Here is a 51,737-nt window from a genome sequence, read left to right as displayed (position 1 = left end):
AGCTTGTATGTGTCGTCCAGGTCGTCGTCGGCGGTCACGATTCGGCGTCGCGCCTTGCGGACTCGGTTGCGGTAGGCGACGACGTCGGTTTGAAGCTCGACGATCTTGGTCGCCTCGATCGAGTCGCCGGGCATCGAGAACGTCACCTTCGACGTGCCGGTGATGTTCTCGGTGACGATCAGATTGGACCACTGCGGCAGGGGTGTCACTTCGCCGCTGGTGCCGAGGATCCGCAGCACCCAGTGTGGCGGCAACGTCTGGTCAGCCATCCTCGGTCACCACGTGTCGGACCACTCGAGCACCGCGAGCGCGTCGGTAGCGAACGTGTCGGCTTCGAGCCGGACTGCCGAGGTGCCGGGAGGGATCCGCCACCAGTTCGACGTCGTCTGAGCGAGGTCGACGTACTGGGCCGCGGAGGTCAGAGGGTTGCCGTCGAACGTGACCGACTGGCCCTGGGAGCGGAGCTCCACCATCTGCTGGGAGATGAGGCTGAGACCGCCGCCACCGCCCAGGTCGACGACCCCGACGCCGGTGCAGATGAGCCGCGGCGACGTCATTGCGCCGTAGAGGCGCGCCACCCAGTGGGCGTCTTCGTAGCCCTCGTTGACCACCGACTGCGAGCCCGACGGGAACGCGAACGGGTACACCCGGTCATGGACAAGGTCGTACACGCGGCCGTCGACGTCGAGCACACCGGGCCGCAACGTCACGGTGCGGGGCTCGCGCGAGGTGATGAGCCCGTCGGGGCACGACCACGAGACCGTCATCCGGTTGTAGGCGGGGTTGGAGATCGGGATGCCGTGCTGATGGCCGCGAAGGGTCATCTGCCGTAGCCGCGGGTCGTTGTGCTCTTCGATCAGCAGTGTCGGCCGGCGCCGCTGCGACGTGAACGCTGAGAGCCGGTCGCGCAGTACCGAGCACGCCGCCACCGACCCTTTGAGGCCTACGGTCATGTTGACGGTGCGGGCACCGGAGTAGAACGTCGTGTCGAGTTGGCCGTCGTCGAATGTGCGGTTCTCCGCGACGACGCGCGGCGTGCGGTAGCCGAGGTCGTACTGCTCGATGACGTAGCCGTTGTCGCACGTCAACTCGAGGGTGCCGAGCCGCGGGTCGACCAGCGCGAACTGCTGAGTCATCTCACACCCCCAACGTTTGGTAGGCGCCGACGACGACGCCGGCGAGCGAGTCGAGGTCGGTCGGCTGATGGAACTCGGCGTGGTCGATCCGCACGATCGTCGTTTCGCCGCTGCCGCCGCCCTGCAACGCGACGCCGCCGTCCAATGCGTCTGACAGTGCGCGGAACAGGGTGGAGCGGATCATGGACTGCGGCGCGGCGATCTCCGGGTCAGTGCTGGCGCCCGAGTACTCGCCGATCCAGCCGAGCGTCGGCCGGGTGAAGACGCCGCCGGTCGCGAACCCCGGGATCCGTGCCGTGATGGTGCCGGCCGACGGGATCGCAGACATGATCGCGTTGCGGATCCGGTAGCTGCTGCCGTTGATGCCGTTGACGATCGCGGCAACGATCGACGAACCGAGCGACACGAGTCCACCCAGGTTGCCCCCAGCCGCGGATGCGAGGCTGCCGGGCAGGCCGGCAAACCACGACCGGACCCCGCCGATGGTGGCCTGAGCGCCCGAGAGCAGACCGGCCATCGCTCGTGCGCCAATCGCAACGAACGTCGGGGCGATGTCTCCGACCGCTGCGGCCAACGTGGTGTCGAGAGCCCGCATCGTCGCCATGATCGGGATCGACCCGATCGTGATGCCGACGCCGAGACCGCGCATGAGGCCGGTGCCAGCCGCGACGAGCGTGTTGGTCAGCGGCCCGACCCAGGCGATGATGCTGATGGCGAGGATCAACATGCCGGCGCGGACGGCGACGAGCGCCTGTGTGATGCCGGCTTGGAAGCCCTCGATGAGAACGGCGCCAGGCCCGACGAGCGCGTCGGGAGTCTCGGACACGTCGCTACGTAACGCATTCGGCAGAGCCCGGGCGACCGGCGACACCTTGCGGTTGAACTCGGTCTCGAGGTGATTTCCGGTCGCTTCGGCGAACGTCGTCATCGCCTCGACCATCGGCGTGCGGCCAGCCTTGGTCAGCTGCGACGAGAAGCCGTGCGGGATCGAGTCTGCGGACGCGGCGCCGATCGACATGAAGATGTCCTCGATCCCCGGCACCTGCGACGGGTCGATGTTCATCGCGTCGGCGATCTTGTCGATCAGTGCCGCGGTGACGTCGGTCATCTCGGCGTTGGTGATGCCACCCTCCATCGCTGTGTTGAACATGGTGGAGATCTCGCTGGCGGCGTCGTCGCCGATGATCGGCAGCAACGGGGCCAACGCGTTGTTGAAGTCGTCACGCAACCCGCTGATTTGCACCTGGTCGGTGAAGTCGACGTTGAGCGGGATCGCCGAGATGGCGCTCTCCCAGCCAGACATGAACTCGGTGGCGATGCCCGGCCAGTCCATCTTGGCGATCTCCGCGCGCGCAGTGTTCTCGATGTCGTCGGCTCCGAAGAAGTCGGCGACGGGGCCGAGCCACGAGTCGGACGCGGCCCCAGCGAATCCGGCGGCGATCTCCAGCAAGATCCGCTTGCCGATGTTGGCCAGGTCGGTTACCGACTCGACGACCCAATCCCACAGTCGGCCGGGCAACCCGGTGAAGAACGATTTGACCGGTTCGAGGTTGTCGTCCTCGATGAGTGCTTCGCCGATCCCGGTCATGATCCCGAGCGCGAGTTCGCCGAGAGCGGTGACGACCGCGATCGGCAGTTCGACGCCGAGTGCGAGCAGGGCGTTGCCGATTCCCTCGAGGACGTTGAGGGCGATGCCGCTCCAATCGGGGCCGCCGCCCCCGCCGCCGCCGCCTCCGCCCCCTCCGCCGGAGAAGGCATCGGCGATCCAGCCGATGAGCTTGCCGGGCAGCTGGCCGACCCAGTCGCCGATGTTCGACCCGACGTCATCCCAGTTGACGGCGCTGATCCAGTCGGACAGCTTCGTGACGATGTCACCGAACCACGACGCGACGCTGCCGAGGCCCTGGAACGCGGTGGCGACGGCGAGACCGAGGGCGTTGAGGAACGCCCCTCCGATCGACGCCCAGTCGACGCCGCTGATCCAAGCGGTGAACTTGGCGGCCAGGTCAGCGAACCACGGCGCCACCGACACGAGAGCCGACCACGCGGCTCCGGCTGCGGCACCGAGACCGTCCACGATCGCTGATCCGACCGCCGACCAGTCGACACCGTCGAGCCATGCTGTGAACTTGCCGATCAGGTCGCCGAACCAGCCGGCGACGGAGCCGAGGGCCGACCAGGCGAGCGACGCGGCGTTGCCGAGGAAGCCGACGATCGACGAGCCGATCGACGCCCAGTCGATGGTGCCGAGCCATTGGGTGAACTTGCCGACCAGGTCACCGAACCACGACGCCACCGAGCCGAGCGCGTCGAAGCCGGTGCTCACCGCGGTCGCCAGCAGGTCGAGCATCGTGGACCCGACCGCTGCCCAGTCGACGCTCTCGAACCACTCGACGAACCGGCCGGCGACGTCCCCGAGCACATCGCCGAGCGACTGCAGCCCGTCCCATGCCAGCTGTAGCGCGGAGATCAGGGCGTCGATGGTGAGCTCGCCGATGCGGCCCCAGTCGACGTTCGTGATGCCTTCCCACAGCGATGAGAACGCGTCGCGCAGCGCCTCGAGTGCGCCGGAGAAGTCGCCGGAGAACAGCGCCCGGAAGGCGTCGACGACACTCGAGATCGCCGATCGGACGCCGTCGAGGATGGGGGAGAGCTCCTGCACGATCGGCAGCAGCCGGTTCTGCCAGACCGCGACGACCCGGTTCGTGATGACGTCCCACAGGTCCTGCATCCCCTGCCACAGCGAGTCGACGGCGTTGCGGACCGGTTCGAAGCGGCGATACGCGGCGTACAGCGCGGCGCCAAGCCCGACGAGAGCGATCACGATCAACCCGATCGGGTTCGCCGCCATCACGAGGTTCAACGCGGCCTGCGCCGCGGCTGCGATCCGGGTGGCGATCGACCAGGCGATGAACGCGTTGACGAGCAGCGGCAGCGCCGGTTCCAGGAACTCGATGACCTTGGCGAAGGCGCGGAACGCGATGGCGAGGCTGCCGGCCATGATGCGAACGACAGGCCGCAACGCGTCGCCCAGTTCGCTGAATGCTTCGACGATGATGACGAGCGACGGGCCGATCTCTTCGAACAGGTCGGCCAGCGTCCCGGAGAACAGGGTGGCGAGCTCGCCGAAGATCGCCAGCAGTGGTTCGATCGCCGGCGTCAACGCAATGATGACGCGTCCGAGATCGTCGAATACGACGGCGAGGGTGTCGAGGAGACCGGGCAGCGCGGGACCGATGGCGTCGAAGAGGCCGGCGGCGAGCTCGCCGAACGAGTTGAATGCCCCCTCAAGCGACGAGAGCAGTTCGTCGCCGGCGAGGGTCTCCTTCAACCCCTCGACGAGCGGCGTCAGCCCCTCAGCCAGCGCGATCGCGGCGGTGTCCTTGAACGTCGACAGGACGCCGATCAGCGTCTTGGACTGGGCTTCCATCGCTCCCGCAGCCCCCGGGAACTGCTCCATCCGTTCAAGGAGGATCTCGGCGGCCTGGGCGCCAGGCAGCAGACCCTTGCTGGCGAGCTCGCGGGCTTCACCGGCGGTCATGTTCATGCCGGCACCGAGCTCGGCCCACACGTTGAAGCCGGGCAGCGCCGTCTGCAACATCTCGAAGTCGCCGATCTGCGCGTTGGTCGCCGACCCGAGCCGGCCCAACGTCAACGTGACCGCGTCCATCTCCGCCTGGCTGCCGCCAAGCACCGATGTCATGTCTCCGATCACCGTGACGTAGTCGAGGACGTTCCCCTCGGTGACGCCGAACGCCGTGCCGGTCGCCAACAGCTGACGGGTCATGTTCGACAGGCCGGGCAGTTCCAGCGGCGTGCGAGCCGCGTATTCGGTGATCCGCTCCATCATCGCTTCGGCGGCCTCACCCGAACCGAGCAGACCCTCGAAGCCGACCTGGGTTTGCTCGAGAGCGCCGGCGGTCTCGAGACCCCATCTCGTCAGTCCGACGCCGCCCGCGGCCAGCCCGAGCGCGGCGATGCCCGCGGTGATCCGGCCGAACACGCCGACGCCCTTCGCGTCGATCCGGTCCAACGAGTTGTTCGACTGCCGCGCGGCCTCGTCGAACGCTCGCTCGACCGCTTCACCTGCGCGGTCTGCTTGGCCGCCGAGTTCGGAGAAAACGTCAGCGCCGCCGATGCTGTCGAGATGAAGGTCGGACTGGGAGGCCGCCTCTCGGAATGCGGACGTGACGGATTCGCCGGCGCGGTCGGCTGCTGCTCCAGCACTGGCAAATGCTCCGTCGAACGTCCGCTCGAACGCAGACGCCGCGGCGCGGGCCGCGGAAGCCATTGCCTCGCGGATCTCGTCGCGGACCTCGCTGTCGAATCGCCCGAGGTCCGGGTGGATCTCGACGAACGCTTTGGCGAGGCTCACCGGTTCTCTCCCAGCCAGCGTTGTACGTCGAGGGCCTGCCGGTGAGCTTCCGCCTCGCCTCGCCACCACGACGGGGGCTCCAGCTTGGCGTCGACTTCCCCGGTGTCGGGGTTGGTGAACTCGACGGTGCGCGGCTCGTCGGGAACGTCCAGTTCCATGTCGAGCTTCACGCGGTCCTTCTTGTCCATGTGTCGCACCAGCAGGTGGTAGATGAGGTTGATGAGCCGCCGAAGCGGCATCGTCAGCGGGTCGGCGCCGGCAAGGAGGGCGATGGCGTCGAGTTCGGACCAGTTCCTGCGACCGAACTCGGCGAGTCGGCGGCAGGCGTGGTAGGGCGGCCGGCGTACTCGGTGATGAGCCACTCGAGCGCCTCGTTGGCCTCGGGCAGCGTGATGTTCTTCGTCGGGTCCTTCGACCGGAAGTTGGCTTCGAACCGGTCGCGGGACTCGGGCAGCAGGACGGTGTCGAAAAACTCGCCGAACTTGGCGGCCTGCTCGTCGGGCTTGAGCTTCTGGACGATGGACAGGTCGAGCAGCACGCCGCCTGGCGGGTCCGGTGTGGCCTCGTACACCTCCCCGGAGCCGGGCGGCAGTTCGAACAGGACACGGTGGCCCTGGGCGGACTTGCGTTGCGACGTGAACGTCTTGATCGACGGGTCGAGCTCGTCAGTCATGGTCGGTACCCCTTGTCAGTCGTCCCGTCGGGGTTGGGGCGCTCAGGCTGTGCGGGACGGGTCACAGGCCGAGCGGATCAGTGAGGAACCGGTTCGGGCGTTGGCCCTTGATGCGCCGGGTGAAGACGCGGCGGCCGTCGGAGCCGGTGAAGGCGAACACTCGGCCGGGCGGGGCGACGATGTCGCGGCCACGGGGCCCGTAGCGTCCGGTGCCTTCGTGCACGAAGATGGCGTGCTTCGCCGTGGCTTCGATGATGCCGGTCGGCCCGGATGCGGTTCGGGTGAAGTAGGTGCGCAGGGAGCGGCGCAGTGCGCCGGTGCGGACGGGAATGCGGCGGCGGATGGTCCGCGCGGCTTCCTCGACGGGCCCCGTGATCGCGACTTGGATCGTGGGGTCGTCGAGGCCGTACCAGTTGATGCGGACGACGTTCGCCATCGGCTACTCGCCGTCGGGCTCGTCATCGTTGTCGTCGAGGCCGTCGTCGTCGAGGCCGTCGTCGTAGTCCTCGGCGTCGGGATCGGGGTCGGGGTCGGGGTCGTCGAGCGGGGGAGCGACGGCGGCGAGCGGGGCGATCTCGATCGGATCTCCGATGTCTTGGTCGGGGATCGGCACGTACTTGCCGTTGCGGATCCGGTTGAGGGTCTCGCGGTTCTCGACGACCTCGACCGTTTCGCCGGCGCGGTAGCCGCCGACAGCGGCCGTGACATGGACAACGATGCGCGACATAGCACGCATCATAATGTGTGGTGCCTATTCAGCAGCCGATGCCATCACGTCCGGGGGAGAGTTGGACGATGACGGTCAAAGCGCCGCCAACGCAGCCTCCTTCGGGGCCGAGCGGCACCCACGGCGTCATCGTCGACAGGGTGCCGGTGTCGCGCCACTGGGCGAGCAGCGCGACGACGTGACGGACGATGCGCCATCCGTCGTCGTGCAGCTTTGTCGCGGCACCTTCGAGGTCGACGGTCGACGGCAGTTTGCCGGCGCCGGGCGTGTCGGTCGCCGCCGCGCGTGCCGAGCTGGCGGCTTGCTGCGGGTTCGGCAGGCAGCGCAGCGACACGAGTTCCAACTCGGCGGCGACGCCGGCGGGACAGTGGACGACCTGCACGTTGGCGTCGATCGGGTTCGGGAACGACGCGTACGGGAAGATCCGCACGATCCGGACCCACATCGCCCCCTGGCAGCACTGGTCCCAGGCATGATCGCCCGGCGCGATCAGCGTGTAGCCAGGCGCGCCGCCGATCGAACCGGCGAGCGCCTCGATGCCGGTCTCGAGCAACTCGTTGGCGCGGGCGGTGACCGGGTCGGTCATGTGCCGATCCGGTTGCTGGCGCGCCGCGGGTCGTCGGCTCGCCAGATGCCCGGGGCCCGCTTGAGCCGGTTCGGGTTCGCCACGGCGATGAACTGGTCGACGGCGTTCACGCCCAGCACGCCCTTGTCCAACAGGGCCGTCGGGTCGTTGAGGACGAACTGCAAGCCCTGGCGGGTCACCTGCGTGACCCGCTGCGGAAGGTCACAGTCCAGGCCCAGGTCGTCCTTGAGCAGTTCGGCGGCGAGCTTCTGCACGGCGCGGATCCCGGACTGGGGTGGGGTGCGTCCCCACCGGTACGACACATGCCAGGCACCCGGAGCGTTCTCGGCGACGTCGAGGTTCTGAGTGTTCGGCCACGGCTGCCGGTCGGCGCGTACCAGCCAACGCCAGTTCTCAACCCAGTACGACTCGGGGTCGACGACGGCACCGTCGATCGTCACGTTGGTGACTTCGATGACGGAGCGGTGCCACAGCTTGAGCCGCCACGGCCTGCCGGGCGCGCACGTCATCGGCCAGAACGGGTCCGGCAGCGGCCAGCCGCCCGACCGCGACCACGACCTGCCCGACGTGAGGTCGTACGAGAGCGACGGAGCGCGGGCCGGGCGGACGTTAGATGCCGTGCACACCCCGTATCGGCGGCCCGACAGGGCCCACACGATCTCGGTCGCGGCCATCAACGCCTGGTCGACTTGCGTTTCGGATTGGCCGAGGTTGCCGACGTTGAAGTCGTCGGCCCACGGCTCGCACGGGCGGCGTGCCGGCGCGGTCATTGGGTCACCCCGTCGTCATCGTCACGGCGCGGCGCCGGACTCCCACGAGTCGCCGTCCCAGTACGCCTGGGACGAGTCACCGAGCACCACATGCTGGCCGGTGGTCCATGCCGTCGACGGTGACGCCGTGACGTTGGCGCCTTGCAGGTCTGCGAGGTTGGCGGGCGCGTCGGCACCTGACGGCGTGAACGTGCCCGGCGTGCCGGCCGTGGCGCCGGTCGCGGTCCCGACGTAGGCGGTCCACTCGACCAGCTGCGGGACGTAGCCGCAGGTGATCGTCGGCGGAGCGATCTCGGTCACCCGGTGGTAGACGTGCTCGTCGGCCAGGACCGGATCGAGCAGCCGGCCGGCCGTCAGCAGTTCATCCTGGGCAACGACGTTGTAGGGGCCGATTCCCCAGTTCGGGTTCACGATCGTGTTGCCCGTGAACTGGAACGTGGCCACGTCGTCCTGGATCGTCGGCGTCGATACGCGGCCGTTGGTGAGCAGCGGCAGCAGCCAGTAGATCCACTCGCCCTTCGACAGATCGCCGGACACCTTCGACCACACCTCGAGCGCGAAGTTCACCGACGGCAACGAGCCCTTCGTGAACCCGACCGTGTCACCGGCGTAGTTCTCCAACGTGCGGACACCGGTCATGAGCTCGAAGAGCTCAGGGTCGACCTTGCAGAAGTCGATCGTCGCGGCGACCCACTTGAGGGTGTCACGAGCCTTCTCGGCGACACAGGGTGTGCCGTCGGCCGCCTTGGCCGAGTACTCGGTGCCGGTTTCGATGTTGTCCTCGAAGGCGATCTGGACGAACCCCTTTGACACAGCGGACCCGGTCGGGCCGGGGATCCACTGACCAGCGGTGTTCGTTCGGGTCGCCCGCATCGCGAGGCCCTGGATGCTTGAGTAGCAGGCGGCAGTCATGGCAGGTTCTCCTGGTCAGGTGGCGGGGTAGAGGGAGACGAGGACGGCGAACGGTCCGCAGCAGGGGTCGAAGTTGGCGGCGGCGTGCCGCCAGGCCCGGTACGAGACGGTGTTCGTCTTGCGGTCGAACGCCTCTTTGAACTCGTCGGGCGTGATCTCGGGGAGCGACAACCGGGTCTGCACCTGGCCGGTCGCGTACACCCATGCGGTGCCGGCAGCGGGCGTGGCGGCCGGCGTGACGACATCACCTTCGGTGGTGGCGACGTCGATCGCAGGGGCGGTGCCGGTCAGCTGGGACGCGTCGGCGCTGGCCGGCTGGACGGGGCCGACGGTCGGGTAGCTGACGACGATCGGCGCGGTTTCGAGCGGGCCGCCGGTGACGGTGATCGAGTCGATGTCGAACGTCGGGTCCGTCTGCTCGACTGCGACCTGCACGCTCAGCAGCACGTCGAGCGCGTTGGCGTCCCACACGATCGGCGCTGTCGTCGCGCCGAGCACCGTCAGCGTGTAGGTGCCGCCGGTGATGCCGCCGGTGCCGGTGAACGTGTGCTCGGTCGGCGTCGACTCCGAGTCGGGCCCGGTGCCGGGGTAGCCGGCGCCGGCGACGAGGATGTTGCCGCGGGCGAGCGTGACGAGTTGGTCGCCGTCGACGACGAACGCGCTGCTGTCGTAGGTCCACAGCGACGCGACCTCGACCGGCGCGTGGATCATGCCGCGGCCACCGACACCGCAGTCGGCCAACGCCTGCTCCAGCAGTGCCAGGCCCTGCCGCAACGGCACTGCGGTGCCGGGCGTCGGGTTGACGACCGTGGCGTCGGGGCTGGCGAGGTACTGGTTGCCGACGACGCCGGAGTCGGCGTGACGCGACCCGACACCGGTCCAGAAGTCGGCCTCGAGGGCCTTGGTGGTGCCGGCCTCCAGGATCCGCAGAGGGATCGTCGGGTACGAGCCCAGCCGGGCGTGCAACGTGCCGCGGATGACCGCGACCTCGAGCATCGACGGCAGGACCGTGACGCAGTTCTCGAACTCGGCCGGGTCGGGGTAGTCGACGTCGCCGCCGCAGTCGTTCGGAAGAACGTTGACAATCGCGCAGGTCTCGGGATCCCACGTGAACCCGCCGACCCAACCGTCGTTGTCCTCAATTGCAGGGGTCGCGGACGCGACCAGGCCACGGAGCGACGGCGTAACGGCCGGTCCGTTGACGATCTTCGGCGGGGAGATGGGCGACAAGTCGGCCTCCAGGAGTCGATCCCGGGGTCCGCGCCTCGTGGGCGCGGCGCGGACCCCGGACCAGCTGGGTTACGCAGCGAGGGCGGTCACGTAGTTCGGGGCGGCGCCGTTCACGTTGATCGTCGAGGTCAGCTGGACCGACTCGAAGCCGAGCTTCGCCATGCCGATCCACTCCTCCATGAACAGCTGAAGGTCGTTCGTGCGGTTCAGCACGCTGTCGCGCACCAGGCCGACGTCGAGCGTGCCGCCGTCGAGACGGACGAACGTCCCGGGGGCGTACACGTAGCTGACGATCGACGTCGGGAACACCGCCAGGGCACCGGCACCCTGGGCGCCGGCGAACTTCTGGTTCGGGGTCGTCCCGGTCGGGTTGTCGTTGTACCAGATGGCGACGATGCCGAGGCTGCGAAGCACCGACTCGACCTCGGCGTCCGACACGGTCCCGGGCCATCCCCGATCGTTCGACAGAGCGATGTCGAGCTTGATGATGTCGATCGCGATGTCGGGGGCCAGCACGTTGATGACCGCGTTGCGCCGCATCCCGTGCCGCTTGCGGTAGGCGACGGTGGCGTGCGTCCAGTCACGCAGCAGGCTGCGGCTGGCGCCATACGCACCGGCCGACGTCGCGGCCGTCGACTTGCCCTTGATGTAGTCGAGGTAGAACACCTCCTTGGTGGAGGCGAACTGCACGGCGACGTCCTCGAGGAACGCGGCGACCTGCTCGGGGAACACCTTGTATCGGAGGTTGTCGAACGTGACGCACTGCGACACGGCCGACACCTCTTCCTCGGCGATGTCGGCGCAGTCGACCGAGATGCACGCCTTCGGGCCGAGACCGTCGGGGTTCGTCGTCTCGTCGTACGGCTCGTAGTCGCGGTCCTGGGCCGAGATGTCGATCGCGCCGGCCGCGGCGGCGACGCTCATCGGCACGATGTAGCGGATGCCGCCACGGGGGGCCTGGACGACCGGGGTGCCGGCCTCGACCGGGTTCTGCGGCTCGGCGAGCCGGAAGAACTCGTAGCTCGGCGAGTACGGAGCACAGCCAGCACCGGAGGCGACGAGCGCCTCCGCACCGACCTGCAGGTCGCGCAGCACCTGGAAGTTCTGCTCGAGGTCGCCGCCGACGGCGTGCTCGATCTCCTTCATGCCCGACGCGATCGGCACGAAGTCGCGCTTCACGCCGGCAGGCACGACCGAGAAGCTGTGCCGCTTCTTGGTGATCGCCGTGGCCAGGTCGAGCACGTTGTCGAACGGGTTGCCCTCACGACCACCGAGCGCGTGCGCCGTGGCCGTCATGAAGTCGGCCCGTGCGGGGCGAGCCGTGGTGGAACGGGAACGCTTGGCGCTCATGGCGGCCAACCCCTTCTCCGGCGCAACGGCCGGTGCGGGAGCCGGCGTGGGTGCCGGCTCGGTGGTGGCGGCCGAAACCGCCGGGACCTGTGCGGCCGGCTCGACGGCGGCCGGAGCGGTGTCGTCGATCGACGACGCGTCGTCGGGGACGACGACGTCGGGCTCCGGGTCGGGCTCGGTCTCGGCGACCGGGGTCTCGGGCTCGGGGTCGGCGTCGGGGGCGGTCTCGGCGGCCGGAACGTCATCGACCTCGGCCTCCGGCTCGGGGTCGGCGAATCGTGCGGCGGCGGAGTCGCGGCGCTCCTGGCGGGCGGCGGCTGCCGCGGCCCGCTCCTTGGTAAGCGCCGTGATGGCGTCGCGGGCGTCGGCGAGCCGTTCGAGCTCGTCGTTCACCTCGTCGGTGATCTCGTCCTGCGACAGCAGTTCCTCGGCAGCGGCGGCGATGCTCGTGGTGAGCGTCTCGAGCGCGTCGTCGCCGAGCTCCGACAGGTTCTCGGGGATCTGGATCGGGTTCATAGCGGGCGTAGCTCCTTGCGCTGCCAAGGGCCCCGGCGTCCGGGGTCACGACTGAGTGGCTGTCGCAGGCCGACTACGTCGCCCACTGTCCCGATCTACGAGCGGTCCACGCATGATAATACTGAAGACGCATACCATGTGTGTGGATACCACGCCCGTCGATCGGAGGCCCGCCGTGCACGTCCCAACCAACCGAGGCATCTACACCCTGGTGACCGCCGCCGTGTCGGCTGCCACCGACATTCGGATGGGCGTCATCACCGACGGCCAGGCGTTCCCCGACCCCGCGGCGATCGTCGACATGAACTTCGTGTCCGACCTGCTCGCCGTCGCCACCGAGGCCCAAGCCGCCGGCTACAGCCGTGTCGACCTGGCCAACGTCACGGTCGCTGAGGACGACACGTCGAACGCCGTCGCGATCACCGCCGATGCTGCGTCCTGGGCGACCGTCGCCGAAGGCGAGTCGTGGGCAGGCGCGTTCTTCTACCTGCAGAACGCAGACGACTCGGCCGCCGTGCTGCTGTCGGTGCATCGGCGTGACGTCGCGGGCACGCCGACGCCGTTGCCGACCAACGGCGGGTCGATCACCGCCCCCGGGTTCACGTACTCGTTCCAGCGCCCGGCCTGAGCGCCGGCATCCCGGCCCCTCACCGCGACGTCTCCTGACCAATGGCGACCGTAGAGCCGATCGGCACCCCGTCGAACTGGTCGGGCACCGAAGTCGGCATGACGCCGAACGCCGCACGGCTCGACGACACGCACTGGGTCGTCGCCTACCAGGTCGTCGGGTCCGATGGCTTCGCCGTCATCCACCACATCGACGCCGCGGGGACGATCACCCAGGTCGGCACCCCGTTCGAGTTCGACCCGATCGGCGCAGCGGAGTCCCGGCCCTACGTCGCCGTCGGTGCAACGCCCTATCAGCCGGTGGTCTTTTACCGGTCGGTAGACAATGACGGGTTCGCCCAGGTGTTGACCGTCAACGACTCGACATGGGACATCACGTCGACCGGCCCGGCGTTGGAGTACGACCCGGCCTTCACGAGCTCCCAGGACGTCGAGGTCGTGACCGGCGACATCTTCCTCGTCGTGTACCGCGGCGACGCCAACGACGGCTGGGCATCCACGATCCAGGTGACGGCCGGCGTGCCGTCGACGCTCCACTCGTTCGAGTTCGACACGACCAACGGCATGGGCCCGGCCGTCTCGAAGATCAACGACGACGACACGAAGTACCTCGTCACCTACGACGGCGCCAACAACGACGGGTTCGCCAAGGTGCTCAACGTCGACGCGTCCACCTACCAGATCAGCGAACTGTCGGTCCTCGAGTTCGACACCACCGAGGGCCGCCAGAACTCGCTGCAACGCCTCGACGCCAACCACTTCCTCGCCGTGTGGACGAATGCCACCACAGGCGCGACGTTCGGTCAGGTGCTCGAGGTCGACCTGGCGACCTGGGCGATCACCGCTATCGGCACGCCGACGAGTCTGCCTGCCTCGGCGTTCACGCTGTCGGCCGAACGGCCGCAGACCATGACGTTGATGTCCGAGGTCGCCGGCGTCTACAGCGTGGTGCGGGCCCGCCGCGACGCCGCCTCGGACATCTTCGTCGACGTCATCACCGTCGACTCGACGACATGGGCGGTGACGACAGACCCCGGCAGTCAGGTCGCCGTGTTCACCGGAGGCGTCGACCCCTATATCAAGAAGATCAGCGACACCCGGTTCGTGGTGTGGTGGCAGTCCGAGCCAGGCGATCTCGGCTACGCCCAAACGTTCGACTTCGTGCCCGACCCGCCGCCGCTCGCAGCGTTCTCCGACGACTTCGCCGGCGACGGTCCCCTCGCGCCCCACTGGATCCTGGTCAACGGCTCCGGCGTTACCCGTGTCAACAGCCAAGCGGTCACGACGACCGGCAACGGACGCGATCAACTCGTGTGGGCAGGCGACTGCGTCACCCTGAACCAGTACTCGCAGGTCGACATGGACTGCGACAACGGTGAGACCACGTCGTGCACACTGCGATCCAACGGCGTGTTCGAGTTCCCCTGGCTCGACGGCTACATGCTGTACTACTGGCCCGCCTACACCACTCTCTGGCTTCGCAAGAACACCGGAGGCGGGGCGGGTTCCGATCTGACATCGGCGGTGATCGGCGACCTGACCGGCATCCACCGGTTCCGCCTGGAGGCGAGAGACCTCGACGGCACGGCGACCGAGCTTCGGGCCTACGTCGACGACCTCGACACACCGGTCATCACGTACACCGATCCGTCCGAGCCGCTCACCGGCACCAAGGTCGGGTTCGGCTGGGGCTTCTTCTCCGATTCGGCGATGCGCGGTATCGCCGACAACTTCGAGGCCGGCGACCTGCCACCGGAGCCTGACCCGCCAGCACAGGTCACCGGCCTGGTGGCGACGCCGGGCGACGCCGAAGTCGAGCTCGCCTGGACGACGCCGGCCGACGGCGGATCGCCGATCACCGACTACGTCGTCGAACGGGCACCCGATGTCGCCGGAGCGCCCGGTGCGTGGTCGACGCTCGCCGACGGCACGAGCACCGCGACGACCTACCTCGACACCGACGTGGTCAACGGTTCGACGTACTGGTACCGGGTGTCGGCGATCAACGAGGTCGGAACCGGCCCGGCGTCGACGGCAGTCAGCGCGACGCCCGGGGCGCCGCCGGCGCCGGCGTACGACTCGTTCCTCACCGTCGATGACGTCGGCCCGATCCACGTCAGTGCCGGCGGCGACGGCCAGCACATTCAGTGGTGGAACGCCACCCACCGGCGCGGCTTCGCGTTCACGCCGACCGTCGACGTGCACCTGCACGGCGTGCGCACCTGGCACGTGGGCCCGGCAGCGCCGGCCGAGACGATCACCGAGACGATCTACGTCGGCCCGATCGATGGCGGAGCAGCCGCCGTGGCCACTCTCGCTGGCTACTCCGGACCGTTCCCGTCGCCAGGCTGGTCCACCTACCTATTCGACGAGCCCGTCGCCCTGACGGCCGGGGTTCCTCGGTGCATCTGGATCTCGGCTGAGGCATCAGCGAACTTCGACCTCGCCCGATGGGCCGCCTACTTCGTTGACCAGCAGCCGTCGAGGCTCGGTCTGCTGGAGGCGACGCAGCCGACCTCGCACTACAACGGCGACACTGCCGGATCAACGGTCCCGTTCGCCACAACGGACGCCTGGTACTGGATCGACCCGCTCGTCACCGCAGCAGCGCCAGCCGGCGTCACGATGACGGGTGTCTCCGGAACGTTCGCACCGTGGATCGGACTCGTAGCGGGGTCGACCGCCACGGTCGAGTGGCGCGACTCCAGCGACGCCCTACTCGCCACCGGTATCACACCGTCGATCACCGCTCCCGTCGACGGCGTGGTCGTCATGCGGGTGCTCGACGGCGGCGCACAGGCCATCGGCGACGTCGAGTTCATCAACCTCGGCTACGACAACACGCAGGACTCCGGCCGCGACAACCTGCCCGCGACATTCAACTGGGCGCCGCAGTCGCTCACCGGCATCACCGGCCTCACCCATTGCACAGGCCTCAAGCACTTCTTCGCCGCCCAATCCGGGCTGACCGGCCACCTCGACGTCAGCGGCCTCGCAGCGTTGACGCACGTCGAGTGCTACCAGGCCGAGGTCACGTCGATCGACTTCACCGGCTGCGACAGCATGATCCGGCTGTGCATGGAGCAGAACGACCTGTCCGGCACCATCGACCTGACACCGCTCGCCGGCACGCTGCAGGACCTTCGGTGCGCCAACCAGCAGTCGGGCGCCGCGACGATCGGCTTCGTCAGCGACACACCGATGCTGGCGCTGTGGCACTACTGCGTCCGGGTGCAGAACGTCACCCAGCACCTGCCCATGTCGCAGCTGCCGGTCGTCGAGCAGTGGTGGGTGTGGGACACCGGCATCACGACCTACGACGCCCCGATCTCGCCGCTGCTGCGTTCGGTCCTCGCGCACTCCAACCCAATCGACAGCGCCACGGCGAGCCTGTACCTCGAGACGCTGAACACGCTCGGCGCGTCGAACGGCAACCTTCGCATGGACGACGCTGCCGCGCCGGCGGCCGCGACCGACGACGACCGTGCGGCGTTGATCGCCCGCGGCTGGTCGGTCACCATGCCGGCGAGCGTGCCGGACCCCGAGCCGCAAACCTGGGACATCGACCCGGCCGTGATCGAGGTGACGGCCGTCGACGACGCGTGGACCACGGCGGTGACATGGACCGGCGATGCGGCCGGGGTCGCGGTGGCCGTAGCCGACGGCGCCTGGGTGACGCTCGCTGCGTTCACGACCGAACCGATCATCGTGACCGTCACCGTCGACGACGGCGTCTGGACAGCGGGGCCGACGACGTGGTCGGGCGACCCGGCTGCGGTCGTCGTCACTGCTGACGACGGTGCCTGGGTGTCCGGTGAAGCGGCCTGGACCGCCGAGCCGGTCACTGTCGTCGTTGCGGCCGAGGACGGCGTCTGGACGGCCGGCGCAACGACCTGGCACGTCGATGCGGCCGCCGTCACCGTCACAGTCGACGATGGGCCGTGGGCCACGGGAGCGGAGCCGCAGACCTGGATCATCGACCCGGTGCTCGTCGAGGCCGCACCGGACGACGGCGTCTGGACCCCAGGGGCAGCGACCTGGGGCGGCGAGCCGACCGTCGTGGTCGTCACCGTCCGCGACGCGGCGTGGGTGTTCGGCAGCGAGCCGACGATCTGCGGTCCGCTGATGATCCAGACGCTCGACCCCGACTACGTGATCGCCACACTCGAAGGAGGCTGCCAATGCCAGTGAACGGGACATGGACGCGGACCGCTGGCGACATCGGAGCGTCGATCGACGCCCGACTCGACGGGATCACCGCGCTCGAGTCGGTCGTGTCCGTGACCGGCGAAGTCCGCCGGGGCCGCCTCGACCCACGGGTCGAGCTCGCCGGCGAGCTCGTCGACGCAGACGCGCGCACGGTGCGGATCGAGCTCGGCTCGTGGCTCGTCGACGCCGACCAGGGGACCTACGACGTCAGGATCGTCGTCGCGTTCGGGTCCGGTGCACGCTGGACATGGCCGTCGAAAGGCCGAGCCCAGCTGGTCGTGCAGTCGGACTGGCCGGCCGCCGACCCGGACTGAGCTATCGGCGGCCGCTGACGGCGATCAACGCGTTCGTGCAGCCGTCGGCCGCCCGTGACACGCCGACGTTGAACCCGACCTCGGCGCCTGCCGCGAGACCGTCGTGCCCGGCGAACGCGTGCGAGATGCTGGTGATCGCCCCAGCGTCGTCGAAGCACGCGGCCAGCACGGTGAGCGCGCTGGTCACGTCGTGGTCGGACGTGTTGCGCGCGATGCCGACGTACATCGGTCCGGCGATGTCGTCAGTGAGCTCGGCTTCGACGACGTCGACCTGGATCTCGTCGCCGGGGTCGTCGTTGCTGGACCATTGCAGGTCGTGGGTCTCGGTCCCGTCGAGCGACGCTGGGTAGGCGACGTCCCCGAACGCGTATCCGCCGGGCGGGACGACGACCGGTGCCACCTCGAGCGTGCGGCCGGCGGCGACGAGGGTGCCGTCGGAGGCGCGCGCCGTCGATTCGGCGCGGAGGCCGTACAAGGGCTCGTCGGTGTTGTTGCGCACCACGAACGGCACGGCGATGTCTTCGAACGGGGCGCCGAGCAGCACGACCTCGACGTCGCCGGTCCCGGTGCCTTCGGGGATCTCGACATCGCCGATCACGGACACTCCGGGCGGCGGCGGCTCTCCGGTCGTGTCGTCAGGGGCCGTGGTGGCGTGGACGCTGCCGGCTCCCAGGCCGGCGAGCAGGGCGATCGTGGCGCCAGCGGCGCGGGTCCGTGAACTCATCCACGGCGAGGGTAGCCAACGCTCCGACTCGCCGTGGCGGTCGGGCCGGGTTCAGGCAGCGAACGCGCGGCCGTGCCAGCGTCGACGCCGGCGGGTCGGGACGGGCCGGTAGCGACCGTGACGGACTGGCAACGGTCCGGGCTTCCAGCGCGCCGCGGCTTCGGTGCGGCGGGCGATGACCGCCCGGATCTCGGCGATCGCCTTGGCGCTGTCGGCGATCAGCCAGTCGCTCGGGGCGTTGAGCTCGACGACGGGGGCGGGGATCATCCTGCGTGCCATTCGGCCAGGACGCCCGGGAGCGTGGCGAGCGGGTGGACGTCCCAGTGCACGGGGTCGCCGGGTTCGTCGTACCAGCCGACCATGAAGTCGTCGCCGTCGTCGTCGAGCGTGACCCACGCGTACCGGACATCCTGCTCGGGCGCCCAGTGCGGTTTGCCGGCGTCGCTGTAGGCGACGCGTATGCACATCATCATTCCGCCGGTCTGTTCGAGAGCGAACGGCACGTAGCCGGCGGCTAGCAGCCGACAGACGGGCGAGAGGCCCTGGCGGTCGGCGGCTTCGGCGCAAGCGGTGAGGTAGTCGGCGCTCATCGGGTGCTCCCGTAGCGGATGTCGTTCTCGATCTCGAGCAGGGCTTCGTAGCGGCCGCGCAACCTGTGCGCCCGCGGCGTGGTGCAGTCGACCTGCTCGGCCTCAGACATCGCACGATCGGCGGCGATTCGGCGGGCCTGGACGTGGGAGAGCAGCCGATCGCCGATGATGTCGTCGAGACTCATCGAGCGTCCAGTGCTTCCACGTCGATGTCGGCGCGCGCCTCGGCCCGTGTCGTCCGCAGCGGAGCGTCGACGGCGTACGGCGGCTGTGCCCGGAAGCCAGTCGGGCCGTCGGGCTCGAACCGGCCCTCGGCTCGGACGGCGTCGGTCGGTATCACCCGTCTCACAGCGCAGACTCGATCTGGTCGGCGAGCCGGTGGGCGAGTGGCGGCGCGATCGGGACGAACGCCTTGTGCCCCCACCGGTTCGCTTCGACGTAGGCGTGGTCCAGGCCGCCGCTGTCGAGCTCGACGATGTGCAGCCAGGCGGCGTCGCCGCCGCCGGCGAGCATGTACTGGTGGTGCCGCAACGTCTCGGTGGCGTAGATGTCGGCTTCTTCGATGCCGTCGGCGTCCAGGTCGGTCACCACGCTGCGAGCGAAGCTGATCGCTTCGGCGTCGGCCGGAAGCGTGCCCGGGGCCGGTGCGGCGACGTGCCCGTCGGCGATCAGCTGCCGCTCGATCCAGGCGGCGATGTTGTCGTTGCCGTAGTCGGGGTCGTCGGACTCGTCGTGGGCGCACAGGGCGTAGGCGATCGAGCCGAGCAGCGTGCGGCCGCTCATGACGCCGCCAGGCCTTCGACGATCCGCTTGGCGTGGTACTCGGCGGCGTTCGACGTCTGGCGTTGCCAGCGGTTCACGCTGGGCGCCCACCGGAACCCGGCCGACTTCAACGCTCGGCGTGTGTCGTCGTCAGGCTTGCCTGGGAAGGCGATCCAGATCCGGTTCAACTCCTTGTCCTCACCCCAGCTGACGTCGCCGTTCGAGCCTCCTTCGATCGCTGGCGCCGCGGCCTTCGCTTCGAGCTCGGCGATGCGCAGCCGGATCCGGCGGGTCTCGGCATTGCCGTTCGACAGCGCGTACGACGGGAACCCGATCCGGCCGCAGAAGTCCGGTTCGAGCAGCTTGCGGGCGACGTCCTCGTCGAGGCCGTCGTAGCCGAGCGCGACCATCGCGGCGACCTGCGCGTCGGCGCCCTTCTTGGCGCTGCGGCGGATCGCACCGTTCACGGCCTTCATGAACTCCTGGCGGCGATCCAGCTTGGCGAGCTTCGCCTGCAGCTTCGCCACCGCGTTCTCGTCGTCGGACGAGATGCCGGCGGTGCCGACCGCGGCAGCGCGCTGCTCGAGCGCCTTGGCCTCGTCGAGCCTGCGGAACGCTCGGCCGGTGCGCTCGCGCAGCTTCTCGCGGCGCCGTGCGTCGCTGGCTCCCATGATCGGCTGGCCGAACGGGATGGCGTCGTACTCGGCGTGCACCGTGGCGAGTCGCTGTTCGGCGTCGGCCCGGGTCGCCGCGGCGCGGTCCTCGAGGCGTTGGCGTCGGGCGTCGAGCCGGTCTTGGTAGGCGCCCATCAGCGGCCTGCCTGCAGGGCTTCGAGGAACGCGACGGTCGGGACCGTGGTGCGGGTGCCGAAGAACTCGCCGTCGTGGTAGCTGGCCGTCATGTTCGTGATCCCGGTCAGTTCCGTCGAGCCGGCGACGGCGTCACGCTTCCGGGAGTACGGGCCGACGGTGGCGGGCTGTTCGGTGCCGTCGTCGAGGACGTACACGACGGGAGCGAACCACGAGACGGCGAACGGCTGATTTCGCTTCTCGGGTGGGCCGTTGGGGCGGCGGGCGACGATCGGTCGGTCGGTGCGGTCGGTCATGACACCCACCCGTCGTTCAGCGCGTACCAGCGTTCCTCAGCATTCATCGACGCGAGGGCAACATGCGGGGTGGCGTTCATCAGCTGGATCGCCGCGATCGACGCCAGCGTGCACGCCTCCCGGACCTTCGGGTCGGTCGGGTGGGCATCGAGCGGCGAGTGCATGTGGTCGAGCGGGCCGGACCAGTCGCACGGCTCGTCTTCGACGTTCCAGCGGGCCCAGGTCGACGCCACCTGCCAGGCGGCGTAGACGGTGTCGCCGTCGGGTTCGACCGAGGTGACGCCGCGCATGAATTTGTCGATCGCCCGTGCCCGGGCGTCTTGGTGCGGTTGCAGCATGTGGGTTCCTTTCGGGCCCCCGGGGCTTCCCTCCCCGGGGGCTGTGGTTGGTGGATGGTTGGTCAGCTGCCGAACGCGGCGCTGTGGAGGGCGTCGGCGACCGGCTGGTTGATGGTGCGCAGCATCCCGAGCAGCTGCTGCAGGTGCTCGATGGCGTCAGCGCGACGGGCGAGCAACGCTTCGATGTCGACGGCGTCCCTGCCGGGCTGGGCGAACACGTTGGCGTGCAGGTTGTTGGCGATGGCGAGCCTGATGCGGCTGGCGATCGCTTGGAGCTCGTCGGCCTTGTGCGTCAGCTGCTCTTCGATGCGCTGGCGGGCCTTGAACCCTTCCATGACGATCTCGACGATCGAGGGGTCGATCCCGTGCTCGTCGACCAGTTGCCGTCCGAGCGTGTACGGCTTGGTGATGTCGAAGGCGAGCGTCGTGTCCATCGTTGGGTTCCTTTCTCTCCCGCCGGCTTCCCTTCCGGTGGGGTGGAGTTGTTGACCCCTCTAACCGTAGTCTAGACGGCTACAGTTGTCAAGGGGTGCGGCGAGAAAAGCGCCTGGTCAGGCCGTCACGCGGCCCCGAGCGGCGTGCAGGACGGGTTCGATCTCCGTCCAGGTGTGCCCGGCCTTGCGTGCCGCCGCGACGGCATCGTCGATCTGCTCGTCGGTCGCATCCGGGTGGCGGGCCACTCGGGCGAGGGCGACGAGGGCTGGCCCGTCGATCGTCAGGATCGCTGGGTCGCCCGCCTCGATGCGGGCCTTCGACCGTGCGACCATCGCGTCGAGCTCGCCGCTCTCGGCCATCTCGTCGATCTCGGCTTGCGTGTATCGCTTCATGGTGTCGGCGGGTGCGCCACCCGCAGGGCGTGAACGATGACGTCGACGTCATCGGATCTCGTCAGAAACGCTATCTCAAGGTCGTTGCCGGCGAGGTCGGTGCCGTAGCGCCAGCAGAGCTCGTCGTCGTCATCCCAGCGCTCGAGGTGGAAGTTGCGGTAGCAGTTCCAGATGTCGTCGTCGGAGAGGCCGTGCTTGCGGGCGCTCGACGTGATGAAGGCGTCCACGACGATCTCCTTTCGTGGGCGGACGCGAGACGGGCGGTCCGTGCTGCTGAGTGGCGCACGGACCGCCCGTTCACGGGCAGGGCGGGCGTGGCTAGGAGGGCTGGCGGCGCAGGCGGGTCAGGCCGATCGCGAGTGCGCCGGCGATCAGGGCGATGCCCGCGATGCCGACGAGCACGACGGTGCCGGTACCGGTGGCGGGCAGTTCGCCCGCGGGCGCCGGATCTGCGGGCGGCGTGTTGCCCGGGTCGGTCGGTGTCGGTGCGGGGAGCGGCTCGCTGGGTGCGGTCGTGTTCGGCCCGGCGCCGGAGGTTGCCGTCGTGGGCGGTCCCGCGGGCGGTTCGGTCGTGTCGATCGGGTCCGTCGGCTCGGGGTCCGTCGCGGGAGGATCGGTCTCGGGAGGGTTGGTCGCCGGGGGATCGGTCGCCGGGGGATCGGTGGCCGGCGGGTCGGTCGGCGGCGGGTCGGTGGCCGGCGGGTCGGTGGGCGGCGTGCAGTCGTCGGCAACGAGGCTGTAGGTGACACCGTTGATCGTGATCGCGGTCTCGTCGCCGGGCAGCTGCGACCCGTAGCCGGTCGTACCGGCCGGCATGTAGTACTGGCCGCCGTCGATGAAGAAGACGACGTCGGTGATCGCGGTGATCGACCAGTCGTCGCAGTCGACGTCGAGGTCGAACTCGTAGACCGGGGCTGGCGGGTCGGTGGCGGGAGGATCTGTCTCGGGCGGATCTGTCTCGGGCGGGTCGGTGACGGGCGGGACCGCTGTGGTCGTCGTCAAGACGGGGCCACCACACCCCTCGGTCACACCCGAACGCGACACGTCGTGTGCGTTGCCGGGCGGGTCGATCGAGTACGACCAGGTGTTGTCGCCGGCGTAGTTGAACGGGAACCGAGCGTTGAAGTTCGGACCGGACACCGCCCACTCGGTCGTCTCACCGTTCACGGTGGCCGACAGCAGGATCGGCGACTCCCAGTAGGCGGAGCCGGTGACGGACAGGCCTGAGCAGTCGACGCTCGAGTCGTTCGTGTGGGCGGACGCTACGCCGGCGGTGACGGCGAGCGGGATGGCGGTCGCGATGGCCGCGGCCGCGAGTGTTCGACGGAGTCTCACGTTGGTTCCTTTCGATGCCCCCGGGCTTCCCTTCCCGGGGGTGGTGTTGGTTGACCTCTACTACTGTAGTCTATTGGGCGACAGTTGGCAAGGTGTGTCGGGAAGTATTTCGACGGTAAAGACCCGGGGTGACGTCACCCGTCGAAGCGCGCGGCGAGCGCATCGCGGCGCTGCCGGCGCGGGCCCGGACCGAGCCGTGCCGCCAGTGCCGCACGACGCTCCGCAGCCAGACGGTTCACCACCGGGCCGGCCTGAGCGACGAACGACGCGAACTCGGCACGCAGATCGGCGAGCTCGCGCTGCAGCTGTCCGACCGTCGTGTTCCGCACCATCCCCGCGGCGACGAGGGCGAGCACTTCGCCCGTGTCGACGTCGAGATGCATCGCCGGGACGCCAGGCTTCGCCCAGTCATCGCCGGCCGCGGACGCGACCATCGGCAGCACGAACCCGGACACGTTGACCGCGACGAGGCCGACGCACTCGAGGCCGCCGCCGATCGGCCGCCAGTCCGGCGAGATGTCCGACCCGCGCAGTGCCCGAACCTGTTCCGGGGTGGCGTCCGGCCGGACCGCGCCCGCGACGTAGATGCCGAACGCCGTCTCGTACACAGCGACGTCGGCGACCGCGCAGCCGGTGTGGGCGTAGAACGCCTGGGCGTCCGACGCGTTCATCTTGAGCGACGGATGCACCGTGTCCATGATCAGCGGGCCGGTGGCAACCAGCGTGCCCTCGGCGGTCAACGTCTGCTTGTTGCAGAAGTACCGGTAGCCGGACTTCGAGCGGGGAGCACGCCGGCCGACACCGATGTGGAACGAGTCCCAGTCGGTGGCGAACCCGTACACCTGACCTTCGCGAGACACGCGGATGCCGTCCGGGGCCGGGCTGTCGGGCAGCTGGAACCAGGCCAGCGGGGGAGCGACCGGGCCCGCGGCCGAGGCGACGAGCGCGGCGTGGTGCGGCCACGGCGTGAACACCCGGGCCGACGCACCTTCGAACGCCGGGCCCGCGGCGGCGACGAGGCCTTCGGCGAGCACGTCGTCGTCGAACAGGCCGTCGTCGCCGAGCGACCGGAGCCAGATGACGGCCTCCTGGAACGCCGGGAACACGCACGCGGTGGCGCCCATGATCCGGCCCGACGTGAGGTTCATCGTGCCCTGACCCATCATGGCGGCGAGCTCGTCGAGCGGTTCGCCGTCGTCGCCGACCAGGCTGGCCTGCGTCGAGTCCAGGTCGACGGAGACGCCGCGCAGCATCTCCTTGTCCATCAGGTCGTACAGGCGGCTGCCGGCCTCGGAGGCCAGGTCGAGGATGCCGCCGCCCCACACCTCGCCGTTGTCGCGCCGTTCAATCCAGTCGATGCGGCCGGCAAGCTCGGAGCCCTTCGCCACGGTGTCGGGTCCATGGGTGGCTTCGAACAGCACCATCAGCGGCAACGGCAGATCACGCCACGTCAACGCGCCGGGCTCGATCCGCCGGCGGTCACCGGACATGGGGCCTTCGACGACGAGGACGCCTTCCCACGCGGCCGTCTCGGCGGCGAGAGCGGCCACCTCCACCTCAACCTCGGGCTCGGTGTCGGCCTCGACGGGCGGAGCCGTGTCCGCGGGGGTGGCGGCGAGCGCCGTCGAGCGGATCAGGCGGAACGACGTGCCGGCGGGCGCGGCAACGGTCATCGTGGTGGTCATGGCTTCCTCCCGGATCGATGCAGCGGCTGCTGCGGGTGCTTGGGCGGGCTGGGCGGCGAGCTCGTGCTCGACGACGGGGGCGGCGCCTTCGATCAGGCCGACACGGTCGAAAGTGATGTCGGTGCCGGCGAGCGACAGGACCGAGGCGATGAACGGGGCCGGGTCGTCGGGGTAGCCGAGCGTCAGGTGGGCGATGAACGACGGGAACTGGTCGGGCATGGCGATGCCGGCGGCGTCGATCGCCGAGCCGATGTCGTCGTGGAACCGTTCGAGCGTCTCGGACTGCAGGAACGCGACGACCGCGCCCTGGTCGCCGAGCGTGCCGACACCGGACACCTCGGCACTGATCTGCCCGTAACTGGCGGCGACGTCGTCGACGACGTCACCGAGCAGCTGGTAGTCGACTTCGACGCCGTCGTCGGTGTCGCCGAGGTAGGCGATCGTGACGTGCAGCTGGTCAGCTGGATCGCCGCCGTCGACGGCCAGCGCGTCGGGATCCGACGGTAGGAGCGCGACGATCGGCATGACTACCAGTATGGCCGCTACACATCATGATGCGTGGGACGTGCGACGGTTGTGCCGTCTCTTCGCCGGTCGCCGGGGTACAGGTAGCGCAGCTGGCAGCGGCACCCCATCACCTCGTTCGAGGGGGCCGACGGGTCGTGGGGGCCGTCCATCATTGAGACACCGACCTGGAACTGTTCGCCGATCAGCACGGTCTGTGAGTCCGCCATCGAATGCGTCGGACGGGTCCGAGAGTCCATGACGGCGATCCATTCCTTCTCGACCGCGCCGGCCGGGCCCATGACTCGTTGGCCGGTGATCACACCGCGGCTGCCCGCCGTGTACGCCTCCATCCAGCCGACCGACTCGCCGCGGGTGCGGGCGAACCGGTGAATCGCCTCGACCGCTCCGCCCGGGACTTCGACGCCCAGGTCGAGGCTGCCGTAGCCGGCGGTCTGTGCACGCACCAGGGCCGACATGTCCCTGCCGATCCTGTTCAGCAGTACGGCGCGCTGGTCGGCGTGCACGAGCCCCAGGCGGCCCAACTCGATGCCCCACACGTCGACGAGTGGCGTGTCGATGCGACCGAAGCCGATCTGGCCGGCCTGCGAGAACAGCACGGCGAGCGTCGGAGCCAGATTCGACGTGACGTAGGTCGACCAACTCGACGACACCGCCGACACCGACGCAGCGGTCGCTACCGGCGACGCCGCGGCCGCGTTGAACGCCTCGTTGACCATGTCGCCCATCACATCGGACACCGCGGCGGCCAGCTTGGCAGCCACCGTGTCGAGCCAGTCGGTCATCTCGGTGACGTTCAGCGACGACGGCGCCTCGACGCCGAGGTCGACCATCACCCCACTCCGGCGTGAGCCAACGCGTCGATCACGAGACGGTGCGGCACGCGCAGCCCGTTGCCGTTCGGCGACAGCTGCGTGTGCAGCCGGTCGCTGACGAGCCGATCGAGGGCGGAGCACAGGTTCGACGACGCCAACGCAGCGATGTCGTCGGCCGCCAGTCCGTCGCGGCCGCGCTGCTCGAGGTACGAGCGGACCCAGCCGCGCACCTTCAACCCGACCGTGTCCCAGGCGCCGGCGAGCAGCTGTCCGGCATTCAAGCCGAGCTCGCCGAGATCAGCGGGGGCGACGACGGTGAGGACGCGGCCCTTGTCGACCGTCGCGATGCGGTCCTTGATCGACAGGTTCTTGCGGGCCTTCGACACGACCCGTGACGCCGCCGTGTCGATCGCCCGGTCCACCGCGGCGTCCGCGGCGGTGGCGACTCGTTCGATCAGCATCGACATGCCGGGGATCCGTTCGGCCTCTTCCTGCGACTGCTGCTCGGGGGGCTGCATCCCGGACACGTCGTCGGGCCCGTCGAGGTCCGGTCGGGTCGGGTTCGACGGGTTGCCGATGATCTGCTGCGGGGTCACCTTCGACCAGTCGACGTCGTCGAGACCGACGAGCGGGCCGAGCGCCGGGCCCAGCTGGACGGGCGCCTTCTCGAGCAGACGCCACGCCATCCGCCGCTTGAGCTCGTCGGGGTCGGGTGCGTCGGACTCGTCGAAACCGTTCGACGATCGCAGTGACGAGTCGGACAACTGCAACTCGGTGTGCAGCAGGCGGGCGTTCGCGGCCTCGTCGGAGCGGGCCATGATCTTCGACGTGTCGAACACGACACGGAACCGCAGCGCGTCGTCCTCCGACATCGCTTCGAACGTCTCGAGCATGGGTCGCAGGTAGGCGACGGTCACGAAGTCGGCGACGAGCGACCCGGTGGGGGCGACGTGCTTCATCACGAACTCGTTGTCGATGTTCCACGTCCCCCAGTGGTTCACCTGCGACTTGCCTTCGAGGTAGGCCGGGTCGATGTCCATGCCGGTCGCCAACCGGCTGAGGGCTTCCTTGCGAAGCTCCTGGGCCCACGTGTCGAGGTTGCGGGCGATCTCGATGAGACCGACCTTGTCCTTCATCTCGGCGGGACCGCGGAGGATCAGCGGCACCAGCGATGCGACGGAGGTGCGGTCCTCGACTGGCGCCTTGAGGTGCTCTTCGAGGTCCTTGAGGAACGGTTCGATCGAGTTCTCGTCGTAGCCCTCGTCGTCGGCGTCGAGCACCTCGTCGGACTCGTCGTCGACGGCGAACGACAACTCTTCGGGCACGTACAAGATGCCCGCGGCGAGCCGGCTTCGGGCGATTGCCGAGACCATCTGCGTGAGCGTCAGCACCTCCGAGCAGATGCCGAGCACGCGGCGCATCGGCGAATCTGCCAGATCGGAGAACCGAGGATGGCTGCGGTAGAGGCGGGCGATGTAGGCGTCCTGGTCGAGGTCTTCGCCCTGGCTGATGCCGTCACGCTTGCGGCGCGGCTTCGCGTTGCCCCGCGTGATGACGAGCTCTTCGGACGACAGGAACTCCCACCAGATTCCCGTCGAGATGCCAAGTTCCTTGGTCGGCGACCCGACGAGCATCGTCTCGCCGGCGATGTCGAGGTGCAGGAACGCGCGGCGGATCAGTTCGGACTGGCCGCCGTGCGGCGACACGAACGCCTTCATCACCCGGGCGGCTCGGACGTCCTCTGAGTCCTTCCAGTCGTCGGCGTCGGCGTCGTACTCCTGCAGGACGAGTTCGCAGTCGGCGGCCGAGTTCGCCTTGAGGTTGTTGACGTAGCCGACCTCTCCGATCTCGTCGGAGTACATGTACGCCTCGGGCTGCCAGCCGTCGAGCGTGTTGCGCGGCTTGACGCCGTCTTTGACTTGGCGGGTCGCCGCGGTCGATGACGTGGCGTGGGCCCGGTTCGGCTGGGTCATGGCGAACGAGCCGTGGCGTTCGGGCTTGCGGTTGAACAGGCGGCGTTGCTTCGCTGCCTTCGTGCTCGCCGGGGCCATAGCCTCACAGACTAGGCGCGCATCATCATGTTCCAGAGGTATTCAATCGGTGTGGTCGTCGATCATCTGGCGGAACGACGTGATCGTCGACTGCACGCCGGCGCCGGCCCAACCGTCGATGCACCGCTCGAGCAGCCACCAGCCCTTGCGGCGTGCGGCGACCAGCGCGGCGAACGTGACGAGCGCCAGCCAGAACCCGCAGCAGTACTGGCATCGCACAAGCTGCACCAGCTTCTCGCGGCGCGCCACCTGGGCGTCGGACGCTTCGATGTCGATCGACCACACCTCCAGCCGGTCACGCAACGGCTTCGTGATCGAATCGGTGGCGACGGCGCGGGCGGCTCGGTGCGCGGCGAACCCGACGGTGACGAGGTCTCGCAGCTTCACGAGTGGTCCTTCCCCGCCGTCCACGGGTCGTTGCGGACGTCGTCGCGGTCCCGCATCGTCCAGTCGTAGTCGAACAGGTGGTTGTGGCTGTTGCCGGCCAGATCGTAGCGGGCCGTCGAGAACGACACCTTCACGAACGACCGCCAGCCGCCGTCGTCGGGAATGATCGGCGTTGCGTGGACGACGTACTGGTCGAGGCGGTACAGGCGGCCGGGTTCGGCGGCGCCGGTTGTTCGGGCCTGGGTCTCGAACTGGTGCATCGACTCGATGTGGTCGCCGGAGATGTCGTCGAAGTCGTGGACGGCCCAGCGGGTGCCCCACCGGTCGCACCACACGTAGTTGATGTCGTCGGTGCCGAACCCGTCGGTGTGCCAGCCCGGTCGGTTGATCGGGTTGTCCGGTGTCGCCCAACCGCGCCGGCAGGTCAGGTAGACGTAATGGTCGCGCACCGCTCGCAACCCGCCATCGTCGTAGCAGCCGAAGAAATCGTGGGTGGCGGCGTCGACGAGGGGCTCGAGGAACCGGACGTTGTCGGGATACCTGAACCCGTATGTGCCGGCCATCTTCACCGGTAAATACATCCAGTGCATGAGCTCGACGAACTCGACTGCGACGGGGCCGACGTCGACAGGGGGTTGACCGTAGCGGGTGTCGCTCATCGGTCGATCGTGCGCCGCTGGGGTGACATCGCGAGCGCCGGCAGGGCCGTTGGTCCTCGGCCCTGCCGGCTGGCCGCCGTCAGCCCGGTGGTGGAATGGCCGACAGCTGTTGCCGCCTAGATTACGCGCTCATCGAGATGGTGCCGGCAGGGTGACGTTGTGGCGTACTCCCCGCCGGCGACGAAAGGCTAGACCAGCCACTGGACCAGTGTTTTCGGCCTCTGGATCGTGGCGACAGAATCGATGATCGCCCTGGTCACAGTGCCGGCGGGGCCGTGGTGTGGGCAAACCAGCCCCGCCGGCCCCTCAAACCCTATGCGGTCAGGGTGCCAGTTCTCTCTCCGCCCACGCCTCGGCCTCGTGGACCCAGAAGAACGAGCCGCTGTCTACCGGCAGCCAGCCGTGCTCGTCATCGCGGACCGTCACCTGCACGCCGTGCGGCCACACTCCACCGGCAGCGTCCGTGTGCTCACCAGGCTGGATGCGCACGTCCGGGAAGCCGGCGTGGACGAACACCGTCGCGCCGTCCAAATCGTCGGCGGCCTCGGGCCGCCAATGCACCTTCGCCATATCGGCGACGGTACTCCCTGATCAGCCGTCGGCGGACGGGTGGCTGTCGAGGCGGGCGCGCAGATGCGGTGGCAGCTTCGACCGGTCGATCAACATTCTTGCTGGCCGGGTGGCGTCGAGCCGGCCCGACGAACACCACTGCAGATACCGTTCGGCGAGCTCTCGATCGTCGACGGCCACGAAGCTGATGGCGACACGGCAGGCGTCCATGCGGTCGCGCGCAACGGCGTGCGGGACGAGATGGGCCGCCGCTACGTGGGCGGCTCGGGCTCGGACGCCGAGCTCGAGCATCAGCTTGCCGGCGACGTCGCCGACAGCGGCAGCCAGGCTGGCGCGCAGTTCGTCGACGACGCGTTGCTGGGCTTCGACGTCGGGGAACCGGAATGCCTCGGCCGCTTCAAACATCTCGTAGGTCATCGGGTCCATCCTGACGTTTCGAGGTGACGGCGGGTGATGACATGCTCCCAGGCGACGGCGTGGATGCCGAGCTCATGCCCGATCACCTCCAGGTTGCGGGCGTGGTGCGACTCGGGGACCGGGACCGTGGAGGCGACGAGGCGGAGTGCCACAGCTTCGAACCAGTCGTTGATCGAGGCCGGCTCGACCCACGGAGCGAACGGCTCTTCCGGTCGGATCACCGGGACGTCGTCGAACGCGTCGATCCGCGCGAGCGCGGCCAGCCCGGCCGGGCCGAGCCAGCGGACCATCGCCAGCGAGAAGCGGATCTCGAACCGCCACGGCGTGCAGTCACGCTCCCGCATGTGGCCCAGCTGCAGCGCGGCCGTCGAGTACAACGCTGCAGGAAGTTCGATGCCGTCGGGGGCGATCGGCCGGACGTTGAACAACCCGTGACCGTTGACGAGCGTGGTCTCGACGATCATCGCCTGGCTCCGCACGCCGCGCACTGCTGGCCGCCGGCGGTGAGCCACGCCCAGGCGTGGGCCCCCCGTGCGCACGGATCCAGGTTCGGCTGGGGCGGTGCGTGGATGACGATGGTCACCTTGGTCGGCTCGCCTTGATCGCTCACGCTGGCACCTGGTCGCCGACGATCACGTCGAGGTCGGGCCACGGCGCCTCTGCTACAGGACACATCGTGACCGCGGCGAGCCGCCAGTCGCCGCGCAACTCGTGCATGTCTCCGACGATCACCCATTCACCGCCCTCGGCATCGAGACACGGGACGAGGCCGTCCCAGGCCGGGGTCGTGAACCAGCGAATCGCGGCGAGCCCGTCGGGCATGGCCGCCACCGCGGTGATGACACCGACCTGCTCGGTCCCGTGCAGGATCGGAACAGGCACGTCGACGATCGGCGGAACGGTCACCAGCCGGTTGTCGACCGTCGGGGTGCCGATCCGGGCAACGATCGGGAACTCGACAGGCCAGCAGCCCGCGGGGACGTCACTCATGTTTGGCTCCTTCCAGTACGGCCGCGCGGACGGCGGCCTCTTCGGCCTTGTGTGCTTCGGCGATCGCTTGCCGGTACGGCTCGACGACCGCGAGCCCGGCTGCGGCCAGCGCGGCGCCGATCGACGCACCCACCGACTCGCCGACCTTTCGGGCCACGTCGGCGAGAGCGCTACTCACGCCGGGCACGGCGAGCAGGCCGAGCCCGTGAATCACGCAGTCCTTGCGGCGGATCGTGGCAATCGTCCCGTCAGAGAGTTCGAGACCCTTGCAGCTGCAGATCACAACGGCACCTGCCGAACCATGTAGAGGCCGTCGTCGTCGGACCAGCCGACGCCGTGCCCTCCGAGCAGGGCTGGGACGTCAACGAGGCATAGGCACACGTCCAGCGGCTCGACGGGCATCCCGTCGAGCTCGTCGGCGAGCTCGACGAGAGCGGCGTCGGAGAGGGGTAGGCCGGCGGCTGCGAGCTCCCTGGGGGAGTGCAGCCACCGGCCATCCGGCAGGGCGATCGTTGCGCACATCAGCGGCGACCCTTGCGGCGACGCCGGTTGCGGTCGTCCTTGCCCTTCAAGTTCAGGATCTGGTGCAGCGTGTGCTCGACGGTGACGAGGTCGGCCTGGTTCGCCATCACCTCGTCGATGTCCTTGTACGAGCCGGGATGCTCGTCGACCAGGTCCGCGGCCTCGCCGGCGCCGTTCCACGCCTTGCCGGCCATCGCTTCGATCAACGAGTCGGCCGTGAACGTCGCGAACGCCTTCGCCCGCGACATGCGACGCCCGGCGCCGTGAGAGCACGAGTCGTAGCTGGCCGGGTTGCCGAGACCGGACACGATGTACGAAGCCGCGCCCATCGAGCCGGGGATCACACCACGGTCACCCGTCCGGGCCCGGATCGCTCCCTTGCGGGTCAGCCACACGTTCCGGCCGCGGTGGTGCTCGCGTTCGGTGAAGTTGTGGTGGCAGTTGATGACGTCCTCGATCACGACGCCACGGCCGAGGAAGTCGTCGAATGCTTCGTGCGCGGCCATCAGCATCTGCTCGCGGTTCCGCATCGCGTACCGCTGGGCCCACAGCATGTCGCCGATGTAGTCGGCGAACTCCGGCGTCCCTTCGGCCAGGTAGGCGAGGTCGGGGTCGGGCAGGTCGATGAAGTACGACTTCATCAGGCCCTTCGCCTTGTCGATGTGGACCTCGGCGAGTTCTTTGCCGACGCCGCGGCTACCGGAGTGCAGGACGATCCACACCCGGTCGAGCTCGTCCAAGCACACCTCGACGAAGTGGTTGCCGCCACCGAGCGTGCCCATCTGATGCTGCGCCTTGTCGAACAGGCGATGCGTGAGAGCGACCGACGCGCCGTTGGTCGGCGGGATGGAGCGACCGTCGTCGTGCTGCTGGCCGGCACCGTGCGGGATCCCTTCGCCGATCATGGCGTGCAGCCGATCGAGATCGTCGGGCAGATCGTGCGAGGTGAGGTCGGTGCGCGCGGCGATCATGCCGCAGCCGATGTCGACACCGACCGCAGCCGGCACGATCGCACCCTCGGTCGGGATGACGGAGCCGACGGTGGCACCCATCCCCCAGTGGGCGTCGGGCATCAACGCGACGTGGCCCGCGAGGAACGGCAGCTTCGACGTGTTGACAGCCTGGTCGCGGGCGGAGTCTTCGAGGTCGGGCGCCCACGACAGGAGACGGGGGTTCAGCTGGATTGGCATTTCGGATTCCTTTCAGATGGTGTCGGGGCTTCCCTCCCCGACGTGATGTGCGGAGAGCGGCTAGTTGACGACGGGGCCCCAGTCGTTCCAGGCGGCGGCGAACTCGTTCAGAGCGTCAGCGGCGCTCCCGGCGACGGCGTCGAATCGCTCGAGGGCGAGGTCGAACTCGGCACGTTTGAGCGCGATGCTGTCGAGGCGTTCCTCGAGCTCGGGGTCGATCACCTCGCCGATGACGTAGGTCTCCCAGTCGAAGCGGTCGGAGCCCATCAGTTCGGCTTCCCGGCGGCTGCCGCCTTCTTGGCGGCGGTCTTGCGGGCGGGCTTCTTCTTGACGGACTTCGTCGACGGTGGCTTCGTCGCGGTTCGGCGGGCGGCGCGTTGCGCGGCGACTTGTTTCGCCGGTGTCTTCCACGTGCCGGCGCCGCCTTCGTTCGGCGGGGCCGGGTCCTTGCGGAACTTCGCCTTGTACGCGGCGGCCATGGCTTCGGTGCGGAGACGGCCGGTCTGGCCGGCCCAACGCAGGATCGTCATCCAGTCCCAGGCGTCGGCCCCGTTCACCTGGTAGTCGGCCGGCGGCAGGGCGCGTCGGAACCGCCAGGTCTGCACGGTCTTCGGGGTGACGTCGAGTCGGTGGGCGATTTCGATCGCTCCGACGGGGTCTGCCTTCGCCATGCGGATAACTGTAGCGATGGCGGCGACACGGCCCTGGGAGGCTTTCATCGGGACAGCTGGTCGTACTGGGCTGGGGTTTCCCATCGGTCGTGGACGGCGACGGCGTGCGGTGCGCAGTCGCGGGCGAGGCGGCGCAGGCCCTCGAGGTCGAGGTCGGGGCCGCGGCCGTAGTTCCGGTCGAACATCGCGGTGGCGGTCATGTCGGCGACGATGTCGCGCCACGAGCCGTGCGTCGCGGCGTAATTGCCGCCGGCCATCGGGCCGATCGTCTTGCCGTCCGGCCCGGATTCAGCGGGCTTCCATCCGCCGTTGCCGTCGCGGACGGCGTCGACGAGGATCGGGGCACCGTAGGCGCCGGGGACGAGCATCATTGCCGGCGAATCCGGCGACGGGTCGAACGGGCCGGGCACGTTGACGACGACACAGCGGACGTGCCGGCCTGACGTGCCGCCGTTGGTGCAGTCGCCGATGTCGGCGGCACGCAGGAATCCGATGAGCGCGCCCATCACCGCACTGCCTTCGCCGGGAAGACGGGCTGTTCGGCGTCGAGCGGCCAGTGGTAGTCCATCGCGCCGAACGGGACCGCACCCGCGTCTCGAACCTGCTGGTAGGTCCAGTCGAGCGTGAACGGCTTCCAGCGCCACGGCTGCCAATAGGACGCCCACACCAACGCGGGCGCTGGGGTGCCTTCGGGCACCGGGTCTTTGCGGACGGGGCCGCGTTCGAACAGGTGCTGGCAGTTCGGTGAGAACCGTGCTTCGAAGACGTACGTGTCGCCCATCCGGTTGCCATACGGGTCGGTGTCGGTGCGGACGAACGTGCCGCCGGCCAAGACGGCGATGATGTCGGTGTCGTCGAGTTCGATCTCCCGGTACAGCGACGCGAACGCCTGGCTGGCGCCGACGTAGGTGCTCGACGGGAAATGGGCGGTGCGGATGAACGCCCGGGTGCCGGGCGCGTGCCAGTAGAGGCTGGTGGTCATCGGGTTCCTTTCGGTGTGCTGTCGGCTTCCCTTCCGGCAGCGGTGGTTGGTGGTTGGTTCAGGCGACCTGGGAGTAGCCGTCGATCTTGATGCTTCCTCCACGGCTGCGGTAGCAGCTGATCCAGACGCCGTTGTGGTCGATGTCGCCGTTGTCGGCGAGTTCCTCGATGTCGCCTCGCTCGCGGGCGTGGCTGATCTTCGAGCACACCCAGTCGAGGGCGTCGGCGGCGTTGTCGAAGATGCGGGCGAGCGTCATACCCGGTCGGTCGCGCAACTCTGGCGGTGCCGGGTAGACGGTGGCTCGATAGGTGTTGTTCACAACACCTACTGTAGTCTGAAGGGCTACAGTAGTCAAGGTGTGCGGCGAGATTTAGCCTGCCTGCTCCGGCTCGGCGTCACGATCTGGTGCCTCCACCGGACACGGCATCGGCTGACCCGCAGCCACCCACGCATCACGATCCCGGATCGTCGCCTCGTCCCGCTCCAACGCCTGCTCGGTGTTCGAGTTCGACTCGACCAACCCAGTGGTGTCGACGGCGTCGAGATCGCCCGACTCGAGCACGACCAGCAGAGCATCGTTGAAGGCGACGTCCGATTCAGCCGACGCGCGCCGACTTCCGAACGACGCCTCCGTGATCCGCTGCGACCAGAGCCGGTTGCATTCGTCGATCGCTTCCTGCTCGCGTTGCGCGTCGGTCCGTGACAGCGTCGCGAACGCGAGAGTCGTGATCGACACAGCGAACAGCACCATCGCGAGGCCGAGCAGGTACATCGGGCCTTTCAACGTCACCCACCACGGGTGCTTCACCACGACGATCGGGATCTCGCCGGTGATCAGCCGATCCTCGGCGGCCTCGTCCAGCACTCGGTACGCCTGGTCGACTCGAGCTTCCCGGTCCTTGTCCATCACTGGCCTCCTACCTTCCACGAAGCGTCACGAGTTCCCGTTCGAGGTCTCGCTTCTCGCGTTCCAGCGTCTCGTTGCGTGCCATGCACGCGCGGTGGTTCCTATTGCATTCGTCCTGGGCGCTGCGCACCTGGCGAAGCTCAGCCCGTAGCGCTTCGATCTCGCGGGCGTGCTCGGCGCGGGTCTCGGCGAGCTCACGTTTCTGGAACTCGATCGTCTCTCGGAGCACGCCTTGGGCGACTTCGACGTTGGACGCCTTCTCCTGCGCGGCCGCGGCGGCGCGTGTGGCGTCGGCTTCACGTTCCTTCGCGTCGGACGACCGCTTCGCTTGGTACACGACCCCAGCCGCCGAGCACAGGGCGACCAGAACGCCGGTGATCGAACTGATGATGGCAATGGTCACTCCGGCGTCGGCGAACATCACCGCGACCCTGTCGTGGCTGGCGACGCAACGTACACGGCTTACACATTACGATGCGTGGCGAGTATTCGACGGGACTGCGGCCCAGGCGGTGCCAGATGCCACCGCCGGCGAACACGATCACCGAGAGCGTGCTCCAGGCGAGCAGCAGCCGGACGGCGATCATCGCCGCACCGACACGACGGCGTTCGCTCGCACGACGGTGACGAGGCCCCAACGGTTGGTGCCGGCCACCCACCGGCCCCCGTCGGCGCAACGGCCGTGACGCCGGTACCGAATCGTGGTCAGACGGTCGAACAGCCCGTGGACTACGAGCTCGGTGCCCGGCTTGAGAGACTCGATCGGGATCGTCGACGGCTCCGGGTCGCCGGTGCACTGGCGGAGCCAGACAGCCAGCGTCACGACAGCACCGGCCTCGGAAACCCGTGCACTCTGGTCGGGTCGGGGTCGGGAGCGTCACCGGCCGTGGCGAACGAGTGGGCGAGCTCGCACGACGCAGCGCGCTCGGCGCTGGCCTCGCGCCAGGCCCGGCACGCTTCGTGCTCTCCGTACAGGTCGATCATCTCGTCGAGCTCGGCAACGATCCGATCCAGCGGGCAGTCGATGCGACGGCGTGCGGAGTCGAGAGCGGGGTCGAGAGTCATGACGCCTTCGCCTTGTCGAGCGAGCCGGAGTCGAGCGCGTGGGCGAGCGCGTTGCGGCCACCCGGGGTGATCATGTACACGCCGGCCGGCGTCCCCGACGGGGCGGGGCGGCGACGTTGCTTGCCGTGCTCGTCGAGCCGCGGGACGACGTAGCCCATGTCGGCGAGCTCCTTGCGGCGCTTGCCGATCGACGTCTGCTTGACGCGCGTGGCGGCTTCGAGTTCGAAGTCGGTGAGGCCGCCTTCGCCGGCGTCGGCGAGGGCTTGCAGGGCCAGGAGGCGGTGGGTGCCGGCCCGGGGCGCGGCGAAGTGGGCGGCTTCCTCAGAGGTCGCGGGGTCGTCGACTCGGACCGACGAGTACAGGTCGAGTTCGGGCTGATCGAGGCTGACGGTGGACATCGGGTTCCTTTCGGTGCCGGGCTTCCCTTCCCGGCATGTGTCTCGGACATTATCAAGGCCGCGTCCTCGCGGCGGATGGTTGGCCGTCCGGGCGGCGGCGGGACCGCCCGGACGGCTGGTGGGTTCCTTTCGACGTCGGCGCTTCCCTCGCCGGCGATCAGGGGCGATCAGGCGGTGAGGCGCTGGTTGATGGCGTCGACGATGCCTCGTTTCTGTGCCAGCTTCCGGCGGTAGGTGTCGAGCACGTGGCTTTCGACCCCGGCGCCTTCCTGGCTGGCGATCGTGTCGGTCAATGTGGCGACGTCGAAGCTGCGTCGCTGCAACGTGATGTCGAGCAGGTGCGCTGGCGTCTTGAGGCCGATGTCGATGCCGTGCTGGTAGTCCTCCGAGTGGTTGGTGGGGTTGATCACCCTTAATACTGTAGCAGAGACGGCTACGGTAGTCAATGTTTGCGGCGAGTAGTGCCAGGAGGGATACCGGCCGGGCAACGGCATCTCCCGGGTCGAGTAGTGTTCGCCGATCCCGGAAACAAGGAGGTCCAGGGGTGGACAGAGAACAGCAAGGGGTCGTGATCCGAGCTCTTGAAGAGTCGGGCATGTTTGAGGACCTGACAGACGACGCTCGAGATCAGCTGTACGAGAGAATCGCCTCCGCTCCTTCGGTGAAGCACGCAATCGGCCGCGACCAGACGCGTCCGAAGTCACGTGACGAGGAACTCGAACTGGCTGAAACGGTGGCGGCGGCGAGCATCGATCGGCTGGAACGGGTCATCGCCGAAATAGGACTGACGCGAGCGACGCGCCCGTTGGGCGACGACGTTCTCAGCATCGCGTTCGGCAAGATCTGCCCGCTCTGGCCGTTCTGCTGATGACCGCGCCGACCGATCGGGAGAAGCTGGCGTTCACCTTCGCCTCTGACTCCTGCAAGCAGGTTCTCACCCTGTCGACGACGATCCTGTCGTTCACCATCGCCTTCCGCAAGGACATCGCCGGCGACACGTTCCCATTCGACGAACTCTTCCTATGGATCTCGTGGCTACTACTTGCGCTAGCGATCCTGGCCGGTGTGGCTGCGTATCTATCGCTCACCGGAGTCGTCGGCAAAGCTGATGAGGCACTCGACATTTATTCGGGTTCGGTCACAGGCAAGGCAGGCATTCAGATGGGGGCCTTCGCCCTCGGGCTCGTCAGCCTCGCCGTGTTCGGAGTCCTCGCACTGACGGGGCCATCGCCGGCGGCCGATGACCCGACCGGTAGCTGCACGATCGAAGCACCGGCGACCGGCACCTGCACCCTGCCATAGCGCGCGTCAGCCGACCTCGACACCCAAATCCAGCGGCTCGTCGGCCGGCAGGAACGCTGGCTGCCGGAACGGGACGAACCGCTGATCGCCCGGCACATACAACGGATGCCTGGGCAGACCAGACGACGTCAACCCCAAACAGTGCGGCGTGACGTCCAGCTGTGCGGCGATCGCCTCGACATCGGTCGGCGCGAGCCGCAGGCGCTTCTTGGCGGTCAGGGTCGCCAGCCACGCACCCCACGCGAACACGACGAGATCGGCGCGTTGCATCGCGTCGGCGACATACCGCTCGTTGGCCGGCCCGACCGGATCATCCAGGGACAGCAGCCGCTCGGGTTTCGTCGCTCGGGCGGCGAACAGGTTCACCACCTCCAGACGCGCGAAGCCGTGCACCTGCGCGAACGTCTTGCAGCGTCGGATCGTCGGGTCGTCGTTCGCCGTGTCCGCCGTGCTCGGGTTCAGCATGACGTACAGCACCGTGCCGTCACCGGTCAGCCAGTCCCGCGTCAGCAGGTACCGGTAGTCGCCGGGCTCGTTCACGCGATCCGCCTCACCTGGCCGCCCAGCCGAGCGGCCTCGCGGTGGGCGTCGCCGATGGTGGCGTACGGGCCGTGTGACTCCTGGTCGGGGGTGACGACGAACAGCTTGCCGGACTCGTCGACCGTGACGCCGGCGAGCGGGGTCGCGTCACTGAGCTTGCGGACCGATTCCTCGAGGGCGTCGAGCCGTTCGATGAGGGCGTCGAACTCGTCGGCGGGCATCTCCACGACCTCCAGCCCGTCGTCGGCCTCGTCAGTCCCGTCACCTGCCGGGACGTACAGCATCCCGTGCTGCAGGCGGGATTGGGCGAGCGCACCCAAGGTGACGTTGATGCGGGCCTCGAGGTCGGCGACGTAGGCGACGAGCCCCTTGACGGTCGGGTTGGCCGGTATCTCCACCGTGGACGGAGGCAAGACGTCGGGGGAGACATGCTCGATCGACTCCAGCTGCTCGACGGCGGCGTGCTCGAAGATCGGGTCGGTCGGGGTTGCTTCGTTGCTGAGATCGCTCATGGCGTCTCTCCTTTCTGGACGGTGGCGGGCTGCCACAGCTGGCACGCCAGGAACGACTCACGCACCTGGCCGGGCGGGGTCTGGAATGACCGGTTGTGAGCGCACGGGTCGCCGAGGCGGCGACCTGGCTGCCAGAACCGGCAGGTCTGGCAGACGTGGTCGTAGTCGAACTCGACGTCGGTCACCGGGTGCCGACGGTGGTACTTCGACGAGGCGGTAGAGTCAGCTTCGAGCCATTGCGCTGCATGTTCCGGCGGGACAGCAGGGCCCGCTGACCCTGCGTGTTGCGGACAAGCAGAGCCAGTACTCGGCGGGCCCTCCTGCGGGAAAACCGCGCTCATCTTCGGACCGTCACGACTGTGGGGCGCGGGTGACGCGAGCGGGGGGAGTGCAGCGGACAGCGGTCGTCGTCGCCCGGCCCGAGGCCTTGGTCGCCGTCCTGCGGGCAGAGGCAGTGGCCGTGGACCGGGCACCACATCGCCGTCAACCCCGTGCACCGGCGTCTCACGACTGGGCCCATTCGCCGCACCAGCCGGACGACTCGACATCGGGCTGACCGGCGGCTGGTTCGCCGTCGAGCGCGAACACGGTCGGCGGATACCGGCGGCACACCAGGGCGACGTCGCCGTCGTCATGCACGGTCGGCTGAGCGAACCGGCAGTTGCCGCACCCCTCCATCACGCCGGCACCCACTCAGCCCGTGTGACGAAGCCGTGCGTCCCGCAGTCGTCGCAGAGGATCGACGGCGTGATCGTCAACGGGACGACGTGCACAATCCGGTGCCCGCCGCCCGCCACCTGCAGCGCTGGCGCGGCGCGCAGAATGCCACGGTCGCCGCGATCGCAGACGTGGGAGAACAGCCAGCGGCCATCGGCCATCCCGACGACGGCGCGCTCGGCGTCCAGGTCGATGCGGGTCGCGACGAGTTGAGTCGGGGTCAGGTCGACCATCGAGCCGTCGTCGCGGCGCAACACCCGATCCTCGGTCATGCCGAATCTCCGACCAGGGCACGCAGCGCGTGCGCCGCGGCGTCGGGGTGGTCGAGGCTGCGGCGCAACGCCTCCACCACCTCGGCCGGCGGCAGGCCGACGAGCTCACCGACCTCCCGCGGCGGCGGAACAGCCGGGAACGCCAGATGCCAGAGACCGTGCGCCTGGTCGATCGACGTCAACCCGAGCCGCAGTTCCATGTCGACTCGGCCCGCCCGCAACGCCCGCTCGTCGAGCTTCTCACGGTGGTTCGTCGTCATCACCGTGATCAGGCCATGAGGCGTGAACACGCCGTCCAACGCGTTGAGTAGACCGGCCAGCGACGCCCGCTTGCCGTCGCCATCGGTGCCTTCGGTAGCCGTTGCGGCGACGTCGATGTCCTCGAGCAACAGCATCGAGCGGGGCGGGACACCGGCGACCAGGTCGAGCAGGTTCACGTCGCTGCTCATGTCGGACAACGGCAGATAGAACAGCGGCAACGCGAAGTGCGCGGCAATCGCCTTCACCATCGACGTCTTGCCGGTCCCAGGCGGCCCGTACAGCAGGTAGCCGCGGTGGAACGGGACACCGAGCCGGGCGTAGTCGGCCTCCGAGGCGAGGAACCGGTCGAGGTCGCCGATCAGCTGCTCCTTCTGGTCGCCGTCCAAGATGACGGTGTCGAGGTCGCGTTGCGGCACGTCACCCCGGTGCTCCCAGCCACCCCAACGTCCGGCCATCCGCAACGCCGGCCGCTGCGCCCGGGCCGTCGCGACGATCGACGTCAGCCAGTCGTGCAGGGCGTCACGGGCGGCGATCGACGACGACGTGAACCGGACCTGGCGGCGCCGCAGCGTGTAGCCCTCGCCGCGCTGCTGCGTCTCCGCGTCCGTCAACGCCACCTCGATACGGTGCCCGCCGATCGAGAGGACCGACTGGCGGGCGCCGTCATACACCCAGCGGACCGTGCGATCGCTGCCGCTGCTCGACGGGTGGTCGGCCACGGCGCCACCACGGCCGGTCACCATCTCCACAGCACGCTGACCGACGGTCGGGAGCCGATCCAACACCGCGGTGAGCACGAGGTGGTAGGCGTCGTCGGTCGAGTCGATCGACGAGACGTACTCGGAACGGGACTGCCAGCGGCGATGGACGTCCTTGACGAGCTCCTGGACGGCACGAGCGGTCGAGATTGCGGCGGACACCTTCCCGATCACGGGCAGGGCGGTCTGGCTGGACGAGGTGACGGCGGACGGATGGCTCAACGGGGTCTCCAGGGTTCGGCGGGGGAGAGGCGGCCGCAGCGGAGCGGCGAAACGGCGGTCAGCCGCGGGCAGCGCACAGGACGCCGTAGGCGATCTGCAGGCGTTTGAAGTCGTTCTCGTCGCCGCCGACGTCGGGGTGCAGCTTGCGGGCCGCGCGCCGGTACAGGTGGGCGAGGTCACGCAGGACGTGCGAGAGCGTGAACGGCGTCGGCAGGTCAGCGACACGGGCGACAAACAGGGCGGCCTCGTCGACGGACATGTCGGTCGACGGTGACGTCGACGGACCCGACCCCAGCTGCGCGAAGCCGGTGTACTGCTCGCCTCGGCGAGTGACGCCGTACCGGTCGACGGTGCGGAGTGCTTCGAGGGCGAGCGCGATCGCGCGGACGTTGTGCTTCCAGGCTTGGCCGCCGCCGGGGGAGTCGAAGCGGTCGCAGGCGTAGCGGAGCGGCCCGTACTTCGATTCGAACGAGACGACGGCGCCGTGGTAGCCGACGCGGACGTCGGCGCGCAGGCCGCCGTCGAGGCGGACGCCTCGGTCGGGGACGTCCAGCTGGACGATGACGAGAGGCTCGGCGCTGCCGGCCTGCAGGTACCAGACTTCGCGGTCGAGCAGGTCGACGGTCTTCGACCACGATGCTTCGAAGCGGGAGCGTTGCGGCGACGGGTCGACGGGGTCGGTCCAGCCGCCGTCGAGCGGCCGGTAGATGAGCTTCACCGGCCGGCCCGGCCGTGATCAGATGCGGCGTACAGCTTGCGGGCCCAGTCGATCGTCGCTCGGGTCTCGTCGTACAGCAGCTCGACCGTCGTCGAGTCGCCCGGGGTGAGGACGAACAGGGCGCCGTGCCGGGTCCACACGCCGACCATCGGGCCTTGCGGGTTGTCGACCTCGAGCCGGATGGCAATGACCGACAGAGCGTCGACCTGGGTCGGGATGGCGCCGGGCAGGTCGATCAGCAGGCTGTCGTTGCTGGGGTTCGAGACCATGACGCCAAAAGCATCATCATGACTATCGGACATGTCTACGACGGTACGACGTCGGGGTGACAGGACGGTTGGACGGCACGCACTGCGCAGAGCGCCTGCGTGGCCTCGTAGTCTCCGGGCGGTGAGCGAGGGGCGGGAATGGACGAACACTTTGATGCAGGTCGTCCTCGCGGGCGTCGCCTTGGCGTCGATCGTCTTGAATGTCATTCAGTTCATGGACGCCCGCGCTGCCGAACCAGAACCCGAACTCATCGCACGCGACGAAACCGATGGGCGCACCTTGGTCGTGTTCAATGTCGGCGACGAGGATGCTCGCGGCTGCCTGGTGGAAGGGCCCGACGAGGCTGGCGCGCGTCGTCGGTTCGGCGACCCGGCGTCGGTCCCTGCCGGCGGTTCGGCCGTGTTCAGTCTTCCGGAGCCGTACCAGTCCCTTGCGGAGCTTCTCGGCGCCGACCCCCCACTCTTCGCTGGGTTCCTCGACTTTCGCCTCGTCTGTGCGAACAGCGACCCAACGGAACCGGTTGGCTTCCGTTACAACGAAGAGGGCTATCTGGAGCCGGTCATGGCGCTCGAACTCCCGGTCACGACAACTTCTGCAGCACCATGAGCGTCGAGTAGTTGCGGGCGGCGTGCTCCTGACGTGACGGCACCCTGCCGTCCTCACACATCAGACAGCCGCTGCCGTGGCAGTCACCGTGCTTCCGGGTCCGTGGCGGCTGCTCCCTGTAGCCCTCGAGCATCAACGAGTCGACCTTCACCAGCCCGAGCGTCTCGGCGTGTCGGGTGAAGATGTCGGTCTGCCACCAGATCTGCTGGTTGCACACCTGGTCTTGGCACTTGAACAGCAGGATGCCGCCCACCCACTCGTGACGGCCACGATCAACCCGCACCCGGGCGGCGGGGGCGAGCACCCGGTGCGCTTCGGTCATCATGTCGGCCAACAGACCGTGGCGGCCCGCGACCGAGTTGTACCGGTCCACGCCGTAGTCCACATCGGACGCGGACGGTCCTTCGCCGGTCGACGTGCCGTTCAGCTTGTACGGGCCATCCACGACGACGGCGTCGAACCAGCCGTCACGCCACGGCAACCGCCGCGCATCGATGCTGCGGCCGACCGGCGAACACTCGGTCACCAGATCCGAGCCGTACAACTCGTCCGGCTGCCAACGGGACCAGAACCGGCCGTTCCGCCACGTCGGCTCCAACACCCGGAACTCGCGGCGCAGATAGCCGAGCTCGGCGCATTGCTCCACCAGTTCGGCGTTCGTGTTCGCCTTCGCAATGGCGTAGACGGTCATCGCGCGGCCACCTGCAACGCCAGGCCGGCCAGATAGTCGTCGACCGGGATCTCTTCGAGGGCTGCCATCCACGGCATCCATGCCAACGCCAACCCGGCCAGGAACACGACAGCGTCTCTCATGTCGGCCGGGTCGAGCTCGTCGAGCAGCTGTGCTGACACCTCCAGGCGTCCGCCCGCCAACCCTTCGGTCAGCAGGGCGATCGCCGCCCGGTCGCCAGGTCCATACGTCTCGTCAGGCACGCACATCATCATGCCTGACCGCCATGACTCGGCCCCCCGGGATCGCGCCGATCAAACCGGGTCGTCCAGGCGGCAGGCGTGAGCGTGGGCGAGCATCGCCCGGCCCGCGTCAGTAGCGGTCGGAGCGTGGATGACGTGGCCGCAGACGCAGCGGACGGCGTGCTGGCGGCCGTAGGCGATCCACTGGTAGGCGGGCTGGTGGCGGCACGGCTGGCGGCAGGCGGCCTCGTGGCGGTCACGGTCGAGCTCGGTCGCCCAGCGGCGTCCGCAGCGTGAGCATTGGTGCGGCAGGCGGGATCGTTCCAAGTCGACGGCCAGCTGATGGTCGAACTCGGCGTCGCGGCGCCGCCGGTACATGCGGCGGGCCTGATCGAGCGCCTGCTCGGGGTCGTTGGTGTGTTGCCAGGCGATCAGCAGGTCATGGACCAGCGCGGAGGCTTCGGCAAGGTCACCTGGTGTCCACGGGGCGGCACGGCCGGTCTCTGTCGACGGGGCGGTCGGGTCGGGACGGTCCGTTGCGTTGCGGACATGGTCGAACGGGACGACATCACCCTGCCGGTCACACACCCACAGCGATGGCGGATCGCCGATGTTCACACCGATGACGAACGCGACGTGCGGGCCGTCATCGGCGATCATCACCTGGCCGGCGAGACGTTCCAACGCTTCGGCGACCGAACGATGCGGGATCCGGGTCATGTCATCTGCTCGGCGTAACGGCCGAGCTCGTGCATCACCTCGTCGACCGGGATGCCTTCACGTGCTGCCTTGTCGTCGATGTGTGCGGCGCACAGACCGGTGAGGAACGCGATCGTCGAGATCAGGACGTCGCGCGGCTGGTTCATCATTAGGCCGGCGGCCGCGGTTTGGCCCGCTTCGTCGGGCAGGTTCGACCCCGTGATCGCCAGCACCCCGATCTGCGCACCCACCCGGCCGACATCGGGGGTGACGGTCTGCTCGAGCAGCGCCGCCGCGGCCAGGCGGAGTGCGCCGTCACTGCGACGATGCGTCACCGCCCCCGCGGCGTGGCTGATGCTGTTCGCCCAGTGGTACTCCCACACACCGTCCAGATCGGCTGGCTCACCGGTCGGGTAGCCGACGTTCTCCACCGTGACGTCGGCCAACACCGTGCCGTTCACGTCGACCTGCACACGAAGCGTCATACCCTCGACAATGAGGCCGAGGGGTGACACGCGAGTTCAGGTCAGTGGGGCTGTGAGAGTGATGTCTACGGCTGCGTCGTCAGCGATGTCGTCGAACGCCGGCATGACGCCGAGCCGGTCGTCGTCCTCCCAGTCCCTGATGGTCTCATAGCGGGCCCGAAGGTAGCTGCGGAAGCCGCCTGGGGTGCGAGATGCCGCGGTGACGTCGGCAATCGGGTAGCCGTCGCGGAATTGGCAGGGGTGGTCGGCGAGCCAGATCGTGACCAGCTGGCCGTCCACAGCGGCTTCGACAATCCGTTGTCCGATCTCGTCCGCCGAGCGGAGCGGTCCGGACACAGAGTGCCAGCGCTTGCCGATCGATTGGACGGTGACGGTGGAGTCGCTCATGGGCCAGGACTCTACGGATTGGGTGTCACAGCGCTGAGCCGGCGTCCGCCCCATCGCGCGGCGACGAACCAGTGCTCATCCGACATCACGGTCTGCAATGCTGCCGGCGTGATGACCGAGTCGAACCCGGAGTTTTGGGCAACCGCCGCTGCCATCTCGGCCGTCTTCCTGGCGGTCTCACTTCTGCTCATTCAGCGCGCCGCGAAGACTCCCAACGACAGGCCAGGCATCGTTCGGGGGCTGGCCTTCGCCTACCTCACTGTCGGTCCGGCGGCGGTCATCGTGCAATCGATGGTGGCACTCGCTGATCGAGATCCGGCCCCCTCGCACAACTGGACAGCCATCGGTACGGCGGGTCTGCTACTAGCTGCGGCGATCGCCGCATTCGTTCTTCATGACGAGATCCACTGAACTCGATCAGGCGATGTGGTCGAACTCGTAGTCGGCCGACGCCGGCGTCCGACCCGTCCAATCCGGCACAACCTTCGACCGCAGCGTGTACACAGCGTTCAACCCGAGATCCGACGGCACCACGAGCTCCAACGGCGCCTCAGCGATCTCGATCGTGGCGATCGGGTCACACTCCCGGACGTGATCGGCCCACAGCCGCGCGACGATCATGGTCGGTCACCGGTTCACGGCGCCGTTCACGTCGGCCTGGACACGAAGCTTCATGCCATCGACTTTGCGACGGCGGGGTGACAGAGCTCAGCTGTTGCCGTCTGGTGCCTCAGGCCCGAATGCGTAGTCGTGCTCCCGAACCCCGGCCGATGCGTCGCCACGAGCGAACGGCGCCCACCACCACGTTCCGGTCAGCTTCCCGAACAGGGGACGTTGATCGTCGTAGGTCTTGAAGTGACCTTTGACGATCTCCAACGGAGCCGGCGCGCCGCCCGATCGGCGAGACGACCCGCTACGGGCATCGTGCGGCAGCAGCACCCGGTTGTAGCTGTGCAAGGGCTGCCCGGTCTTGCGCCGCCAGTTCCGAGACAGGCCAGCTGACGGCTCCACCGGTTCGATCTCAATGTTCTTGGCGTTTGCCGCCATCAGGAACCAGCCCGCAAGATGTGCGATGCCGATCAGATCTCTGATCATCGTCTTCGCTCTATCGGGGTCGGCAGCGAGGTCGCGTTCAAAGTCGGGATCGAGAAACCGGATGTTGTAGTCCACAACGTCGCCGTTCTCAGTGACATCAATGTCGATGCCGTCCGCCCACGCCAGCACTTGGTCAGACTTCCGTCGGGCTGACATGCCCCGCATCACGATCGTTCGCGTCGCGCCATTCGGTGGCGGGCCGCCGTGCACGACGTCCGCATCGACCTCGAAGGCGGTGACCCCCAGCTCGATCCCCTGATTGTTGCGCCACTCAACGAATGCGAGCGGCCAGGGCACGCGTACGCCCGACAGAGCCGAGAAGTCAGTGTCGTCGGGGGCGTACGGGAGAAGGTCATCGCAGACCAACGGTGTCGCCCACTGCAAGCCTTCCTGTAGTTCGGTGAAGAGGTTGCGGTTGTTGCCACTCGGTGGCCGGTATGCCAAGGCCTTGTCGAAGAGTCGAGCCATCAGCACACATTCTGCTCGACCGGAGTCGCCAGGTTGGCGAGCTCGAGCAGGACGTCGGCGTGGCAGGGCTGGTCGAACGGACACCAGCACGCGAGGTCGTGGCCGGCCAGCTGGGCGACGTCGTCGACGGTGAAGCGGGCCAAGTGGCCGCCACCGGACGGGAAGGCCATCAGCATCGCGGGCGTGGGTGCGGTCAGCGTCAGGCGGAACAGTTCGACCGCCTCGGCCGCGGTGGCGTAGCGGACATAGGTCTCGACGATGTCGTCCGCAGCGAACCACATGTCGTGCCGGTTCCCGTCCGCGCTGATCCGGCCCTCGTAGTCCCATGCCCGCCCGAACCGTTCGAGGTGACGGGGCCCATAGCGGACGAGGCCGTGCGGGGTGCCGAGACGGAACGGGTTGCCCCACCTCGACGGCCGCGCGACGACCACGGCGCCGTCGGGCTTTCGCCAGCCCTTCGTTCGACGCAGACGGATCCGGCGCGGCCGGTCGACCGGGGTCGTGCCGTCGTAGCCGCACGTCTTGCAGTAGTGCATGTGCGGCCGCTCGCTGGTGCACTCCCGGGAGCACCACACATCGCTCGACCGGCAGTGAGGGCAACGCATCTCACCCATCGTCGCCATCCCCTCGGTCTGCGAGCGCAGCGGCCAGCACGCTGTTCTCCGCTCGGAGGCGCAGCACCTCCGCGTTCGTGTTCGCCGCCTTCGAGCGTCCCACCGGGCCCGGCCGGCCCGCAGCATCGAACACGGCCTCCCACTCGGCAAGCACCACGAGCGCGCTGCGCTTCCAGTCACGCAACGCCTCCAACTCGCCGGGCATCACGCCACCGCCAGCGTGTCGAGATCGAGACGCCACCAGCCCTGCCGGCCCGCCACCGTCGGGTATCGGGCGAGCCGGCCTGCGCCCTCGCAGACAGAACACGGCATCCACGCCTGCAGATGGCCGTGTAGGCCCCGCGGCGCCTCGGGCCGATCGTCCGGCACCCGTCCAGAGTCCATGCATCGCGGGCACCGTTCGAGCACCGACTTGGCGTCCTCGAGGATCCACGCCCACCTGCCCGGCTCGTACCAGCCGAACGGGTACTCGTGGCCGATCGGTTCACACTCGACCAGATCGGCGGACTGGCCCACGCCGTCGAACTTCCAACGCAGCAGCGTCACACCGTCGCCGTCCTCGGCGATCGACACATGCTCCGGCGTCGACCGTTGGCCGGGACGGACCATCGGGACCGCGCCGACGATGCGAGCCGTGCCGACCAGGGCGCTGTACGGCGCCCAATAGCCGTGCGTGTTCCCCGACGTCCACGCTCCGGGTTCGAACGCAGTCTCGACCTCGTCGTCACGGACCGCGAGCATCAGGCCATCACGGGTGTCCTCAGTCGAGAAGTGGATCGGCAGGTCCCCGACCGCGTTGTTCAACTGGTCGAGCTCGCGTTCGCGGGCGTGGCGAGCGGTGGCGTGGATGCCGATCCAGTCGCCAGGCTTCGGCGCCGCGCCGGGGAACGTCCGGTAGCCGGGCGTCTTCCACGGGGGCATCGGGCGGGTCTCGATCTCCTTGAACGGGTCTCCGGTTGCCGGGTTGTCGAGGACCAGCAGCGTGGCGTATGGCTGCCAGAGGCTAAGGCAGGTCAGTTGGGTCATAGAAGGCTTCCTTGTGCGTCTGGTGGCGGCGCTGGCCGACAGTCCTGGTGGAGTGGGAGGCCCGAACCGGTGTGGCCGTACACCGGGCCGCCGCACACGTCGCACGGTGATGGTGGCGCGGGCAGGTCGCCGTCGATCCAGTGGCCTCCGCGGCGGCCGTAGAACACGTCGCGGGCCTTGCCGCTCACAGCGTCGGCCACTTCCACGTCTGGCCGTCCACGTTCACTCGGTCACCGCCTCAGCGGGCCACGGCGGCCGCGCCACCACGGCAGCGAGCGCGGCGTGAGCGTCGTGTTCGATGCCCATCTGCACCGGGTCGGTCTCGCCATCGAGAGCGTGGAGCACCATGCACAACGGATGGGCACACAGCCGACTGCTGTTCGAAGCGTTCAGCGCCTCGCGCCAGTGGTCGGCGACGAACCGGGTGACGGCGATCGTTCTCGCCGCCGTCGCGGCTTGGGCGAGCAGATTGGCGACGTCGCCACGAAGCTTGTCGAGCTCGGCGAGCGCGTCACGGCACTGCTCCGGGATCGCCGGATTCACGTGGCGCTTGTTGTCGGCGATCGACGCCAGGTTCGGGTAGTCCTCAGCCGCCGACATCGGCCGACTCCTTCGCCTTGGCGTCGACGGGTTCGCCGTAGTCGGGGAACGCCGTCGACCAGAACGCGCGGCGGCCGTCCTCCGGTTTGATCAGGAACGCCACGCCGGGGAAATCGCCACGCTCCGTGCGGATCGAGCAGCCATCCCACCGGACCCCGTCGATCCGACCCGTCGCGTTGTGCGCCTTGCGGCTCGACTCGATCGTCACGGTCCGACCGATGAACGACTTCACGTAGTCAGACGGAACCGGGGCGTCACCCATTGTCGGACTCCACGACGACAGGCGGCGTGTTGCGTGCGGCCTCCAAGATGGGCAGCCCCGCCTCGGTCGGCACGTAGATGATCTCGTTCTCCGTCGTGGCCAGCACCTCGTAGAACCGCCACGTCAGATACTCCGGCGTCAACGTCTCAGAGATGATGCGCTGCGACTCGGCGATCGACTCGGCCTCGATGATGCGCGCCTCGGCCTCGGCCTCCGCCGCGGTGACGCGCTTCTGAGCGGCGTACACCTCCGCCTGGCTGATGGCTTCCTGCTCGGCGATCACCGACTGCTTCTCGGTGTTGCTGCGGTACAGGTTCAGCTTCGGCGACACGACCTTCCAGCCGACGATCACCAAGACGATCGCGACGATCACGGTCGCCACTGCCTTGCCGATCGCGCGGGCGACGTTCGCCTGGCCCTCGGGCGTGTCGACGTCGAAATTGCGGGTACGGGTCATCGTGGATCCTTTCGTCATGCACCGGGCTTCCCTCCCGGTGTCGTGGGCGTCGGGGCCTCGGACCCCGATGGCTGCCAGCCGCCCGCCAGCGCTACCTCGGGCTCAGAGGTCGATGTCCCAGCAGATCGGCGGCGACGCCTGATAGCTGCCGCCCGCGGTGGCGCACTCGGCAGCGGTCAGCCCCGTGATGTGGAGCCGTTGCGGCGGAGTCACCGTGCACGGCGCCGGCGCGCCCGACCGGTACCAAGCGGCCGTGAAATACACGGAACCACCCGGAGCGGAGCCGTTGCTGTCAGCGCACGGCGCGAGAGCCGACGCCGAACCGCCGCCGGCGGCGTTGACAGCAACGAACGACCCGACAGCGAGCGCTGCCAGGGCGGTGGACTTCATGAGGTTGTTCATGCCGCTGATTGTGAACGCCGGGGGTGACAACCTCGCCGCTATGTGTCGAGCCGGTCGGCCAGCCGAGCCAGAGCCTCGTCGACGATTGCCCGCCCATCCTCGGTCAACTCGACCGTCGTGCCGGCGACAAGAACGAGGCCCGCGTCGACAAGCGGCGCGACATGCCGGGTCACGGGTGATGACAGCGTCGCCGTCTTCCACATCTGGAACGAGCCGTCGGCCGCGGCGGTCACCTTGCCGGCATGAATCGCCGCCAACATCTCGCCAGACCTGCTCACCGAACCCACCGTACCGACAGGGTGTCACACAGTTCGCCGACGTCACGCCGCGACGTCCTCGTCGATCGGGATCGACCACCACTCGGGCCAGATCGACGCCGGATGCATCCCCAACCGCACCGCGATGTCATCCGCGTCGTCGACCGTCAAGCCTTTCGCCCTCCACCGGGCGAACTTCTGCGGGTGCACGTCCAACGCCTCGCAGAACACCGTGGCCGGCGTGAGCTCCTGCCAGCCCTGCCCCTCTCGGCACACGCCGCGGTAGCGGACGTCGACGATCCGGGCCAGCGGTTCGAACGGCAGCCGGAACAGCGGTGCCGGGCCGCGTCGGGCGGTCACTGGCCGGGCCCGTGGATCGGGCACGGCGACGTCTGGCCGAACCGGGCCGCGGCGTGCTCGTAGCTGCAGCCGCGGCATTCGCCGTCGGTCGGGTTCGTCCACTCGAAGCCGTCCGGCTCGACGACGACCGTCTCGGTGATCTTGCAATCGCAGGCCGCCCGGTACTGCGGGTCGATCGGACAGAACAGCCCGCGGCTGACACCGGGAAAGTGGTTGTCCTCGTCGAACGCCGGCAGATCGAAGCACTCGACGACCCTGGCCATCTCGTCGTCTGATGCTCGGCGGGCCTCGGTCGTGTCGCCATCGAGGCGCGACACCGACAGGAACCACGTGAGGCCGTTGACGCCGTCCGGTTGGCCAGGAAGCTCCATCACTGCGCACGTCGACAGGACCAGCAGGCCGTCGTGCGACACCCAGCCCGTCGCGCCGTCGGGCAGCATCGACGACTGCCGGTTCGACGCCTTCGAGAACCCGCGCTCGGGCATCAGGGCGCCGTCTTTCGGGGACTGTCTCATTTCGTTGCTCCCATCTGTCTGACGACCATGTCGAGGACGAAGGCGTGGTAGGCGACCGACATCTGGTCGACCACGACGCT

The 51,737-nt window shown here is 68.6% G+C and carries 81 protein-coding genes (2 of these 81 running past the window's edge); 7 read left to right on the top strand and 74 right to left on the bottom strand.

The window, feature by feature from the left end; all coding sequences use genetic code 11:
- The 12 genes from DN771_RS05820 to DN771_RS05765 form a co-directional block, all read right to left on the bottom strand.
- Positions 1-269, bottom strand: the 5' portion of a protein-coding gene (locus tag DN771_RS05820; RefSeq protein ID WP_116996406.1) for a hypothetical protein. 757 nt of this gene lie to the left of the window's left edge; only the first 269 of its 1,026 coding nucleotides appear in the window; it begins with the start codon at positions 267-269; its stop codon lies beyond the left edge, outside the window.
- Between the two features lie 6 nt (positions 270-275).
- A complete protein-coding gene (locus DN771_RS05815) occupies positions 276-1,136 on the bottom strand; it encodes a hypothetical protein (RefSeq protein ID WP_116996405.1) in 861 nt (286 codons plus the stop codon).
- A 1-nt stretch (position 1,137) separates the two neighbouring features.
- Positions 1,138-5,511, bottom strand: a complete 4,374-nt coding sequence (locus tag DN771_RS05810) for a tape measure protein (RefSeq protein WP_116996404.1) — start codon at positions 5,509-5,511, stop codon at positions 1,138-1,140.
- On the bottom strand, positions 5,508-5,750 hold the full coding sequence (locus DN771_RS05805) for a hypothetical protein (protein ID WP_116996403.1): 243 nt from the start codon (positions 5,748-5,750) through the stop codon (positions 5,508-5,510). The genes DN771_RS05810 and DN771_RS05805 overlap by 4 nt, the downstream gene beginning before the upstream one ends.
- 2 nt (positions 5,751-5,752) lie before the next feature.
- The gene (locus tag DN771_RS05800; RefSeq protein WP_116996402.1) at positions 5,753-6,184 is read right to left on the bottom strand and encodes a hypothetical protein; all 432 of its coding nucleotides are present in this window, start codon (positions 6,182-6,184) and stop codon (positions 5,753-5,755) included.
- A gap of 61 nt (positions 6,185-6,245) precedes the next feature.
- A complete protein-coding gene (locus tag DN771_RS05795) occupies positions 6,246-6,620 on the bottom strand; it encodes an HK97 gp10 family phage protein (protein ID WP_116996401.1) in 375 nt (124 codons plus the stop codon).
- A 3-nt stretch (positions 6,621-6,623) separates the two neighbouring features.
- Entirely contained in the window at positions 6,624-6,911 is a 288-nt protein-coding gene (locus DN771_RS05790) for a hypothetical protein (RefSeq protein WP_116996400.1), read from the bottom strand.
- A gap of 28 nt (positions 6,912-6,939) precedes the next feature.
- Positions 6,940-7,497: a hypothetical protein gene (locus tag DN771_RS05785; protein WP_116996399.1), complete on the bottom strand. Its 558-nt coding sequence runs from the start codon at positions 7,495-7,497 to the stop codon at positions 6,940-6,942.
- Positions 7,494-8,267 (bottom strand): hypothetical protein, encoded by a 774-nt coding sequence (locus DN771_RS05780; RefSeq protein ID WP_116996398.1) that lies wholly within the window; start codon positions 8,265-8,267, stop codon positions 7,494-7,496. The genes DN771_RS05785 and DN771_RS05780 overlap by 4 nt, the downstream gene beginning before the upstream one ends.
- 21 nt (positions 8,268-8,288) lie before the next feature.
- A complete protein-coding gene (locus DN771_RS29995; protein ID WP_205528436.1) occupies positions 8,289-9,080 on the bottom strand; it encodes a hypothetical protein in 792 nt (263 codons plus the stop codon).
- Between the two features lie 114 nt (positions 9,081-9,194).
- Entirely contained in the window at positions 9,195-10,409 is a 1,215-nt protein-coding gene (locus tag DN771_RS05770; protein ID WP_116996397.1) for a hypothetical protein, read from the bottom strand.
- A 69-nt stretch (positions 10,410-10,478) separates the two neighbouring features.
- A complete protein-coding gene (locus DN771_RS05765) occupies positions 10,479-12,275 on the bottom strand; it encodes a major capsid protein (RefSeq protein ID WP_116996396.1) in 1,797 nt (598 codons plus the stop codon).
- A gap of 175 nt (positions 12,276-12,450) precedes the next feature.
- Between DN771_RS05765 and DN771_RS05760 the strand changes: the two genes are divergently transcribed.
- Genes DN771_RS05760 through DN771_RS05750 form a run of 3 tightly spaced genes read left to right on the top strand, consistent with a single transcriptional unit; the run spans position 12,451 to position 17,425 of the window.
- Positions 12,451-12,903, top strand: a complete 453-nt coding sequence (locus DN771_RS05760; protein ID WP_116996395.1) for a hypothetical protein — start codon at positions 12,451-12,453, stop codon at positions 12,901-12,903.
- A 41-nt stretch (positions 12,904-12,944) separates the two neighbouring features.
- A complete protein-coding gene (locus DN771_RS05755; protein ID WP_116996394.1) occupies positions 12,945-17,093 on the top strand; it encodes a fibronectin type III domain-containing protein in 4,149 nt (1,382 codons plus the stop codon).
- Positions 17,084-17,425, top strand: a complete 342-nt coding sequence (locus DN771_RS05750; RefSeq protein WP_162941591.1) for a hypothetical protein — start codon at positions 17,084-17,086, stop codon at positions 17,423-17,425. Before DN771_RS05755 ends, DN771_RS05750 begins: the two co-directional genes overlap by 10 nt.
- Before the next feature lies 1 nt (position 17,426).
- On the opposite strand, the gene DN771_RS05745 is transcribed toward DN771_RS05750, so the two are convergent.
- From DN771_RS05745 to DN771_RS05580, 36 genes are all read right to left on the bottom strand, one after another.
- On the bottom strand, positions 17,427-18,149 hold the full coding sequence (locus DN771_RS05745) for a hypothetical protein (protein WP_116996392.1): 723 nt from the start codon (positions 18,147-18,149) through the stop codon (positions 17,427-17,429).
- 51 nt (positions 18,150-18,200) lie between these two features.
- Positions 18,201-18,416 carry a hypothetical protein gene (locus DN771_RS05740; RefSeq protein ID WP_116996391.1) on the bottom strand — a complete coding sequence of 72 codons (216 nt, stop codon included), beginning with the start codon at positions 18,414-18,416 and terminating at the stop codon, positions 18,201-18,203.
- Positions 18,413-18,739, bottom strand: coding sequence for a hypothetical protein (locus DN771_RS05735; protein ID WP_116996390.1), 327 nt, complete (start codon positions 18,737-18,739; stop codon positions 18,413-18,415). Before DN771_RS05735 ends, DN771_RS05740 begins: the two co-directional genes overlap by 4 nt.
- Positions 18,736-18,924 carry a hypothetical protein gene (locus DN771_RS05730; RefSeq protein ID WP_116996389.1) on the bottom strand — a complete coding sequence of 63 codons (189 nt, stop codon included), beginning with the start codon at positions 18,922-18,924 and terminating at the stop codon, positions 18,736-18,738. The genes DN771_RS05735 and DN771_RS05730 overlap by 4 nt, the downstream gene beginning before the upstream one ends.
- Positions 18,925-19,084: 160 nt before the next feature.
- Positions 19,085-19,522, bottom strand: coding sequence for a hypothetical protein (locus DN771_RS05725; RefSeq protein WP_116996388.1), 438 nt, complete (start codon positions 19,520-19,522; stop codon positions 19,085-19,087).
- Positions 19,519-20,310 carry a DUF3560 domain-containing protein gene (locus DN771_RS05720; RefSeq protein WP_116996387.1) on the bottom strand — a complete coding sequence of 264 codons (792 nt, stop codon included), beginning with the start codon at positions 20,308-20,310 and terminating at the stop codon, positions 19,519-19,521. Before DN771_RS05720 ends, DN771_RS05725 begins: the two co-directional genes overlap by 4 nt.
- Positions 20,310-20,606, bottom strand: coding sequence for a hypothetical protein (locus DN771_RS05715; RefSeq protein ID WP_116996386.1), 297 nt, complete (start codon positions 20,604-20,606; stop codon positions 20,310-20,312). Before DN771_RS05715 ends, DN771_RS05720 begins: the two co-directional genes overlap by 1 nt.
- Positions 20,603-20,944, bottom strand: a complete 342-nt coding sequence (locus tag DN771_RS05710; RefSeq protein WP_116996385.1) for a hypothetical protein — start codon at positions 20,942-20,944, stop codon at positions 20,603-20,605. Before DN771_RS05710 ends, DN771_RS05715 begins: the two co-directional genes overlap by 4 nt.
- Positions 20,945-21,006: 62 nt before the next feature.
- Positions 21,007-21,378 (bottom strand): hypothetical protein, encoded by a 372-nt coding sequence (locus DN771_RS05705; protein WP_116996384.1) that lies wholly within the window; start codon positions 21,376-21,378, stop codon positions 21,007-21,009.
- 117 nt (positions 21,379-21,495) lie between these two features.
- Positions 21,496-21,771: a hypothetical protein gene (locus DN771_RS05700; protein ID WP_116996383.1), complete on the bottom strand. Its 276-nt coding sequence runs from the start codon at positions 21,769-21,771 to the stop codon at positions 21,496-21,498.
- On the bottom strand, positions 21,768-21,998 hold the full coding sequence (locus tag DN771_RS05695; protein WP_116996382.1) for a hypothetical protein: 231 nt from the start codon (positions 21,996-21,998) through the stop codon (positions 21,768-21,770). Before DN771_RS05695 ends, DN771_RS05700 begins: the two co-directional genes overlap by 4 nt.
- 91 nt (positions 21,999-22,089) lie before the next feature.
- On the bottom strand, positions 22,090-23,106 hold the full coding sequence (locus tag DN771_RS30665) for an LPXTG cell wall anchor domain-containing protein (RefSeq protein WP_116996381.1): 1,017 nt from the start codon (positions 23,104-23,106) through the stop codon (positions 22,090-22,092).
- 134 nt (positions 23,107-23,240) lie between these two features.
- The gene (locus DN771_RS05685; RefSeq protein ID WP_116996380.1) at positions 23,241-25,316 is read right to left on the bottom strand and encodes a 2'-5' RNA ligase family protein; all 2,076 of its coding nucleotides are present in this window, start codon (positions 25,314-25,316) and stop codon (positions 23,241-23,243) included.
- A gap of 17 nt (positions 25,317-25,333) precedes the next feature.
- Positions 25,334-26,149: a structural protein gene (locus tag DN771_RS05680; RefSeq protein WP_116996379.1), complete on the bottom strand. Its 816-nt coding sequence runs from the start codon at positions 26,147-26,149 to the stop codon at positions 25,334-25,336.
- Entirely contained in the window at positions 26,149-28,182 is a 2,034-nt protein-coding gene (locus tag DN771_RS05675; protein ID WP_116996378.1) for a hypothetical protein, read from the bottom strand. Before DN771_RS05675 ends, DN771_RS05680 begins: the two co-directional genes overlap by 1 nt.
- Before the next feature lie 42 nt (positions 28,183-28,224).
- The gene (locus DN771_RS29300; RefSeq protein WP_162941590.1) at positions 28,225-28,569 is read right to left on the bottom strand and encodes a DUF1360 domain-containing protein; all 345 of its coding nucleotides are present in this window, start codon (positions 28,567-28,569) and stop codon (positions 28,225-28,227) included.
- Positions 28,566-29,228 carry a hypothetical protein gene (locus DN771_RS29295; RefSeq protein ID WP_162941589.1) on the bottom strand — a complete coding sequence of 221 codons (663 nt, stop codon included), beginning with the start codon at positions 29,226-29,228 and terminating at the stop codon, positions 28,566-28,568. Before DN771_RS29295 ends, DN771_RS29300 begins: the two co-directional genes overlap by 4 nt.
- Before the next feature lie 321 nt (positions 29,229-29,549).
- A complete protein-coding gene (locus DN771_RS05665) occupies positions 29,550-29,798 on the bottom strand; it encodes a hypothetical protein (protein ID WP_116996376.1) in 249 nt (82 codons plus the stop codon).
- A gap of 21 nt (positions 29,799-29,819) precedes the next feature.
- Positions 29,820-30,215 (bottom strand): hypothetical protein, encoded by a 396-nt coding sequence (locus tag DN771_RS05660; protein ID WP_162941588.1) that lies wholly within the window; start codon positions 30,213-30,215, stop codon positions 29,820-29,822.
- Positions 30,212-30,679, bottom strand: coding sequence for a hypothetical protein (locus tag DN771_RS05655; protein ID WP_162941587.1), 468 nt, complete (start codon positions 30,677-30,679; stop codon positions 30,212-30,214). The genes DN771_RS05660 and DN771_RS05655 overlap by 4 nt, the downstream gene beginning before the upstream one ends.
- Positions 30,676-30,825 carry a hypothetical protein gene (locus DN771_RS29290; protein ID WP_162941586.1) on the bottom strand — a complete coding sequence of 50 codons (150 nt, stop codon included), beginning with the start codon at positions 30,823-30,825 and terminating at the stop codon, positions 30,676-30,678. The genes DN771_RS05655 and DN771_RS29290 overlap by 4 nt, the downstream gene beginning before the upstream one ends.
- A complete protein-coding gene (locus DN771_RS05650) occupies positions 30,822-31,205 on the bottom strand; it encodes a hypothetical protein (protein ID WP_116996373.1) in 384 nt (127 codons plus the stop codon). Before DN771_RS05650 ends, DN771_RS29290 begins: the two co-directional genes overlap by 4 nt.
- Positions 31,198-31,419 (bottom strand): hypothetical protein, encoded by a 222-nt coding sequence (locus tag DN771_RS05645; protein WP_162941585.1) that lies wholly within the window; start codon positions 31,417-31,419, stop codon positions 31,198-31,200. Before DN771_RS05645 ends, DN771_RS05650 begins: the two co-directional genes overlap by 8 nt.
- A gap of 65 nt (positions 31,420-31,484) precedes the next feature.
- Positions 31,485-31,727, bottom strand: a complete 243-nt coding sequence (locus DN771_RS05640; protein WP_116996371.1) for a hypothetical protein — start codon at positions 31,725-31,727, stop codon at positions 31,485-31,487.
- A complete protein-coding gene (locus tag DN771_RS05635) occupies positions 31,727-32,917 on the bottom strand; it encodes an RtcB family protein (protein ID WP_116996370.1) in 1,191 nt (396 codons plus the stop codon). Before DN771_RS05635 ends, DN771_RS05640 begins: the two co-directional genes overlap by 1 nt.
- Before the next feature lie 60 nt (positions 32,918-32,977).
- Positions 32,978-33,184: a hypothetical protein gene (locus DN771_RS05630; RefSeq protein ID WP_116996369.1), complete on the bottom strand. Its 207-nt coding sequence runs from the start codon at positions 33,182-33,184 to the stop codon at positions 32,978-32,980.
- On the bottom strand, positions 33,184-33,588 hold the full coding sequence (locus DN771_RS05625; RefSeq protein WP_116996368.1) for a hypothetical protein: 405 nt from the start codon (positions 33,586-33,588) through the stop codon (positions 33,184-33,186). The genes DN771_RS05630 and DN771_RS05625 overlap by 1 nt, the downstream gene beginning before the upstream one ends.
- A 44-nt stretch (positions 33,589-33,632) precedes the next feature.
- The gene (locus DN771_RS05620; protein WP_116996367.1) at positions 33,633-34,094 is read right to left on the bottom strand and encodes a hypothetical protein; all 462 of its coding nucleotides are present in this window, start codon (positions 34,092-34,094) and stop codon (positions 33,633-33,635) included.
- A complete protein-coding gene (locus DN771_RS05615) occupies positions 34,094-34,570 on the bottom strand; it encodes a BTB/POZ domain-containing protein (RefSeq protein WP_116996366.1) in 477 nt (158 codons plus the stop codon). The genes DN771_RS05620 and DN771_RS05615 overlap by 1 nt, the downstream gene beginning before the upstream one ends.
- Before the next feature lie 58 nt (positions 34,571-34,628).
- Positions 34,629-34,889, bottom strand: coding sequence for a hypothetical protein (locus DN771_RS05610; protein WP_162941584.1), 261 nt, complete (start codon positions 34,887-34,889; stop codon positions 34,629-34,631).
- A 51-nt stretch (positions 34,890-34,940) separates the two neighbouring features.
- Positions 34,941-35,477 carry a hypothetical protein gene (locus DN771_RS05605; RefSeq protein WP_116996364.1) on the bottom strand — a complete coding sequence of 179 codons (537 nt, stop codon included), beginning with the start codon at positions 35,475-35,477 and terminating at the stop codon, positions 34,941-34,943.
- A gap of 10 nt (positions 35,478-35,487) precedes the next feature.
- Positions 35,488-35,898: a hypothetical protein gene (locus DN771_RS05600; RefSeq protein WP_116996363.1), complete on the bottom strand. Its 411-nt coding sequence runs from the start codon at positions 35,896-35,898 to the stop codon at positions 35,488-35,490.
- Between the two features lie 162 nt (positions 35,899-36,060).
- Positions 36,061-36,300 carry a hypothetical protein gene (locus DN771_RS05595; protein WP_116996362.1) on the bottom strand — a complete coding sequence of 80 codons (240 nt, stop codon included), beginning with the start codon at positions 36,298-36,300 and terminating at the stop codon, positions 36,061-36,063.
- On the bottom strand, positions 36,297-36,542 hold the full coding sequence (locus tag DN771_RS05590) for a hypothetical protein (RefSeq protein ID WP_116996361.1): 246 nt from the start codon (positions 36,540-36,542) through the stop codon (positions 36,297-36,299). Before DN771_RS05590 ends, DN771_RS05595 begins: the two co-directional genes overlap by 4 nt.
- On the bottom strand, positions 36,539-36,940 hold the full coding sequence (locus DN771_RS05585) for a hypothetical protein (RefSeq protein ID WP_116996360.1): 402 nt from the start codon (positions 36,938-36,940) through the stop codon (positions 36,539-36,541). Before DN771_RS05585 ends, DN771_RS05590 begins: the two co-directional genes overlap by 4 nt.
- A gap of 167 nt (positions 36,941-37,107) precedes the next feature.
- Complete coding sequence (locus DN771_RS05580; RefSeq protein ID WP_116996359.1) at positions 37,108-37,350, bottom strand: hypothetical protein; 243 nt, start codon at positions 37,348-37,350, stop codon at positions 37,108-37,110.
- A gap of 134 nt (positions 37,351-37,484) precedes the next feature.
- On the opposite strand from DN771_RS05580, the gene DN771_RS05575 reads away from it, so the two are divergent.
- Both DN771_RS05575 and DN771_RS05570 read left to right on the top strand, forming a co-directional pair.
- Positions 37,485-37,808, top strand: a complete 324-nt coding sequence (locus DN771_RS05575; protein WP_116996358.1) for a hypothetical protein — start codon at positions 37,485-37,487, stop codon at positions 37,806-37,808.
- Complete coding sequence (locus tag DN771_RS05570) at positions 37,808-38,242, top strand: hypothetical protein (RefSeq protein ID WP_116996357.1); 435 nt, start codon at positions 37,808-37,810, stop codon at positions 38,240-38,242. Before DN771_RS05575 ends, DN771_RS05570 begins: the two co-directional genes overlap by 1 nt.
- Positions 38,243-38,248: 6 nt before the next feature.
- Here DN771_RS05570 and DN771_RS05565 read toward each other — a convergent pair whose 3' ends face one another.
- The 8 genes from DN771_RS05565 to DN771_RS05530 form a co-directional block, all read right to left on the bottom strand.
- Positions 38,249-38,782, bottom strand: a complete 534-nt coding sequence (locus DN771_RS05565) for a DUF1643 domain-containing protein (protein WP_116996356.1) — start codon at positions 38,780-38,782, stop codon at positions 38,249-38,251.
- On the bottom strand, positions 38,779-39,294 hold the full coding sequence (locus DN771_RS05560) for a hypothetical protein (RefSeq protein ID WP_116996355.1): 516 nt from the start codon (positions 39,292-39,294) through the stop codon (positions 38,779-38,781). Before DN771_RS05560 ends, DN771_RS05565 begins: the two co-directional genes overlap by 4 nt.
- Positions 39,291-39,479: a hypothetical protein gene (locus DN771_RS05555; RefSeq protein WP_116996354.1), complete on the bottom strand. Its 189-nt coding sequence runs from the start codon at positions 39,477-39,479 to the stop codon at positions 39,291-39,293. Before DN771_RS05555 ends, DN771_RS05560 begins: the two co-directional genes overlap by 4 nt.
- Before the next feature lie 319 nt (positions 39,480-39,798).
- A complete protein-coding gene (locus DN771_RS30660; RefSeq protein ID WP_276113514.1) occupies positions 39,799-39,933 on the bottom strand; it encodes a hypothetical protein in 135 nt (44 codons plus the stop codon).
- 38 nt (positions 39,934-39,971) lie between these two features.
- Complete coding sequence (locus tag DN771_RS05545; protein ID WP_162941583.1) at positions 39,972-40,265, bottom strand: hypothetical protein; 294 nt, start codon at positions 40,263-40,265, stop codon at positions 39,972-39,974.
- Positions 40,266-40,279: 14 nt separating this feature from the next.
- A complete protein-coding gene (locus tag DN771_RS05540; RefSeq protein WP_116996351.1) occupies positions 40,280-41,524 on the bottom strand; it encodes an AAA family ATPase in 1,245 nt (414 codons plus the stop codon).
- Positions 41,525-41,582: 58 nt separating this feature from the next.
- Entirely contained in the window at positions 41,583-42,242 is a 660-nt protein-coding gene (locus DN771_RS05535) for a J domain-containing protein (protein ID WP_116996350.1), read from the bottom strand.
- Positions 42,239-42,544 carry a hypothetical protein gene (locus DN771_RS05530; RefSeq protein WP_162941582.1) on the bottom strand — a complete coding sequence of 102 codons (306 nt, stop codon included), beginning with the start codon at positions 42,542-42,544 and terminating at the stop codon, positions 42,239-42,241. Before DN771_RS05530 ends, DN771_RS05535 begins: the two co-directional genes overlap by 4 nt.
- 88 nt (positions 42,545-42,632) lie before the next feature.
- Between DN771_RS05530 and DN771_RS05525 the strand changes: the two genes are divergently transcribed.
- Complete coding sequence (locus DN771_RS05525) at positions 42,633-43,118, top strand: hypothetical protein (protein ID WP_162941581.1); 486 nt, start codon at positions 42,633-42,635, stop codon at positions 43,116-43,118.
- Here DN771_RS05525 and DN771_RS05520 read toward each other — a convergent pair.
- From DN771_RS05520 to DN771_RS05500, 5 genes are read right to left on the bottom strand one after another with little or no spacing between them, the layout of a single operon-like run.
- Positions 43,093-43,809 carry a TRM11 family methyltransferase gene (locus DN771_RS05520; protein WP_116996347.1) on the bottom strand — a complete coding sequence of 239 codons (717 nt, stop codon included), beginning with the start codon at positions 43,807-43,809 and terminating at the stop codon, positions 43,093-43,095. The genes DN771_RS05525 and DN771_RS05520 overlap by 26 nt on opposite strands.
- Positions 43,806-44,051 carry a hypothetical protein gene (locus DN771_RS05515; protein ID WP_162941580.1) on the bottom strand — a complete coding sequence of 82 codons (246 nt, stop codon included), beginning with the start codon at positions 44,049-44,051 and terminating at the stop codon, positions 43,806-43,808. The genes DN771_RS05520 and DN771_RS05515 overlap by 4 nt, the downstream gene beginning before the upstream one ends.
- Before the next feature lie 51 nt (positions 44,052-44,102).
- The gene (locus DN771_RS05510) at positions 44,103-44,750 is read right to left on the bottom strand and encodes a hypothetical protein (protein ID WP_116996345.1); all 648 of its coding nucleotides are present in this window, start codon (positions 44,748-44,750) and stop codon (positions 44,103-44,105) included.
- The gene (locus DN771_RS05505) at positions 44,747-45,214 is read right to left on the bottom strand and encodes a hypothetical protein (RefSeq protein WP_116996344.1); all 468 of its coding nucleotides are present in this window, start codon (positions 45,212-45,214) and stop codon (positions 44,747-44,749) included. Before DN771_RS05505 ends, DN771_RS05510 begins: the two co-directional genes overlap by 4 nt.
- Positions 45,215-45,250: 36 nt before the next feature.
- A complete protein-coding gene (locus DN771_RS05500; protein ID WP_116996343.1) occupies positions 45,251-45,601 on the bottom strand; it encodes a hypothetical protein in 351 nt (116 codons plus the stop codon).
- Between the two features lie 111 nt (positions 45,602-45,712).
- Between DN771_RS05500 and DN771_RS05495 the strand changes: the two genes are divergently transcribed.
- A complete protein-coding gene (locus DN771_RS05495) occupies positions 45,713-46,012 on the top strand; it encodes a hypothetical protein (RefSeq protein ID WP_116996342.1) in 300 nt (99 codons plus the stop codon).
- Between the two features lie 6 nt (positions 46,013-46,018).
- Here DN771_RS05495 and DN771_RS05490 read toward each other — a convergent pair whose 3' ends face one another.
- The 13 genes from DN771_RS05490 to DN771_RS29280 all read right to left on the bottom strand — a co-directional run.
- Complete coding sequence (locus DN771_RS05490) at positions 46,019-46,222, bottom strand: hypothetical protein (RefSeq protein ID WP_116996341.1); 204 nt, start codon at positions 46,220-46,222, stop codon at positions 46,019-46,021.
- Between the two features lie 87 nt (positions 46,223-46,309).
- Entirely contained in the window at positions 46,310-47,164 is an 855-nt protein-coding gene (locus DN771_RS05485; RefSeq protein WP_162941579.1) for a hypothetical protein, read from the bottom strand.
- Positions 47,164-47,700 carry a DUF4326 domain-containing protein gene (locus DN771_RS05480; RefSeq protein WP_116996339.1) on the bottom strand — a complete coding sequence of 179 codons (537 nt, stop codon included), beginning with the start codon at positions 47,698-47,700 and terminating at the stop codon, positions 47,164-47,166. The genes DN771_RS05485 and DN771_RS05480 overlap by 1 nt, the downstream gene beginning before the upstream one ends.
- Positions 47,701-47,770: 70 nt before the next feature.
- Positions 47,771-47,983 carry a hypothetical protein gene (locus DN771_RS05475; RefSeq protein ID WP_116996338.1) on the bottom strand — a complete coding sequence of 71 codons (213 nt, stop codon included), beginning with the start codon at positions 47,981-47,983 and terminating at the stop codon, positions 47,771-47,773.
- Complete coding sequence (locus DN771_RS05470) at positions 47,983-48,804, bottom strand: ASCH domain-containing protein (RefSeq protein ID WP_116996337.1); 822 nt, start codon at positions 48,802-48,804, stop codon at positions 47,983-47,985. The genes DN771_RS05475 and DN771_RS05470 overlap by 1 nt, the downstream gene beginning before the upstream one ends.
- Before the next feature lie 222 nt (positions 48,805-49,026).
- Positions 49,027-49,404: a hypothetical protein gene (locus DN771_RS05465; RefSeq protein WP_116996336.1), complete on the bottom strand. Its 378-nt coding sequence runs from the start codon at positions 49,402-49,404 to the stop codon at positions 49,027-49,029.
- Positions 49,391-49,666: a hypothetical protein gene (locus tag DN771_RS05460; protein WP_116996335.1), complete on the bottom strand. Its 276-nt coding sequence runs from the start codon at positions 49,664-49,666 to the stop codon at positions 49,391-49,393. The genes DN771_RS05465 and DN771_RS05460 overlap by 14 nt, the downstream gene beginning before the upstream one ends.
- Positions 49,659-50,123 (bottom strand): hypothetical protein, encoded by a 465-nt coding sequence (locus tag DN771_RS05455; protein ID WP_162941578.1) that lies wholly within the window; start codon positions 50,121-50,123, stop codon positions 49,659-49,661. Before DN771_RS05455 ends, DN771_RS05460 begins: the two co-directional genes overlap by 8 nt.
- Before the next feature lie 102 nt (positions 50,124-50,225).
- Positions 50,226-50,525, bottom strand: a complete 300-nt coding sequence (locus DN771_RS05450; protein WP_116996333.1) for a hypothetical protein — start codon at positions 50,523-50,525, stop codon at positions 50,226-50,228.
- 38 nt (positions 50,526-50,563) lie between these two features.
- Positions 50,564-50,803 carry a hypothetical protein gene (locus DN771_RS05445; protein WP_162941577.1) on the bottom strand — a complete coding sequence of 80 codons (240 nt, stop codon included), beginning with the start codon at positions 50,801-50,803 and terminating at the stop codon, positions 50,564-50,566.
- Between the two features lie 42 nt (positions 50,804-50,845).
- Complete coding sequence (locus tag DN771_RS05440) at positions 50,846-51,142, bottom strand: hypothetical protein (protein WP_116996331.1); 297 nt, start codon at positions 51,140-51,142, stop codon at positions 50,846-50,848.
- A complete protein-coding gene (locus tag DN771_RS29285; RefSeq protein WP_162941576.1) occupies positions 51,139-51,657 on the bottom strand; it encodes a hypothetical protein in 519 nt (172 codons plus the stop codon). Before DN771_RS29285 ends, DN771_RS05440 begins: the two co-directional genes overlap by 4 nt.
- Positions 51,654-51,737 carry the end of a hypothetical protein gene (locus DN771_RS29280; protein ID WP_162941575.1) on the bottom strand. 228 nt of this gene lie beyond the right edge of the window, so 84 of the gene's 312 nt are visible here — the last part of the coding sequence; its start codon lies off the right edge, out of view; its stop codon occupies positions 51,654-51,656. Before DN771_RS29280 ends, DN771_RS29285 begins: the two co-directional genes overlap by 4 nt.

This window comes from Desertimonas flava (genome assembly GCF_003426815.1).
Classification (GTDB): Bacteria; Actinomycetota; Acidimicrobiia; order Acidimicrobiales; family Ilumatobacteraceae; genus Desertimonas; species Desertimonas flava.
The sequence above is the reverse complement of the archived record's forward strand: the minus strand, read 5'-3'. Positions and strand labels throughout refer to the sequence as shown.

Coding starts and splice junctions, on each gene's coding strand:
- DN771_RS05815 (WP_116996405.1), bottom strand. CDS start 1,136: ATGACTCAGCAGTTCGCGCTGGTCGACCCGCGGCTCGGCACCCTCGAG.
- DN771_RS05805 (WP_116996403.1), bottom strand. CDS start 5,750: ATGCCGCTTCGGCGGCTCATCAACCTCATCTACCACCTGCTGGTGCGA.
- DN771_RS05800 (WP_116996402.1), bottom strand. CDS start 6,184: ATGACTGACGAGCTCGACCCGTCGATCAAGACGTTCACGTCGCAACGC.
- DN771_RS05795 (WP_116996401.1), bottom strand. CDS start 6,620: ATGGCGAACGTCGTCCGCATCAACTGGTACGGCCTCGACGACCCCACG.
- DN771_RS05790 (WP_116996400.1), bottom strand. CDS start 6,911: ATGTCGCGCATCGTTGTCCATGTCACGGCCGCTGTCGGCGGCTACCGC.
- DN771_RS05785 (WP_116996399.1), bottom strand. CDS start 7,497: ATGACCGACCCGGTCACCGCCCGCGCCAACGAGTTGCTCGAGACCGGC.
- DN771_RS05780 (WP_116996398.1), bottom strand. CDS start 8,267: ATGACCGCGCCGGCACGCCGCCCGTGCGAGCCGTGGGCCGACGACTTC.
- DN771_RS05765 (WP_116996396.1), bottom strand. CDS start 12,275: ATGAACCCGATCCAGATCCCCGAGAACCTGTCGGAGCTCGGCGACGAC.
- DN771_RS05755 (WP_116996394.1), top strand. CDS start 12,945: ATGGCGACCGTAGAGCCGATCGGCACCCCGTCGAACTGGTCGGGCACC.
- DN771_RS05750 (WP_162941591.1), top strand. CDS start 17,084: ATGCCAGTGAACGGGACATGGACGCGGACCGCTGGCGACATCGGAGCG.
- DN771_RS05745 (WP_116996392.1), bottom strand. CDS start 18,149: ATGAGTTCACGGACCCGCGCCGCTGGCGCCACGATCGCCCTGCTCGCC.
- DN771_RS05740 (WP_116996391.1), bottom strand. CDS start 18,416: ATGATCCCCGCCCCCGTCGTCGAGCTCAACGCCCCGAGCGACTGGCTG.
- DN771_RS05735 (WP_116996390.1), bottom strand. CDS start 18,739: ATGAGCGCCGACTACCTCACCGCTTGCGCCGAAGCCGCCGACCGCCAG.
- DN771_RS05730 (WP_116996389.1), bottom strand. CDS start 18,924: ATGAGTCTCGACGACATCATCGGCGATCGGCTGCTCTCCCACGTCCAG.
- DN771_RS05725 (WP_116996388.1), bottom strand. CDS start 19,522: ATGAGCGGCCGCACGCTGCTCGGCTCGATCGCCTACGCCCTGTGCGCC.
- DN771_RS05720 (WP_116996387.1), bottom strand. CDS start 20,310: ATGGGCGCCTACCAAGACCGGCTCGACGCCCGACGCCAACGCCTCGAG.
- DN771_RS05715 (WP_116996386.1), bottom strand. CDS start 20,606: ATGACCGACCGCACCGACCGACCGATCGTCGCCCGCCGCCCCAACGGC.
- DN771_RS05710 (WP_116996385.1), bottom strand. CDS start 20,944: ATGCTGCAACCGCACCAAGACGCCCGGGCACGGGCGATCGACAAATTC.
- DN771_RS05705 (WP_116996384.1), bottom strand. CDS start 21,378: ATGGACACGACGCTCGCCTTCGACATCACCAAGCCGTACACGCTCGGA.
- DN771_RS05700 (WP_116996383.1), bottom strand. CDS start 21,771: ATGAAGCGATACACGCAAGCCGAGATCGACGAGATGGCCGAGAGCGGC.
- DN771_RS05685 (WP_116996380.1), bottom strand. CDS start 25,316: ATGCCGATCGTCGCGCTCCTACCGTCGGATCCCGACGCGCTGGCCGTC.
- DN771_RS05680 (WP_116996379.1), bottom strand. CDS start 26,149: ATGGTCGACCTCGGCGTCGAGGCGCCGTCGTCGCTGAACGTCACCGAG.
- DN771_RS05675 (WP_116996378.1), bottom strand. CDS start 28,182: ATGGCCCCGGCGAGCACGAAGGCAGCGAAGCAACGCCGCCTGTTCAAC.
- DN771_RS29295 (WP_162941589.1), bottom strand. CDS start 29,228: ATGAGCGACACCCGCTACGGTCAACCCCCTGTCGACGTCGGCCCCGTC.
- DN771_RS05665 (WP_116996376.1), bottom strand. CDS start 29,798: ATGGCGAAGGTGCATTGGCGGCCCGAGGCCGCCGACGATTTGGACGGC.
- DN771_RS05660 (WP_162941588.1), bottom strand. CDS start 30,215: ATGACCTACGAGATGTTTGAAGCGGCCGAGGCATTCCGGTTCCCCGAC.
- DN771_RS05655 (WP_162941587.1), bottom strand. CDS start 30,679: ATGATCGTCGAGACCACGCTCGTCAACGGTCACGGGTTGTTCAACGTC.
- DN771_RS05650 (WP_116996373.1), bottom strand. CDS start 31,205: ATGAGTGACGTCCCCGCGGGCTGCTGGCCTGTCGAGTTCCCGATCGTT.
- DN771_RS05640 (WP_116996371.1), bottom strand. CDS start 31,727: ATGTGCGCAACGATCGCCCTGCCGGATGGCCGGTGGCTGCACTCCCCC.
- DN771_RS05635 (WP_116996370.1), bottom strand. CDS start 32,917: ATGCCAATCCAGCTGAACCCCCGTCTCCTGTCGTGGGCGCCCGACCTC.
- DN771_RS05630 (WP_116996369.1), bottom strand. CDS start 33,184: ATGGGCTCCGACCGCTTCGACTGGGAGACCTACGTCATCGGCGAGGTG.
- DN771_RS05625 (WP_116996368.1), bottom strand. CDS start 33,588: ATGGCGAAGGCAGACCCCGTCGGAGCGATCGAAATCGCCCACCGACTC.
- DN771_RS05620 (WP_116996367.1), bottom strand. CDS start 34,094: ATGGGCGCGCTCATCGGATTCCTGCGTGCCGCCGACATCGGCGACTGC.
- DN771_RS05615 (WP_116996366.1), bottom strand. CDS start 34,570: ATGACCACCAGCCTCTACTGGCACGCGCCCGGCACCCGGGCGTTCATC.
- DN771_RS05605 (WP_116996364.1), bottom strand. CDS start 35,477: ATGGACAAGGACCGGGAAGCTCGAGTCGACCAGGCGTACCGAGTGCTG.
- DN771_RS05600 (WP_116996363.1), bottom strand. CDS start 35,898: ATGTTCGCCGACGCCGGAGTGACCATTGCCATCATCAGTTCGATCACC.
- DN771_RS05590 (WP_116996361.1), bottom strand. CDS start 36,542: ATGACTCTCGACCCCGCTCTCGACTCCGCACGCCGTCGCATCGACTGC.
- DN771_RS05585 (WP_116996360.1), bottom strand. CDS start 36,940: ATGTCCACCGTCAGCCTCGATCAGCCCGAACTCGACCTGTACTCGTCG.
- DN771_RS05570 (WP_116996357.1), top strand. CDS start 37,808: ATGACCGCGCCGACCGATCGGGAGAAGCTGGCGTTCACCTTCGCCTCT.
- DN771_RS05560 (WP_116996355.1), bottom strand. CDS start 39,294: ATGAGCGATCTCAGCAACGAAGCAACCCCGACCGACCCGATCTTCGAG.
- DN771_RS05530 (WP_162941582.1), bottom strand. CDS start 42,544: ATGTCCGATAGTCATGATGATGCTTTTGGCGTCATGGTCTCGAACCCC.
- DN771_RS05520 (WP_116996347.1), bottom strand. CDS start 43,809: ATGACCGTCTACGCCATTGCGAAGGCGAACACGAACGCCGAACTGGTG.
- DN771_RS05510 (WP_116996345.1), bottom strand. CDS start 44,750: ATGACCCGGATCCCGCATCGTTCGGTCGCCGAAGCGTTGGAACGTCTC.
- DN771_RS05505 (WP_116996344.1), bottom strand. CDS start 45,214: ATGACGCTTCGTGTGCAGGTCGACGTGAACGGCACGGTGTTGGCCGAC.
- DN771_RS05500 (WP_116996343.1), bottom strand. CDS start 45,601: ATGAGCGACTCCACCGTCACCGTCCAATCGATCGGCAAGCGCTGGCAC.
- DN771_RS05495 (WP_116996342.1), top strand. CDS start 45,713: ATGACCGAGTCGAACCCGGAGTTTTGGGCAACCGCCGCTGCCATCTCG.
- DN771_RS05490 (WP_116996341.1), bottom strand. CDS start 46,222: ATGATCGTCGCGCGGCTGTGGGCCGATCACGTCCGGGAGTGTGACCCG.
- DN771_RS05485 (WP_162941579.1), bottom strand. CDS start 47,164: ATGGCTCGACTCTTCGACAAGGCCTTGGCATACCGGCCACCGAGTGGC.
- DN771_RS05480 (WP_116996339.1), bottom strand. CDS start 47,700: ATGCACTACTGCAAGACGTGCGGCTACGACGGCACGACCCCGGTCGAC.
- DN771_RS05475 (WP_116996338.1), bottom strand. CDS start 47,983: ATGCCCGGCGAGTTGGAGGCGTTGCGTGACTGGAAGCGCAGCGCGCTC.
- DN771_RS05470 (WP_116996337.1), bottom strand. CDS start 48,804: ATGACCCAACTGACCTGCCTTAGCCTCTGGCAGCCATACGCCACGCTG.
- DN771_RS05465 (WP_116996336.1), bottom strand. CDS start 49,404: ATGTCGGCGGCTGAGGACTACCCGAACCTGGCGTCGATCGCCGACAAC.
- DN771_RS05460 (WP_116996335.1), bottom strand. CDS start 49,666: ATGGGTGACGCCCCGGTTCCGTCTGACTACGTGAAGTCGTTCATCGGT.
- DN771_RS05455 (WP_162941578.1), bottom strand. CDS start 50,123: ATGACCCGTACCCGCAATTTCGACGTCGACACGCCCGAGGGCCAGGCG.
- DN771_RS05450 (WP_116996333.1), bottom strand. CDS start 50,525: ATGAACAACCTCATGAAGTCCACCGCCCTGGCAGCGCTCGCTGTCGGG.
- DN771_RS29285 (WP_162941576.1), bottom strand. CDS start 51,657: ATGAGACAGTCCCCGAAAGACGGCGCCCTGATGCCCGAGCGCGGGTTC.